A 57,671-nucleotide genomic window follows, 5' to 3' on the forward strand; every position below is an offset into this window, starting at 1 on the left:
TTTTTACAAGTTTTGTTTTACAATATTTTAAAAGAAAGGCGTGAAGGCTTTATGTTTTTTAAGAAAAAAACACTGGAAGACTTCAGTGCCCAGCGTAAGGACAGCGGCATGCTCCGCACGCTGAGCACAGTGGATCTGACCTTCCTTGGCATCGGCGGCATCATCGGTTCAGGCGTGTTCGTCCTGACCGGTATTGGTGCAGCACGCTATGCCGGGCCCGGTATTGTTCTTTCCTTTATTGCAGCAGGTCTCCTCTGTATGCTCGTCGGTCTCGCCTACGCAGAGCTGGCGTCGCTCATCCCTGCAGCGGGCAGTGCATACGCCTATACGTTTGCCTCCCTCGGTGAGGGCATGGCATTCCTCTGCGGATGGTCACTGATCATCGGCTACATCGTTACCGCGAGTGCGGTCGCCGTCGGATTCTCCGCCTACTTCTCCGGGATGATGGCGTCCCTCGGCATGGAGATACCGAAAGCACTCCTCACAACAGCACCGGAGGGCGGTATCATCAATCTGCCCGCCGTTGTCATCACGCTCATCATCGGCGCCATCCTCGCTCATGGCACGAAGGAGAGTTCGCGTCTCAACACGATCCTCATCTCGCTCACGCTGTGCGCGATCGTTGCCTACGTTGTGGTCACGTCGCCCCATGCAGTGGCGGCGAACCTCGATCCGTTCCTCCCGTTCGGTGCCGGCGGCATCATGGCAGGCGCAGCGGTCGTGTTCTTCTCCTTCATGGGATTCGATACGGTCGCAACCTCCGCCGAGGAGTGCAAAACACCGGAGAAGAGTCTCCCGATCGGCATTATCGCATCGGTCTTTGTCTGCCTCTGCATCTACTCCGTTGTGGCACTCGTCCTCACGGCGACGATCCCCTACACGGATCTCGATCGCGCAGATCCTGTCGCCTACTGTCTGCGTCTCATCGGCTACACGAGCCTCGCGAACCTCGTTACGGTCGGCATCCTCTTCGGTATGATCACGACCCTCATCGTCTACATCTTCGGTCAGGCACGCGTCTTCTTTGCCATGTCGCGTGACGGCTTCCTCCCAAAGTCGATGGCAAACATCCATCCGAAGTATGGCACGCCGTACTTCATCACGCTCGTCGGCTCGGCGCTCATCGCGTTCATCGCAGGCTGCGTGCCGATGCTCTACATCGTCGAGCTCGCGAACACCGGTGTTCTTGCGGCATTCTTCATCGTCTTTGTCGGTCTGATCCAGCTCCGCCGCAACTCCCCCGATCTGCCGCGCACGTTCCACTTCCCGGCGCTCTATCTCTTCGCACCGATCGGCATGGCAGTCTGCCTATATCTGATCTGGGCACTGTCGGCGGTCACAAACATCACATTCATCGTGCTGATGGTACTTGGCTTCTTCTTCTACAACAGCTATGCGCCAAAGCATCGCTGCTGGGATAAGGCCTCCTCAAGCAGTGCGAACGGTGAATCATCCTACAGTGACAGCACCGCATCGTCCTAAGTATTTTCTCCTGTAGACAGCTGGCTGCTGCAGGAAGACGAAATGTCTTCCTGCAGCAGTTTTTTTGTCCTCCCGCTGTCATGGAGGATAGATTTCACAACGGACTATGGCACGACGTTTATTTTTGTGTTAAAATAGAAGTGTTTTGAGTAATGTAGGAGAGTGACATGAACGAGCGGTACGGATGGATTGGTGCGGCACTTTGTCGTGCATTCGTCCTCGTCTGTGCCGCCGTGCTTGTGCTCACTGCGACTGCAGCACTGCTCACGCGTGCGGGGATGCCCTTTGCGGGCGCATATACAGGCGGCGTGCTTGCCGCTGCGGTTGGGACACTCATCGTCTCGCGCAATGGTGCAACGCGGATTCTTCTCCCCTCCCCTGCCATCACGGCATGGCTGGTCTACGAGGAGATCATCGCGCGCGGCATCGCATGGCAGGATGCGCTCATCGTCTCTGCTGTCACGGCACTCATTGGTGTACTGCTGATGCGTACCGTATTCATGGGGCGCATGATCGACGGACTCCCGCCCGTGATTCGCACGGGACTCCTGCTGTCACTCGCACTCGGGATACTGACGCAGGCGGCACAGGCGGCGCGCATTCTCCTGCCGTCGCCATGGGCGCTCACGATGGGCGGCATGCTGTCCGATCCACTGACGTACTTCACGCTCGTCGGCATCCTCCTCGTACTCCTGCTGTATGTGCAGCAAAAAACGACGGCTCTGCCCGTCGGCATTGGCATCATTCTGCTGCTCACATGGGGAGAAGGGTTCTGGGAAATCCCTGCCGCACCATTTTTGCAGCCCGCGCTTGTCCTTCCGATGGAAACGATGGTTGGGACACTCGATATTCCCGCTGCCATCGGACTTGGCATAACGCTCCTCATTGCACTAACAGTGGAGAGCACGGCCGTCCTCGCGGCAGATGTACGCTGTGTACGTACCGCCGATTCTGTGCTCACACGCGTTTTTGCCGTCAGTGGTATCGCCAGCCTCATCGGTGCAGCGCCGCTCATCATCGCACCGATCTCTGCGGCACTGCCCGCCGCAGAAGAGCGGCACATCGGCGGCATCCCATCCACGGCGATGTGGGTGGCTTTGCTGCTTCTCCTGCTGCTCCCCTGCGCGCCGCTTCTCGCGGCACTCGCGGAGTTTCCCGCCGCGCCTGCGCTTGCACTCACTGTGCTGGGGCTCATGCTGCTGCGGCATGCACTCGTGCAGCTGCGGATAACGACCAGTCTCACACTGCGCGATACCGCCGTCCTCGCTGTCTTCGTTCTCACGTCCTATGACCTGCAAACGGGACTGACACTTGCCCTCTTGACATGGGTGCTGCTCACGGCAGCGGGTGGGGCTCATCATCATATTCACCGCAGCACAGCCGTGCTGACGGCAGTTCTTGTTCTATCGCAGCTGTTTCCACAGCTGCGATAAGGAACACGGAGCATCTCCGTGCTTCTGAAATATGGGAGGTACATTCTTTTGCGTAAGGATATTCTTTTGCGCGGCACTCTTGCCGCCGCCCTCGGTATTTCTATTTTGGCAGTACATACGGCGGATGCACGCCGCATTCATGATCCAAGTACAGCGACCAAGGTGCACACGGAGCGTGGCTCAGATGCGGCAAAGGATGATGATTTCCGCGCACGCATCGGTCATCTGCTCAAAGCGGCAGAAGAAACAGAAGTACATCCACAGTTTAGTGTCCCTAAGACGCTCTCGGAATACGATACAGCGATCATCGGCACTCCGCTCGCCAGTCAGCAGCAATGTGTGGACTATCTTCTCAGCATAAATCCCTCCCCCGCCATCTCAGTCTCACCGAAGGAACTTGTCTCCTATTATTATGAGGAGGGGGAACGTGAGGGAATCCGCCCTGATGTTGCCTTTGCACAGGCACTCAAAGAGACGGGGTTTTTCCGTTACGGCGGTACAGTCACGCCTGACCAGAACAACTATTGCGGACTGGGAACAACGAGCACAGAGGTCAAGGGAGCGTATTTTGCCACCTCACAGCTTGGTGTCCGCGCTCATATTCAGCATCTGCTTGCCTACGCATCGACGCGGCATCCGGCATTCCCCATCGTTGACCCGCGTTACAGCCTCGTACGCAGCGTCTACGGCACGGGCACACTCGGCAACTGGCAGGATCTGAACGGACGTTGGGCAGTACCCGGCGACTCTTATGGACAGAGTATTCTTTCGATGTTCCGCGACATCCTTCGCAAGTAGAAAAGGAGAACGGATAGATGATTACCGTCAACAATCTCAGTCTGCAGTTCGGCAAACGCGTCCTTTACAAAGACGTCAATCTGAAGTTTACGCCCGGAAATTGCTACGGCATCATCGGTGCAAACGGCGCGGGGAAGTCTACTTTTCTCAAGCTGCTCTCTGGGGATATCGAACCGACAGGCGGCATCGTAGATATCACGCCGGGCGAGCGTCTCGCTGTCCTGCAGCAGGATCACTACGCCTATGACGAGGTCGAGGTGCTGCGCACGGTTATCATGGGACATGCACGCCTCGTGGAGATCATGGATGAAAAGGATGCACTCTATGAAAAGCCCGACTTCTCCGACGAGGACGGGATGCGTGCCTCTGAGCTCGAAGCGGAGTTCGCCGAACTCGACGGATGGAATGCGGAAACAGAAGCGGCGCAGCTGCTGAACGGTCTCGGTGTATCGGACGACAAGCACCATCTCAAAATGAACGAGCTTACCCCTGCGGAAAAGGTACGCGTCCTGCTTGCACAGGCTCTCTTCGGCTCACCCGATATTCTCCTGCTCGACGAGCCGACAAACCACCTTGACGTTGCCTCGATCAATTGGCTCGAGAACTTCCTCGCGGACTTCCCGAATACGGTCATTGTCGTTTCACATGACCGCCACTTCCTCAATCAGGTCTGTACTTACATCTGTGATGTGGACTTCGGCAGGATCTCGCTCTACGCCGGCAATTATGACTTCTGGTATCAGTCCAGCCAGCTCGCCCTCCAGATGGCAAAGGATGCAAACAAGAAAAAAGAAGAGAAGATCAAGGAACTTCAGACCTTCATTCAGCGTTTTGCCGCCAACGCTGCGAAGTCCCGTCAGGCGACCTCGCGCAAGAAGCTGCTCGAGCGCATCACGCTCGATGACATCAAGCCCTCAACGCGCCGCTATCCGTACATTGCCTTTACACCTGACCGTGAGGCGGGCGATCAGCTGCTCACCGTTGAAGGGTTGTCCAAAGAGGTGGACGGCCGTCAGCTTCTTAAGAACGTCAGCTTTACCCTAAAGAAAGGTGACAAGGTTGCTTTCGTCGGACCAAACGGCGCGGCGAAAACGATGCTCTTCAAGATCCTCATGGGCGAGGAGGCGGCGGACGAGGGCACGTTCAAATGGGGCGTCACCACGACGCAAACCTACCTCCCCTCGGACAATTCCGCCTACTTCGACGGCGTAAAGCTCAACCTTGTCGATTGGCTGCGCCAGTACTCCAAGGATCCGGATGAAACATTCGTGCGCGGCTTCCTCGGCCGGATGCTCTTCTCGGGCGAGGAGAGCCAGAAGCGCGCTGAGGTGCTCTCGGGCGGCGAGCGTGTCCGCTGTATGCTCTCGCGCATGATGCTCTCGGGGGCGAATGTGCTCATCTTCGACGAGCCGACCGACCATCTCGACCTCGAGTCGATCACTGCCCTCAACAATGGGCTGATGTCATTTTCGGGCACGATTCTCTTTGCCTCGCGCGATCACGAGTTCACACAAACTGTCGCAAACCGCATCATTGAAATTACACCTGTCGGCATCGTTGACCGCATCTCAACCTACGACGAGTACCTGAGCAACGAAACAGTAAAACAGCAGCTGACAGAAAAGTACAAGACTGTGGGGTAATCCGACAACGTCTGTGTTGGACAACACGATAAACATAGATATAATCCAATTCTGTCGGGAGGTAAGATCATGCTGGGGGCACTGCTGCACAGCACCGAAAACAAAAACGCCGCACTGCGTCTGCGCGAGATGGTGACGGTACTGCGCCGCCACGACATCGTCCATGGTCTCACCCCCGCGAAACTGCGCGCCATCTTCGAGGATCTCGGCCCCACCTTCGTCAAGTTTGGGCAGATCATGAGCATGCGCCCGGATTTTCTTCCGACGGACTACTGCGACGAGCTGATGAAGCTGCAGACGGCAGCACGGCCCCTCGCCTTCCCCGTCATCCTTTCCATCGTCGAGCAGGAGTATAACCGCGAGTGGAACAAAGTTTTCCGCATGATCGACAGTACCCCCCTCGGCTCTGCCAGCATCGCACAGGCGCACCGTGCCGCACTTTCCTCGGGTGAGGAGGTTGTGATCAAGGTACAGCGTCCCGGCATCCACGAGATCATGCGCACCGATCTCACTCTGATGAAACGCGCCGCCACCCTCATCCGCCTTGTCAGCAGCGACGATGTCGTTGACTTTCGCGCGCTGATGGATGAGATGTGGAACATTGCAAAACAAGAGATGGACTTCCTCATTGAGGCAAGTCACATTGAGGAGTTCGCACACCTCAATCGTGATAATCCGTTTGTCTCCTGCCCGCGCGTACTGCGTGATCTCTCCACCCAACATATTCTCGTCATGGAGTACATCGACGGCATTCCCCTCGATCAGACGGATGCCCTCCGGGCGGCAGGGGTCAACGTCACGCAGATTGGGCGACGGCTCGGTGAGAACTACGCCAAGCAGATCATTGAGGACGGTTTTTTCCACGGCGATCCGCATCCCGGCAACATCCGCATCCGCGGCGGAAACATCGTCTGGATTGACCTCGGTATGATGGGGCGCCTCAGCAACCGTGACCGCACGGCATTGCGGCGGGCGATCTGGGCACTCGCCACGCACGACACCTTTGAAATGAAGGCAGCCGTCCTCGCACTTGGCATTGTCAAGGGGCGCATTGACCATGCACGACTCTATCAGGACATCGATGTCATAATGGAACAGTATGGTTCTCTTGACTTTACCGACGTACACATGGGGGTACTGACGAATCAGATTCTCAGTATCCTGCGTATGCACCACATCGGCTGTCCGAGCGGTCTTGCCATGTTTGCGCGCGGTGTCATGACCGTCGAGATTGTCATGCGCCGCTGCGCCCCCGAGGTCAGTTTCCTTGAGATCTTTGCACGCAGCCTCTCCTTGGGATTCGTACAAGATATGACATGGCGCGAGGGGCTCTCAAAGGCACGCCAGGAGGGCATCATGCTCCTGCGCAAGTCCGTACAGATCCCGGAGCAGCTTGCCGACCTCCTCAAGATGACCATGGGCGGACAGACCAAACTCAACATCGATCTCACCGGGTCGGAAGAACCCGTGCAGCGTCTCGATAAGATGATCAATAAGCTTATCATCTCCCTCCTCTGCGCGGCACTCCTCATCGCATCGAGCACCATCTGCACCACGAATATGCAGCCGCAGATCGGCGGTATCCCCCTTCTCGGCATCCTCGGTTATCTCATCGCATTCATCCTGAGCCTACGGCTCATCTGGGATATTCACAAGGGAGTGTAGAGTATGCGTGGCATACGCGGCGCCATTACCGTTGGACGCAACGAAAAAGAAGAAATCTGGCAGGCAGCCCAGGAACTCGTCACGAAAATCCTGTGCACAAACAACATCACGCCTGCCGACATCGGTGCTGCCATCTTCAGCGCCACTGAAGATCTCACGGCGGCATTCCCCACGGCAGGTGTGCGCCGCATCGCAGGATTTGACCTCGTCCCACTCTTTGACGCGCGGCAGTGCGCCATCGAGGACAGTCTCCCGCACTGCATCCGCGTCCTCCTCCTCGTCAATACCGATACGCCCCAGAGCAGCATCCACCACGTCTATCTCCGCGCTGCAGCAGATCTGCGGCCGGATCTGGAGGGGTAAGTATAACACAAGAAAAGCGTCACTGTATTTGCAGCGACGCTTTTCTTATAAACTAAAGCAAGCACAATAGTTCCCACCAAAAATACTTTATGAGCACTGCGCAGATTGAATGAGGCGAACCACATTCTCCTGAATACTGCGCTCTTTCGTAAAGAGTCCGGAGCTTCCCCCAGTAAAGATCCGTGCCCCTGCTTCATACAGCGTGTGCACTGTTTTCTCATTGACATTACCATCTGCTTGTATACGGCAGCCTATCCCGGCATGAATCAGTCGATCTGACATTTCTCGAATATGCCGAACTGCCGCGTCCTGAATTTTTTGACCAGAAAACCCAGGATTAACAGTGAGTTTTAATACCCACGCACACTTCTTTGCCAAATCAACAAAATCCTCACCTGGAGGAGTCTCGGCACGATAGGCGAGAACAGGCAGTGCACCGCACTCACGAATTCTTCTGAAAACACGCTCCGGTTCGTTCATTGTTTCAGCATGCACGGCAATATAATCGAGTTTATAGCGCGAAAAGATGTCAATATATCGTTCCGGCTGCTCTACAGCAAGGTGTATCTCTATGGGAAGCCGGCTCTTCTCCTTGAGATATGGATAGAGGAGATCACCTAGGATAAGGCACTGGTTAAATACTCCATCCACAACATCGTAATGCCAGAAGGCGACATCCGAACGATTGACTTTATCAATGGCATCACTCAAATGACCAATATCCATACAGGAAACAGAGGCAGACACGGCAAGTGCATGATCTGTAAATTTTACACTCCTACCCACGGTCACATCTCTCTTTCTCATATGCCATCATATGTGCCACACGAGCCGCATACTTTCCTCCCAATGGCTCTGCAGCAAGCCATGTTTTTGTAATTTCCAATGCCATATTTTCAGCAATAATACGTGCACCAAGGCAAAGGACATTCGCCGCATTATGCGCCCGCGTCATCTTTGCAGAAAACAAATCAGAAACCAATGAGGCACGGATTCCAACCACTTTATTTGCCATCATGGACATACCAATTCCGGTACCGCAGATCAATACCCCCAGTTTTACCTGCGGATGCCGTGCTACTTCCTCAGCAACAGCAATGGCATATATCCCTGAATCAACAGGATCTTTACAAAAAGGGCCCCTATCTTCTATTTGATAACCATTCTGTTCAAGTTCTCTAATCAAAAACTCCTTCATATGATAGCCGGCATGATCTGAACCAAACACGATTACAGGCCTCATGAATATCCCTCCTCTTTCTGCTTAGAACCCCTTTTCTCCAAGGCTGCTGGCAAAAGCGGGCACAGCACCCACACAGTGCTGTACCCGCTCAGCATCATCTTTCCTGCATCAGCCGATTGGATGCATGACAATCTTCGTCGCCTCTCCGCTCTTAAGCAGATGATATGCTCGATCCCACTCATCGATGCCGACTTCATGTGTAATCATCTTGTCTGCATCAATCTTATGCTCACTCATAAGTTTCAGCGTGGGCTCCCAATCATGCGTGTTTTGACTCCGGCTGCCGCAAACGGTTAGTTCCTTCTGGATGATCTTGGAGAAATCGACAGAAACTTCATCTTTTGCAAAAAGACCAATTTGCACATACTGCCCCTTCTTCTTCAGAAGATCCATTCCAAGGTGCATAGAGGGAACCGCTCCCGTGCAGTCATAACAAACATCAGCACCGTAACCATCTGTCAGTTTTTCGACGATCGCCTTGACATCCTCCTTCTGAACGTCAACAATGTGTTCAACACCAAACTTCTCCTTTGCGATTTTAAGGCGTCCCATATCCTGTGTCAGACCTGTCATAACAACACGTCCGCCATAAGCCATAACCACCTGAGCAACAAGCAGGCCAATTGGTCCAGGGCCCAGCACCAAGACAATAGCACCTTTGTCGAACTTTGCCTTATTTACGCCATGGTGTGCACAAGCTGCTGCCTCAGTGATAGATGCCTGTCGCGTCGTTACATTCTCTGGAAGAATATGCAGACTCTTGGCACGCGTCAGCACATACTGTGCCATAGCGCCATCCTGTTGTGTTCCGAGGCCTTTGCGGCTAGGACACAGATTATATTCTCCGTTTGCACAATAACGGCAATGTCCGCAGATGGTGAATGTTGTCTCGGAGGTAACACGATCTCCAACCTTGACATTCGTAACGCCAGCTCCCACTTCTGCGACAACTCCGGCAAATTCATGACCAATCGTCAGACCTTCGGCATTAACATTGTAGTGCCCTTCAAAGGTATGCAGATCACTACCGCAGATTCCAATATATTCGACACGCACCTTTACCTGGCCTTCTCCGACAGAGGGCTCAGGCTTGTTGAGGATCTCCCAGTTCCCTGCCCCCTTTTGTGTCTTAACTAAAGCTTTCATCTGTTTTCCTCCCTCACTCCATAACAAACAGGATTTTATTATACTCCTCTTTCCTATCCCTGATCATATCAAATACAGTTGCTACATCACACAACGAGAACTTATGTGAAATAAACGGCTTAAAATCAATCGTCCCATCCTGAAATGCCTCGATGCTCTTCATCCACGCGGGGCCAGGGAATGGTGCCGCATAAGAGTTCCAAAATCCTCGCAGTGTAAGCTCATGGCGGAAAATACTCTCAAAGGATTTTTCCTTTAACAGAATATCAGAGCGCGCAATACCAAGGAATCCGACTTTGCCACGCTTCTTTGCGACCAGCAGACATTGCTCCTGCGTAATTTTGGAGCCAGCTGTCTCCATCGCAATATCTACGCCTTTTCCATGTGTCAGTTCAAGAATTGCTTCAACGGTATTCTCTTTCATCCCATTGACACATTCATCTGCCCCAAGAGCACGTGCTTCTGACAGCTTGACAGGTGAAATATCTACAGCGATGATACGGCGAACACCGGCAAGACGAAACCATCTCAACGCAAGCTGTCCAATCGTTCCGCAGCCAAGAATAGCCACCGTATCACCAAGTACAGGCTGAATACCAAGGACACCATAAAGAGATACAGCACAAGGCTCAAGGAGTGCGGCTTCGACAAGATTCACATCACCAAGCACAATAGCATTAGTCGCCGGCACTCGGCAGTACTCAGCATATCCGCCCGGCATATCTGCCCCCAGCATCTGTGCCCCATCACACATGGACACATATCCTGCACGACAATTATCACAAGCATTACATGGAATAAACGGCTGAACAGCTACGTTGTCTCCGACATGAAATTTCCTGACATTTTTTCCAATTTCAACAACCGTTCCGGAAAACTCATGCCCGGGAACACCAGGAAGCGGATATTTCCAACCACTCAAGATGCGCGGCGAATCCGATCCGCAAATACCACACGCTGCAACGCGTACAATAATATCATCCGCACCACAGGTTGGATCTGGAAAATCATCATAACGGATATCACCGGTGTTATATATAACGCCTGCTTTCACGATTTACCCTCCATATTCAGATAGTGCAAAAACCTGTACCTAAAAGTACCTAACATGAAACCCCAATTGCTCAACACCTCAAGGTGTGAACTATCGGGGCTCTCATGTTCAGAACATAGCAATATGTGTATTAGAAAAACTGGAAGACCTTAATAACTGCCCAGTTAAGGAAGTTGCCGCCAAGATCAAGACTTGAAATCATCGTCGTATTTGCCGGCATCTGGAACTGTGCGTCAATTGCCATGGATGTATGGAACTCTGCAATATTGGTCGCCATCAGAAGCGCCAGCCCCATAACAATCATCCCTGCCAATACAGAATGCACAATATTTCCGCGTGCTGCACCAACAATGAATGCTACATAGAAACAAATCGTAGCAAGATCACCAAACGGAAGAACGTTGTTGCCGGGAATAACCACAGAAAGGAAGAGCGTACAGGGAACTAGTACAAGAGCCGTAGCGATAACAGCTGGATGACCAACTGCAACAGCTGCGTCGAGACCTATCGTAAGTTCACGATCTTTGCCAAAATCTTTCTTTTGCAGATAGGCTTTAACAGACTCAGATACAGGGATGAGCCCTTCCATCAGGATCTTGACCATACGCGGCATAAGGAACATGACACCAGCCATGATGACACCGATCTGGAGAATCTTTGCCAGAGGATAGCCTGCAAGTGCTCCAAGGAGGAGGCCAAGGATCAGCCCCATCATAAGAGGTTCACCGAAAATACCAAACCGCTTCTGAATGGCATCCGGATCCGCTTTAAGATCCTTAATAACTGGAATCTTTGAAATTACTTTAACGATAGGAATACCAATTAAGCCCTGTGCACACGTGGATCCCGTTGGGAAGGAAAGCCCCTCCATACCGAAATAATCACGTACCATTGGCGCTGTCCAATCAGCAATCTTCAGGACGGCAATCTCGTAAACAACACCCGCGATAATAGCAAGAATCCAATTGCCGCCAGTGAGCACAAGCACCGTTGCGGAAGCTGCTGCAAAGTGCCAGTAGTTCCAAATATCGATATCGACAACATTGGTTGTCTTGGTCATGAGCATTGCGATGTTGACGAGCATACTGATTGGAATCATGATCGCGGCAATTGGAGATGCCCATGTCATAGCAGCTGCAGCAGGCCAACCAACATCAATGATGTTCAGCGCAAGACCATAACGTTCAACCATTTGATGCGTTGCATCACCAAGATTGGAGGTCAGAAGCCCAATAACCAAGTTGATTCCAACAAATCCAACACCGATCGTAATGCCAGATTGAAACGCTTTCTTAAATCCCTGACCAAAACACATGCCTATGATCGTTATAACGATCGGAAGCATGACGGTTGGACCTAATCCAAGAATAAACTGCACAACTTCTAAAACCATAACTTTTCCTCCATTCAGTAAAATTCACACGCAGTTACTGCAGTGCCGACAAAATTTCCTGATCCGTTTTCTCCGTCTGCATGCCGGTAAGATAGTTCACAGCTTTTACAACGGGAATTTTATATTCACGGGATGGAATCGTTGTCGTCACAAGCAAATCTGCCTGCTCCTCATAAGTACCAATTTCAGCAATCTTGCACTGAATCACTTCCGCTTCAATTCCGTTATTTTTGAGAAGATCTTCAACTCGTTTACACACAACTGTCGAAGTTGCTATACCTGTACCACATGCAACAAGTACGCGCTTTTTATCTGCCATTTTAAATTACCTCCATACTGGGTTTAAAAAAATATATTAACTTTTCCACCGCACAAATAAGACAGATTAACTTCTACTCCGCCACTTGTGACAGGCGCCCCTTTACAAAGGCACAAATTTCCTTTGCCGATGTTCCTTCTTTTACAAGCTTCAGGGCATCAGCATCCTGGAGGATCCCCATCAGATTCTGCAGCAGTGTCAGCTGGGCGTGAGCCTCCTTCATTGCCAGCATGAAGATGCAGTCCACAGACACTGTCTCTGTGTCATCCCCCATGATAACGAAATCTACCGGTTTTTTGAGTCGTACAATACAAACTGCAGGGGTATTTACATGTTCCACGTCAGTATGTGGAATCGCTACACCCCCCATCACTGTCGGCAGACCAGTCGCAAATACCTTCTCTCTTTCAATGACCGCATCCGCATAACTTTCCTTAACATAGCCATGCGTTTGAAGACACTGCGCTGCCTGGCGAAGAAGATCGAACTTATCTTTTGCATCCACCTCCATGAGTACCAAATCCTCATTAAGTGCAACGTCCATGCTCTTCCTCCTTCCACTATAAAGAATATAATATTATTATACTGTTTCTACAACGCTCTTCATAGACATATCTATTTCCTGAAATATTCCTGTAAAGCGGAAAAGTAAGAATCATGTTGTCCCTCTTTTCCGCAATTGTAAATGCGGAAATAGGAGTAGCAGCAATAAAAAAGCGGTTATAAAACCGCTATAAAATCTTCCATGAATTGCTCGTATGATTTATGCTTCAGCAAAGATTCCAATCCATGATATTCTTTGATAAATGAATAGAGTTTCAGGAACATCTTCTCCCAAAGAGATGCCTTACTTTGTTCAATGTTGAGCAGAAACACAACACGTACAGGAAAATCTTCCCACTGAACCGGCTCCTTTAAGATAAGAACTGATATATTGGAAATCATATGTTCTGTGAGCAGTGCATGAGGGATGGCAACGAAATCGCCTATTGCGGTTGATGACATATGCTCACGCTCAAAGACAGAACTTTTTCCTTCCGCATCCATCCATCCGTTGCGGACGGCTTCATCCGTCAGGAAATTTAAGCATTCGTCTCTCGTATGAAATAACTGATCCACGTAGAACCCTTCCGGCCGAAAAAATTGCCGTACAACATTTGCATCAAGTGTACTTGCTTGTTTAAACAGGATACGGCGAATTTTTTCAATATCATCCGTACGCAGCATGTGATTAACGCGTATGATTTTCGAGGAATTGGAGGGAAGAGGAACCGTAGAAATGATATAATCCGCTTCTTCCTGCATTTTTTCTGTCAGTTTATATGCCGGAAGGATGTCAATTACATGGATGCTGCTACGGAAATGTTCCTTGAGTTTTGCCTTCATAAGAACGGAAACACCTAGTCCTGCTGAGCATACAACATAGACATTTTTCGGCTGTTCCTCTTCTGCAATGCTGTTTCTGCTCATAGCAGCACAAAAATGCAACGCAATATATCCGATCTCGTTTTCATTGAACTCAATATGATCGATATCCCGAACCAATTTAGCTGCGTAGACGGCAATCTGAAACGCCAATGGGTAATCCTGTTTAACCGAACTGAGGAGCTCATTGCGGATATTTACATGGAAGTTTACACGGGCAATGGCAATCCGCAAATGAAGGGCAAGCCCATCCTTAAGATATTCATCTGCGGTAAAGTCCAAGCCAAATTTTTTATCCACATCAACAAGAACTTTTTCAACAAGTTCCTTGACATGTTCATCATTGACTCCGCTGCCTGCATCCAACAATTTCTTTCCGGTCAGAAGGCATTGGGTAAGATAAAAGACTTCACTATATGGAATATCCACCCCTATGCTGTTCAATATTTTATTTAAAATCTCTTTTGCTGCACTATACTCGAATGTATCTTCCAGCTTTTGTGCCATGCTGGAACTGCATTCAATCCCGTGTCCCGTTAAAGAACGCTGAATGGACAGCGCCGTCTGTACAGCAAGATCATGCCTTGCCGAATCGGTCAACTGAAGTCTGCGAACATTTCCCGCTTGTGACAGAATCTCTTCCATTTGGTCATAAGTAATTCTCTCAAAAAGTATATGACACAGTTTTTTATCCTGTACTTCATGCAGGTAATCGACGAAAAAACTCCGTAGAGTCCCCTCTGCAGCTTCGATGCGCAGACCTTCTGTCTTGTATTGGACGATATGAATGTTGTATGCATCAAAATGTTTGCGTGTGCTGTTGAGATACGATTTGATCGTTGACAGCCCGACATACATTTCATCAGCGAGCATCATTTGTGTAACAGATACATTTTTCAAGCAGCATTCCAAGAATCTGCTGATAATATAGTTTTGCTGATCTTCGGTTCGAATCAATCCCACCTGTCCTGACTCATCATCGACTAGTTTGACAAGGTCTGCCGTACTCTCTTCTTGGACAATTCGATAGCCACGTTTTGGTGCAGCCAGGATCTCTGTCCGACAATTCGACAATTGCGTCTGGAGCATTTTTATATCCGAGCGAATGGTGCGGGATGAAACATCAAAATGCTTGGCCAGCGTTTCTCCTGTCATGCCTTCAGGATTGTTGATCAGCACCTCTAAAATTTGTCTGCATCGTTCCTGTTTCTGCATCCTCATTTTCTCCATATACAAATACAAACATACGTTGTCAAGTCTCTTGTGAAAATGCCGTTACAAGGTACTGATACATAAAAACCGCAGGAGAAGATCTCCTGCGCTCCTTATTTTATATTTCATCCATGAGATGTGGTGTTATTCCGGAACTGCTATATTCCTCTGTCTGCATAAATTTTAACGCTTCCGCATCCATGAGGGAATATCAATGATATCCGAGCCGTCGGCACTGCTGTTTGGCTCAACAATATTCATGCGGCTCTGGCGTTGCTGCGGGCTGCGTCCCGTCGGAGGGACGATCGCAGATGCAGGGCGTGCCTGCGGCTGTGCAGGTCTTTCGGGTTCTTTTGCCGCGCTCGTCGCACCGCCAAACCCTGGCGGCATACGAATCCAGTCCTCTGTGATAGCGGCAGAAGATTCTTCCTGCACGGCAGCATTCACCGAGCCCCCGCCTGAATTACCGCCATCAAATCCCGTCGCAACAACGGTGACACGCACAGTATCGCCAAGGCTCTCGTCGGTACCAATACCCCAAATGATATTGACCTGATGTCCATTCACTGCATTTGTAATCATCCCATTGAGCCACTCAGACGCCTCAGTCACCTCATACATACTAAGATCCTTTGATCCTGTAAAGTTGAGAATGACAGAGGTTGCTCCTTCGATACTGGTTTCGAGGAGCGGAGACTCGATGGCCACCTTTGCCGCCGCAATCGAAGCTCCTTCGCCACGTGCCTCGCCGATGCCCATGATCGCCGCACCGCCGTTCGACATGATCGTCTGTACGTCGGCAAAGTCAAGGTTGACTACGCCCTGGTTTGTAATGAGATCCGTGATGCCCTTGACACCCTGCCAGAGAACATTATCGACCTTGCTAAATGCCTCAGTGACAGGCGTGCTCTTGTCGATAATTTTCATCAGGCGGTCATTGGGAATGGTGATGATGGTATCAACATGCTGCTGAAGATTCTCGATGCCGGAGTCTGCATTGCGCGCGCGCGTCATCCCCTCATAGGAAAAGGGACGCGTAACAACGGCGACCGTCAGTGCACCGACCTCACGGGCACATTCGGCAACGACAGGCGCAGCTCCTGTTCCCGTACCCCCGCCCATCCCTGCAGTGATAAATACCATATTAGCGTTGCGCAGAGCTGCAACGATCTTCTCACGGCTCTCATTGGCAGCGGCTTCACCGATCTCCGGTTTTGCGCCTGCACCAAGACCATTTTTCCCAATCTGGATGCGGACTGCTGCTTTGGATTGAAGCAGTGCCTGTGCATCCGTATTGATTGCAATAAATTCGACGCCCTGCAAACCGGAGTCAATCATGTTATTGACCGCATTGCCGCCGCCGCCGCCAACACCGACAACGATGATCTTTGCAACATCCTCAAAGTTATCATCCATTTCGAACACAGCTTCAGCCTCCATATATTATCTGTCACGTAATCTGCAATAAACAGCAATTTCCTTTTGTATTCTACCATGAAAATCGTTATATTTCCATAGAAAAGTAAAATTTTTAGACAAAGGCAAGCATTCACTGTGCGGAGAATCTGCAGTTCTTAGGGTCTTCTCAGCATCGGCTTCTGTGCATCGTCACGATAATCTTTCAGCAAGTATCGGCGCAGAATAGCGAGATTCTTAAAGATCCGGAATCCGAAAGCGAGCAGTGCGACATAATAGAGATCAATCGCGAGACGATCACCGATAAAAACAAGCGTTGCAGCGAGCAGCGTGTTCGAGAAGAAGCCCGTAACGAAGACGCGCTTATCAAAGCGTTCTGCCACGGCCGCCCGAAGTCCACCAAACGCAGCGTCGAGGGCCGCGACCAGTGCGACAGAGAACAGCTTGGCGTACGCCAACGGTATGACGATCGGGCTGGCATATCCGATGAGCAGGCCGATCACCAAACTGACCAAAACAATGTAGATCATTTGCTCTCCTCCTCCCGCTCACTGGTCTCATGTGCATAGGTCTGCCGAATGCTTCCGCGATACGGCGGGATATAGACGTTATCACTTGTTTTGATGTCAATCTGAATGCCCCACACGCCGAGTGTCTCAGCTACGCCGCCGCGCATACGCAAGGCACTCTCGAGGGATTTCTTGTCGCCGATGGCACGGATCTCAAACGGCGCAGATGAACGAACATTGTTTACGGAGAGTGTCGGCCCCGCACAGCGGATCTCGGAGATCCCTGTGAGCCTTTGCCCGTTGACAGAGATCGCCTCTGCGCCGGCAGCACGCAGTTCATTGATGACACGCAGAAGATCGTCATCGTGGATGACATAGAGGTTCGGATTCTCCCCCGCCTTCACCGTCTTGGTGCTGTCATCCATATGCACAATAACCCCCTCTCCTGCGAGTGGGATGAGTGCCGCCCGATAGCGCAGCATGTCCTGGTCCTGTGTATTTTCGGCATCTCCTGTCGCAGTCTGCATCTTGTGCAGCTCCTCGCTCAGCTCATCACGCTCATGTTCCGTTTTCAGCAGGCGATCAGACAGTTCTTCAATACGCTGCTGAGAGAGGCTTCCCTTTGAGTCCTGTGCCGTTCGAAACTGCACGGCAATCATAAAACCAATCAATATACAAACGAGGGCAATAAGCCACCCGCCTCGACGGAATTGTTCCATTTATTTTCCCTCTGCTGTCTTGTCCGCCAACTTGATAAACGGCGCATCATAACTGAAATCCACATACTCTACGGTATGTCGTGTGGTTTTTTGATCCCGGAGGAAATCCTGCGTCAGTGCCGACTTGTCCGGAATTCCTGTAATTTTCCCGAGGCGAATGGGAAGGGCTGTCTTCGTGTAGGCGACAACGGCATCCGGATCAGCAACACTGACTTCCGAAATTCCTCCAATATCTGTGGGGTCAATATGCGCAAGAAAGCTGATCACCTGCGCGACCTGTGTGTCATTGTTGTCGTCGCCGATATAAAGATCACGCAGCTTCACCCCTGTAATGATAGGAATGTCCGCTCCCTTAAGGGAACGATAGCTTGCAATTACCTTTCCCTGACGGTCAAAATCGAGATATCCGTAATCGCAGGCAACTGTCGCAACAGGGATGCGCTCGACGATATCCATCTCGATTTTGTGCGGAAGCTGACGACGAACGACGGCAGACTCAATGCGCAGGTCCCGCATGAGATTTGTCGTCATCTCATCGGTCTTTAGTTCAAAAAGCCGTTGGCCATAATGAATCCGTGCAATCTCACAGAGCTCATCCTCATCGAGATGCACGTTGCCATGGACGACAAGCTGCTGAAAAGTGAAAAGCGGCGAATAAATGAGCGCTGCAATGACGCCGCATGCACACAGCAAATAGAAGGCTCCGCGCAGGATGCGACGGGATTTCATCGATGATACCCCGCCAGTGCGAGGATCTTCTCACACAGCTCTGGAAAGTCAATGCCAACGGCACGCGCCGCATCGGGAACAAGCGAGGTCTCCGTCATGCCCGGTACGGCGTTCAGCTCAATGACGTAGGGCTGATTCTCTGCACTCAGCAAAAGATCAACGCGTGCCAGTCCATTGCAGCCACAAGCGGCATACGCGCGGCGTGCCAGTTGTTCTACTTCTCTTCTGCACTCTGCAGAAATAGGCGCAGGGACGAGATGTGTCACTCCTCCCGGTGTATATTTACTCTCATAATCGTACCGTCCAGAGGGAACTTCGATTTCAATGATGGGCATTACCTCTGCTGCTGCAGGGCTTCCCCAGACGACAACAGAGAGTTCCCGTCCTTCGATGTACTCCTCGACAAGCACCTCGTCACCATAAGTGAATGCCGCATCGAGTGCGGGAACGAGTTCCTTGTCCGCCGCAACAATGTAGACGCCAATGCTCGATCCCTGCTCCGGTGCCTTGACGACGAGCGGTAAGGAGAACGCCGCACGAATCTCCTGAGGAGTATGCTCCGTGCGTTCGCTCGCATAAAAACTCATACAGCGCGGTGTTGGGATCCCCTCGGCAGCCAGCACTCGCTTTGCCGTAATCTTATCCATTGTCAGTGCGGCGGCACGCACGCCCGAACCCGTATAGGGTATGCCGAGCATATCGAGCGTGCCTTGAAGGATGCCGTCCTCTCCATATTTTCCATGCAGTGCATTGAATACAATCGCAGGATGAAGTGCCTGAATCTCCTCGGCAAATGTGGCAGGGTTCAGTTCCATGCCTACGGCAGGATAGCCCTTTGAGAGAAGTGCCTGCAGGATGGCCCCGCCCGAGCGGCGCGACACCTCCGCTTCAGACGAAGGACCGCCCATGACGACAACAATCGGATGCGCATCCGATTCCGTGATGCCCGCCGTTCCTGCCGTTCCCGCACGCAGCTGCGCCACGAGAGCCTCGCCGACCTCGAGGATGTTGCCCGCTCCCATTGTGATGACGAGATCACCCGCACGCACCTGCTGGGCGAGATAGCGCTCGAGATCCGCGCGGTCGGGCAGGTAGACCGCATCCTGCCCCGTCTGTTTGGCGACCTCCTCCATCACAGTCTCGCCGCTGATGCCCGGAATCGGAGCCTCACCGGCCGCATAGATGTCGGTAAGGAGAAGCAGGTCGGCATCTGCGAAGCATCTGCCGAATTCCTCGCGCAGGAGCTGCGTCCGCGAGTAACGATGCGGCTGAAAGACGCAGATGAGCCGCTCGGGGTTCGTCTGGCGCGCCGCCGCGAGTGTCACGGAAATCTCCGTGGGATGATGCGCATAGTCGTCTACAACCCAGACGCCGCGCTCCTTTCCCTTAGTCTGGAAGCGCCGCTTGGCGCCGTGGAACTGTGCAAGGGCAGCACGGATGGCGGGAAACTCCACGCCCACGAGCCGCGCAACAGCAATACAGGCAAGTGCATTGAGCACGTTGTGCCGCCCTGGGATATTAAGGGAAATGTGGCCCATCTCTGCGCCGCGTTCGTGAACGGTAAACGAAATGAGTGATCCACGCGTCTCAATGTCCGATGCACGGTAGTCCGCCTCATAGTCAATGGCATAGGAAACGACACAGCGCTTTGTCTCACGCGCAATATTCCTCAGATTTGCATTTTCAAAGCAGAGCACCGCCGCACCGTCCGTATCCACCTGCTCGATGAACTGACGGAACGCCGCGATGATCTTCTCCATCGTGCCGTAGTGATCCATGTGGTCGTCCTCGACGTTGGTCACAACGGCGATATGCGGGCGCAGCTTGAGGAAGGAGCCGTCGCTCTCATCCGCCTCCGAGACGAGGTAGCGGCTCGTGCCGAGCTTCGCATTCGTCCCGAGGTCGGGCACCTCACCGCCGACGATGATGGTCGGCGATGCGCCGACGTGATCGAGAGTCACACCGATCATGGAGGTCGTCGTCGTCTTGCCGTGCGAGCCCGCGACAGCGATGCCGTCGTACTCATTGACGAGTGCTGCATTGATATCCGAACGATGAAGTTTTGGAATACGCAGATCCCATGCCGCAATCACCTCAGGATTATCGTACGGGATCGCCGTGGAGACGACAATGGCATCTGCTCCGCGCACGTGTTCCGCATGCTGACCATCCGTCCACACATGCGCACCGAGACGGGCAAGCTCGCCGATGAGCGGAGAGTCGCCCGTGTCCGAGCCGGATACCGTGTAGCCGAGCTGGAGGAGGATCTTTGCCAAGGGGCTCATCCCCGCCCCGCCGATTCCAACAAAATGAATCTTCTGAATCCCCTTCAATTCCTTGAGCAACGCCTTCACCCTTCTCTTTTCCCGATACGCAGCGCGAGTGCTGCAATTTCCTCCGCCGCCTCTGGTTTTCCGAGGCGTTTCATTGCCGCCGCCATCGCATCCCTGCGTGCGTCGTCTGCCAGCAGGCGATCGAGCGCCGCTGCAAGCACTGTGCCGTCGAGGCTGCGGTTGAGGATCACCTCAGCTGCGCCCGCCGTCTCCATGGCGCGTGCATTCTTCTCCTGATGATTCTCCGCCGCATACGGATACGGGATGAGGATCGCGGGCACCCCCCGTGCCGCAAGTTCCGCCAGCCCTGTCGCCCCCGCACGAAAGACGGCAACATCCGCCATCGCCATCGCCTGCGGCATATTGTAGAGATACGGCACAACGCGCAGATGCGGATACTGCGATACATCGACGCCCGCATCGCGGATGCGCGCGCACGTGTCCTCGTACTCCTCCGCACCCGTGACGTGGAGGTACTGCACCTCTGTCTGCTGCGCCGCGCGGCAGATCACCTCGACCATGGCACGGTTGATCGTGCGTGCCCCACGGCTGCCGCCCGAGACGAGCACTGTTTTCTTCGAGGCGTCAAAACCAAACGCCGCCGCACCCTCCGCCCGCGTCGCCGTGAGCACCTCGGGGCGGATGGGATTGCCCGTGACGTAGGTCTTTTCCGCCGGAAAGACGCGCCGCGCATCCTCCATCCCGACGGCGATCGCCGTCGCAAAATGGGAGAGGATGCGGTTCGTCACGCCCGCCACGGCGTTCTGCTCCTGCACGAGCGTCGGGACGCCTGCGAGACTCGCCGCGAGGAGAATTGGCCCCGCGACATAGCCGCCCGTCCCGATGGCGATATTGGGATGAAAGCCGTGCACGATGCCGCGCGCCCGCGCAACGGCACGCACGGCACGCCATGCCCGCAGCACATTCTCGAACGAGAGATGCCGCTCGAAGCCTGCGAGATCAACGGCGATGAAGTTCAGCCCCTCGCGCGGCACGATGTCCGCCTCCAAGCCGTGCGGCGTACCGACGTAGAGGATGCGTGCCGACGGCTCACGCCGCTGGATCGCGCGGATGATCGTGAGTGCGGGATAGATGTGGCCGCCCGTGCCGCCGCCCGATACGATGATGTTCATAGTTCGTTCACAAGCCTCTTGAAATCGCGCCCGCGCTCCTCGTAGCCGCCGTACATATCGAAGCTGGCACAGGCAGGTGAGAGAAGGACGATCTGTCCCTCCGCAGCGAGCTCGCGCGCCAGCTGCACGGCCTTTTCCATGTGGTAGCCGACGCGGTGGATCTGTGCCTCCGGAATGCCCGCATCCCGCGCAGCTGCCGCAAACCGCTCTGCCGCATCACCGACGAGGATCAGCTCATCGACGCGTGCGTGCACGAGCTCCATGAACTCTCCCAGATCGGTCAGCTTGTCATCACCGCCTGCGATGAGGATGATGTGTCCGTCGAACGCCTCAAGTGCCTTGATCGCGGAGTCCGTATTCGTCGCCTTGGAGTCGTTGTAGTAGCTGACTCCCGCGAGCGCACGCACAAACTCGATGCGGTGCTCAACGCCCTTGAAGGCGCGAAGCACAGGGCGCATCTCCGCGGGCGTCACCCCGGCAAAGAGCGCCATCGCCGACGCCGCGAGTACGTTTTCCACGTTATGCGCACCGGGAATGCCCAGTTCATCGGCGGGAATCAGGACGTGCTCCGCGCCGTCCCAGCGAATGACGATCATGCCGTCCGCACGAACGCACGCGCCCTCCGCCAGTTCCTCCCTGCGGCTGAACAGGCAGACGCGCCCCGCCGCACGCTCCGCCATGCCGCGCGTATGCGGGTCATCGGCGTTCAGCACGAGGTAGTCCTCCGCCGTCTGCGCGGCAAAGAGCTTTTCCTTCATCGCCTGATAGACCTCCATCGAGCCATGGCGCACGATGTGATCCGGCGTGATGTTCAGCTCCGCGACGATGTGCGCATGAAAATGCGTGGTCGCTTCCATCTGATAGCTTGAGATCTCAGCGGCAATTGCCCCCTCGGCAGGCGTCTCCTGTGCCACGTCGATGAGCGGTACGCCGATGTTGCCGCCCACGCCGACCACAGGAAAATGCGCGCGCAGAAGCTCACCGAGCAAGGTCGTCGTCGTCGTCTTGCCGTTCGTCCCCGTGATGGCGCAGATCGGTGCACGTGCGATCTCGCCCGCCAGCTCCACCTCGGTCGTGACACGGATGCCGCGCGCGCGCGCCGCCTGTACGAGGGGGATGCGCTCGGGTACGGCAGGGGAAAGGACGAGGAGATCCACCCCGCCGAGCAGTTCTTCCCTTTGTGCACCAAAGACGCAGGTGATGCCCTGCGCCCTTAAATCCTCAATATGCTGCTGTGTGAGCGGATCGCGTTCAGCATCCGTCTCGTCCTTCACGTCCGAGAGTACCACCCGTGCGTCCTGCGCCGCCAGATACTTTGCCGCCGCAAATCCGCTGATGCCCGCGCCGATGACGAGTGCCGACTGATTATGATAGGACAATTCCCGATATCTCCCTTGGTGAATCATTCAAAAGTTTACGTGACGCAAAACTCTACGACACGAGCACAAGCACCCACGCAAGCAGTGCACCGAGGGCGCCGACGCCCCAGAACGTATAGACCACGCGTGTCTCGCACCAGCCGCCGAGCTCGAAGTGATGATGAATCGGGCTCATGCGGAAAATCCGCTTGCCGCGCGTCTTGAACGACGCGACCTGCAGAATGACCGAGAGTGCCTCACAGACGAAGATAATACCCACGATGGGCAGCAGTGCCTCCGTCCGCGAGAGAATCGCTATGCCTGCGAGCGCACCGCCGAGAGCAAGTGAGCCCGTGTCGCCCATAAAGATGCGTGCCGGATGATGATTATACCATAAAAAGCCGATGCATGCACCTATTATCGCGGCGGAAAACGCCATCAGGCTGCTGTCTGTCCCATAGAGGAGCATTGCATAAAAGAGCGCGGCGACCGCCACGGTTCCGGCCGCCAGACCATCGAGGCCGTCCGTCAGATTGACCGCGTTCGACGTGCCCACGAGGACAAAGACAACGAGAACGTAGTACCATGCACCGATATCGAGCGATCTCCCGAGGACGGGCACCCAGGCGCTCGTATCATGCCCGAGGAGATGCCGTCCGATCAGAATGGTGACCAGGGCAATGCCGAGCTGTCCGAGCAGCTTCTGATAGGCACGCAGCCCGAGGTTGCGCTTCTTGACCACCTTGATATAGTCGTCCGCAAAGCCGAGCAGAAAATGTCCGAGAAAGATGAAGAGTACGAGCAGGGTCGTCACCGTGAGAGGTGCAAAGAGCAGTGTCGCTGCGGTCACGGCGAGTACAATCATCACGCCTCCCATCGTCGGCGTGCCGCTCTTCTGCTGATGGCTCGCGGGCCCCTCTTCGCGGATGCTCTGCCCGTATTTCAGGCGATGCAGGAGCGGCAGAAAATACACGCCGCTGAAGAGCACAATGGCGAGCGCCGTCACGGCGGACAGCAGGAGACGCAGCTGCGGGCTCAGGGATTCGAGGAGGGCTTCCATCAGTGCGCTCCCTCCCCCGTCAATGCAGCGATGATCTGCTCCATGCGCATCCCGCGCGAGCCCTTAAAGAGGACGGTGTCGCCGTCCATGAGATGGCGGCGCAGATAGGCCGCCGCATCGGCATGGGAGGCGGCATGACAGCAGTCAGGACAGCCTGCCGCCTCTGCCGTCTCATGCGTCCACTGCGCCTGTCTGCCATAGGTCACAACCATGGCAAACCCAAGCTCCGCCACCCGTCTGCCCACGTCGCGATGCGCCGCCTCTGCCGCCGTGCCGAGCTCGAGCATATCGCCAAGCACAGCGACGCGCCGTCCGGGGTAGAGTGCTGCCGTCGTCTCAAGCGACGCGCGCATCGAGGAGGGGCTGGCGTTGTAGGCGTCGTTGATCAACGTCCACGCACCGACCTGATGTACTTCATAGCGCATCTTTTCCGCCGTTAGGTGAGTCAGCCCCTCCTGCATCTCCTGCGGCGTCATGCCGAGGACAAATCCCGCCGCGAGCGCCGCCAGCGCATTGCTTACATTATGCCGTCCCGGCAGGGAAATGGCGTATTCATGACGCTCGCCGCCCCATGTCACCATAAAGCGTGAGCCGTCTGCCATGCACTGCAGTGCCTCGGCACGCACATCCGCAGCAGCGGAAATGCCATAAGTCATGACGCGCACCCCATCTGCTGCACTGCTGCGCATTCCCGCGACACGTGGGTCGTCAGCGTTGAGGATCACCGTGCCGCCGGCGGGAATCGCCGTCACCAGCTCCGCCTTTGCCTTGGCAATGTTCTCGATCGAGCCGAGGAGCTCCATGTGCACCTCGCAGACATTCGTTACAATGCCGATCGAGGGTTCGGCAATCGGCGCGAGCGCAGCGATCTGCCCCATCCCGCGCATCCCGATCTCCACGACCGCCGCCGTGTCCTCCGGCGTGATGCTGAGCAGGGTCAGCGGCAGACCGACTTCATTATTGTAATTTGCCGCCGTGCGGCAGACCTTGCCGCGCCCCGAGAGCACCGCCGCCGTTAGATCCTTCGTCGTGGTCTTGCCGTTCGAGCCCGTGATCGCAACGACGGGGATATTGAACTTCATGCGCCATGCGTGCGCGATGTCCTGATAGGCGCGGAGCGTATCCTCCGCCACAAGAACACCGCCGTGCGCGGCATTGAGCGCCGCCAGTACGGACGCAGGTGTCTTCTGGTCGACGAGAACCGCCGCCGCACCGCGTTCGAGGGCCTCCGCCGCAAATGCCGTTCCGTCAAAGTTCTCCCCGCGCAGCGCGACAAAGAGATCGCCCGCCTCGACCTTGCGCGTATCCGTCGTAATGGGCAGAACGGTATCCCCTGCGACGCCCCCACGACGAACAGACGCATCCGTCGCCGCGCAAATCTCGTCCCATGTCAGTCCGTTTTTCATGCCCTGCTCCTTATCGCTTCGCGTGCCTGCTCACGATCGTCAAAGTGAATCGTTCCGTCCTTCAAAATCTGATAGGTCTCATGCCCTTTGCCAAGGATGACGACCGTATCCCCCGCCTGTGCACGCTGAATAGCGTGAAAAATCGCCGTACGGCGGTCAACGATCTTTTCGTATGGCTTATCCCCGATCACGGGGAGGACGCCGCGCTCCACCTCATTCACAATCGCGGCAGGATCCTCCGTGCGCGGATTGTCCGAGGTCAGGATGGCAATATCCGCCATCTCCGCGCCGATGCGCCCCATGATGGGACGCTTGGTCCGATCGCGGTCACCGCCGCAGCCAAAGACGGCAATGATGCGTCCCTTGGTCACCGCGCGTGCCGTGCGCAGAACATTCTCCATCCCATCCGGCGTATGCGCATAGTCCACGATCACAGCGAAATCCTGCCCTTCGCGCACGAGCTCAAACCGTCCCGGCACGCCCGTAAACGCCGTGAGCGCGGCAGAAATATCCGCTGCCTCCACGTGCTCGGCAAGGCTCGCACCTACGGCAGCGAGCACATTGTGCACGTTGAACAGCCCTGTGATGCCCGTATGCAGATGAAAGAGGCGTTTCCCGCCATGCATCAGCGTCAGCTCCATGCCGTCGCACGCGAGCTGCACATCCTGTGCCGTCAGATCGGCAGGATGGTCAACGCCATAGGTGATGACGGGACAGTGCGTATGCGCGCGCATCGTCTCCGATGCAGCATCATCCGCATTCAGTACCGCCGTTTTGCCTTCTTTCGTTCCGGGCGCGGACACGAGCTCAAAGAGATGTGCCTTGGCAAGCGCGTAATTCTCCATCGTCTTATGGAAGTCAAGATGATCCTGCGTCAGATTTGTAAAGGCCGCCGTGTCAAATTCGATCCCTGCCACGCGTCCCAGCGCAAGGGCATGAGAGGATACCTCCATGACGACCGTATCTATGCCGCGCGTGCGCATTTCGGCAAGCATCTGCTGAAGCACGATGATATCAGGCGTCGTATTCGACGTCGGCAGCACCTCGTCCTCGATCATCGCCTGAATTGTCCCGATCAGCCCGACACGATGTCCCGCATGGCGCAGGATGGCGCGCACGAGATAGCTCGTTGTCGTCTTGCCGTTCGTCCCCGTGATGCCGATGACACGCATGGCACGCGCGGGATAGTCATAGAAATACGGCACAATCGTATCCAGAGCCTCCTGCAGATTTGGCACGTAGAGAACGGCAACCCCGTCAGGAACGTCCACCGATGCCCGTTCTGTCAAAACAGCGCGGGCTCCTGCCCGCGCCACATCCGGTATGAAACTGTGTGCATCTACGTGTGCACCGCTGATACAGGCGAAAAGGGCCCCCTTCCCTGCCTTGCGTGAGTCACGTTCAATGGAGGTAATCTCTGTCCCCGCATTGCCTGTAACGTGCGCCCCTGGCACGAGGGCAACAAGCTCCTCCAATTGCTTCGTCATAGAACCTCATTCCCCTTCATGTGAAAAATATATGTGTTTTGGGATCTGCATATGCAGCTGATCCACAGCAATCGATTCGATGCGCGCAGGTGATTTCAGCTGTGCGATCTCGATCTTGAGGCGCTCGTTCTCCTGCTCCAGCTGATCCGCCTTCTGCCGTGTCTCAAGGAGAGTGTAGGCACTCTTTGCACTGATACCGCCAAGCAATGTCACCGTCATTGCGCCAAATGCAATAAGAAAGAAAACAGCACGCAGACAGTTGCGCAGATTGGTATTCAATTCATGACGCACAAGCGGTCCTTTGGGGGGATCAATATGACCCACAGGCGGCTCGATCGGCACATCATAAAGATGTTCTTCCTCTTTCTGCGCCAACATGCGCCCCACCTCCTCTTATTTGATCTTCTCTGCCACACGCAGCTTTGCACTTCGTGCTCTCGTATTCGCGGCACATTCTTCCTTACCTGCCGCCTTTGCCTTGCCGACAAGCCGCACTTCGGGGGTATGCCCGCAGACGCAGACCGGCGTATGCGGCGGACAGATACAGCCCTGTGCCAGGCGCCGCAGTGTATTCTTTACGATGCGATCCTCAAGGGAGTGAAAGGTAATGACGGCAAGTCGTCCCCCGATCCGCAGTGCATTCACAGCCGCAGACAGCGCTCCCTCCAAAATTCCGAGTTCATCATTTACTTCAATGCGGATCGCCTGAAATACACGCTTTGCGGGATGTCCGCCGCGCGCGCGCACCTCCTTCGGTACGGCACGGTCAATCACGGCAACGAGGTCTCCCGTCGTCGCAATGGGATGCGCCTGACGTTCCTTTTCAATAAAGGCGGCGATGCGCTTCGCCCAGCGTTCCTCTCCATACGTGTAGAAAATCTCCGTGAGCTGCTCCGCCGTATAGGCATTGACTACATCGTACGCACTGAGCCGCGCTCTCTGGTCCATGCGCATATCGAGCGGTGCGTCCTGCATATAGGAGAAGCCGCGCTCCGGCGTATCGATCTGCGGTGACGACACGCCGAGGTCAAAGAGCACGCCATCCACAGAGAAAACGCCCTCCGCCGCGAGAATCGCAGACAGATTGCGGAAATTATCCCGCACGAGTGAGACCTGACAGCGGACATCCGCCAGCCGCTCATGCGCGGCAGCGATTGCCGTCTCGTCCTGATCGATGCCGATCAGACGTCCGTGTTCCGACAGATGCGCAGCGATACGCCGTGCGTGTCCCGCGCCGCCGAGCGTTGCATCCACATAGATGCCGTCTGGCATGACGTTCAGCGCACCGACCGTCTCCTCCAACAGAACACTCACATGATGAAACTCTGTCATATCGTAATCCCGTAGCCCGCAAGCTGGGTCGAGATCTCCGTAATGTTGGGATCCACCTCGCCCGCATAGCGCGTCCACTTCTCCTTATCCCAGACCTCGATGCGCGTATCTGCCCCCGTAAGGATAACGTCCTGCTTCAATCCGATACTTGCATAAGCACGCAGATTCGCAGGCACGAGAAAACGACCTTGTTTATCACACTCCAGCGTCCGTGCTCCTGCGATAAAGAATCGCGCAAAGGCGCGTGCATTTGGATCAGCAATGGACAGCGTACGCAGCTTTGCTGCAAACTCATCCCATGCCGCCTGTGGGAAAAGAAACAGACTGCCGTCCAGTCCCTTCGTAATGATAAAGGAGACGCCGAGTTCCTGGCGAAAGTCCGCCGGCAGGATGACGCGGCCCTTGGCATCGATGCTGTGGGCGTACTCCCCCATAAACATCCGACCGCACCACCTTTCAGGTTCTTATCGCCACATCATGACACAATCCACCACAATTCACCACTTTTATCTACAGTTATAGCAAAAAAGACATTTTTTTTCAAGAAAACAGACATTCGTTTTTCTCTGTATACAATGGATGAAATCTTCTGTAAGCCCTAATATACAAGACTTTCTTTCCATTTCTCGGAGATGAGACAAACATAAAAAAGGACTTACTTCCTACCGGAAGCAAGTCCTTTTTTATGCTGTCGTTCAAACGAGATCGTGTGCGATCATGTATTCTGCGATCTGGAGTGCATTGAGTGCCGCGCCCTTGCGGATCTGGTCGCCGCAGATCCAGAAGTTCAGCGTATTCTCCTGCGACTCATCGCAGCGCAGGCGGCCGATCTCCACATCGTACTTGTTCGAGGTGAAGAGCGGCATCGGATACTCCTGCTCTGCGGGGTTGTCACGCAGGATAATGCCCGGGAACGCCGCAATGGCCGCACGTGCCGCCTCGAGCGTCACCTTGTCCTCAAACTCGACGTTGACGGACTCGGCGTGGCTGCGGTAGACGGGCACGCGCACCGTCGTCGCCGTGATGCGCATACGATCGTCCCCCATGATCTTCTTCGTCTCGTCGATCATCTTCATTTCTTCTTTGGTGTAGAGGTTGTCCTTGAAGACGTCGATCTGCGGAATGAGGTTGAACGCGATCTGATAGTGCTTTGGCAGTTTGCCGACGGGCAGAACCTTTGCCACGGGCTCTTTGCCGGAGGCGAGGGCGGCGACCTGCTCCTCGAGCTCCGCCATGCCCTCCTTGCCTGCCCCCGAGACCGCCTGATAAGTCGACACAACGATGCGGCGGATCTTCGCGATATCGTAAAGTGGCTTCAGCCCCATCACCATAATGATGGTCGAGCAGTTCGGGTTTGCGATGATGCCCTTGTGCGCCTTAATTGCCTCGGGGTTGACCTCGGGGACGACGAGCGGCACCTCGGGGTCCATGCGGAAGGCACTTGAGTTGTCGATAACGATCGCCCCTGCCTTGACGGCATGGGGCGCAAACTCTTTGCTTGCCGCACCGCCCGCAAAGAGTGCGATATCAATCCCCGCAAAGGAGTCCGGCGTTGTCTCCTGCACCGTGTACTCCTTGCCCATAAACGCGATTTTCTTCCCTGCAGAACGGCTGGACGCAAGCAGGCGCAGCTCCGAGAACGGGAACTTGCGCTCCTCGATGAGCGTCAGGAATTCCTGTCCGACCGCACCCGTTGCGCCGAGTATCGCGACACGATATTTCTTCATATTCTTCCCCTTACAGCAGCTTATCCAATCCGACCGTGAGCGAGGTGAGCGAGCGCACCTTCTTCGCGGCGAGCACAACCCCCGGCATGAACGACTCACGATTGATCGAGTCATGGCGGATCGTGAGGGTCTGCCCGAGCCCGCCGAAGATGACTTCCTGATGTGCGACATAGCCCGGCAGGCGCACGCTGTGGATGCGCATGCCCTCATAGTCCGCACCGCGCGCACCGTCGAGCGTCTCCTTCTCACAGGGATGCCCCTGCTCATGTGTCTCACGCACCTCGGCGATCATCTCCGCCGTCCGCACGGCCGTCCCTGAGGGCGCATCGAGCTTGTTGTCGTGATGCAGTTCGATGATCTCCACCTCGGGCATGTACTTCGCTGCCATGCGGCTCATCAGCATCATCAGCACCGCACCGATGGCAAAATTCGGTGCGATGAACGCCGGCGTATCGTTCTTCTCCGCCGTTGCCTTGATCTCCCGCTGCTGTTCCTCCGAGAGCCCCGTCGTCCCAACCACAGGCGACACCTTATGCGTGAGTGCCAGCAGGACATTCTGATAGACGACATCGGGACGCGTGAAGTCGATCATTACGTCCGGATGCAGACGATCGAATGCTGCCGCGAGATCGGTCTCCACGAGCACGCCGTTCTTCGTCAGCCCTGCAAGTTCCCCACTGTCTGCTCCCTCAGAGACATCCACCGCACCGACAAGAGCAAGTTCCGGATCCTCGATCACAGCTTTCAGTACAGCGCGCCCCATGCGCCCGCAGGCACCGTTGACCAAAACATTTGTCAAGGCAATCTCCTCCTCTGTTATCATTTGTCCTATTCTATCGCAGAGAATCCACTGCTGTCAAGGAATACACTCATACCTCCCGTATATGCTCAAACTGCTCTCGATACTGCTGCAGGAGTGCCGGCCGGACAAAATCGAGTGCCGCAGGATCATCGACAGTCGCAAGTGCCGCACGCCGCGCCAGAAGCAGCAGATCCATGTCGGCGAGCACGTCGGCGATCTTCAGGTCACCCAGCCCATGCTGCATTGCGCCGAAGAACTGTCCCGGCCCGCGCAGCCGCAGATCCTCCTCTGCCAGGCGAAATCCGTCGCTCGTCTCCTCGATCACGCGCAGCCGCTCCGCTCCCGCCGCCTGCCGCCCCGCGATGAGAATACAGTAGGACGCATCACTGCCGCGTCCCACGCGGCCGCGCAGCTGATGCAGCTGGGCAAGGCCGAACCGCTCCGCATGCTCGACCACGAGAACCGTCGCGTTCGGCACATTGACGCCCACCTCAATCACGGTCGTCGCCACGAGCAGCTTGATCTCCCCTGCGTAGAAGCCACGCATCACGGCCTCCTTATCGGACGCCTTCAGCCGGCCATGGACAAGCCCGCAGCGGATGCCGCGAAAGGAGCCGCATGAAAGTTCATTGTAAACTTCCTCCGCCGACGGCAGATCACTCTCCTCATTTGCCTCAATGAGGGGGCAGACGACATACGCCTGACGCCCGCGCTCGATCTCACGGCGGACGAAGGCGTAGATCTTCGCCCGCGCCGTCTCGTCGCGCAGGAAGGTACGGATGGGCTGGCGCCCCGGCGGAAGATGTTCGATGCGCGAGACATCCAGATCACCGTAGACCGTCAGCGTCATCGTCCGCGGAATCGGCGTCGCCGTCATGACGAGCACATCGGGCACGATGCCGCTCTTTTTTTCGAGCGCGGAACGCTGCGCCACGCCGAAGCGATGCTGCTCATCCGTCACCACGAGCCCGAGACGGTCAAACGCCACCCCCTCCTGAATCAGCGCGTGGGTTCCGATGACGACGTCGGACTCATGTGAGGCAAGAGCGGACAGCACCTCCGCGTGCTCCTTCTTCGTGAGCCGCCCCGAGAGGAAGCCCACGCGGATGCCGAGCGGCGTCAGGAATTCCCGCAGGCCGTCATAGTGCTGGCGCGCAAGAATCTCCGTCGGTGCCATCAGCGCGCCCTGACAGCCGCTCTCCACTGTCTTGACGAGGGCAAGGAGCGCAATCGCCGTCTTGCCCGAGCCAACGTCGCCCTGCACGAGGCGCCGCATGGGCAGCGGAGCCTCCATATCGCGCGAGATCTCCGCCCAAACCTTCTCCTGATCCTCGGTCAAGGCAAAGGGAAGCGCATCGCGTACACGCGCAACGAGTGCACCATTTGCACGATGAGCAATCCCCTCCTCATCCTCCGCCGTCTGCTTTTTAAGTGCCAGCAGCCCGCATTGGATGAGGTAGAGTTCCTCAAAGGCGAGCCTTCGCCGCGCCGCTGCGAGCTCCTCCGTATCCTTCGGGAAATGGATCTGGGAAAATGCCGCCGAACGCCCAATCAGATGATACTCTGCCCGAATCTGCTCCGGCAGAGTCTCCGTCAGCTCCTCGCCCGCGTGCGCGAGTACATCTGCCGTCATCTGCCGCAGCTGTTTCTGCGTCAGTCCCTCCGTTGCTGCATAGATGGGCAGAATGCCGAGATGCGCCGCGGCGTCCTCCTGTGCACCGAGCAAAACAAAGGATGTGACGGGCGAGAATGCCATCTGCCCGCCTCCGCCATAGGCATAATCCACCTTCCCCGTGAGGAGGATACGCTGCCCTGTGCGCAGCTTTCCTTTCAAAAAGCGTTGGTTGAACCAGACCGCCTGCGCATACCCTGTCCCATCACCGACGAGCGCCGTGAGGACAGTAAAGCCGCGCCGCCGCGTCTGCCGCTCTGTCACCTGCTGAATCATGCCGAGCACGGTCGCGCGCGTCCCTGCCGCGAGATCCATGATGCGCGTGATGCGGCTCTGATCCTCATAGGCGCGCGGATAGAACGTCAGAAGGTCGTACACCGTCCGTACGCCGAGCCGTGCCAAGAGGGCTGCCTTCCTGACGCCGACGCCGCGCACGGCATTCACACTGTCCGTCAGCTTCACGCACTGCCTCCATCCTTTCAAAAAAGGCTGCCGCATTTCTGCGGCAGCCGTCATTTATATCTAATGAATCATCAGAGCTGAGGGCCCGCGGCAACAAGCGCGTCTGCGTCCTCGTTGCCTGCATACTTGTCAAAGTTCTTGATAAAGCGTGCGGCGAGATCCTTTGCCTTCTCCTCCCACTCCACGCGACTTGCGTAGGTGTCACGCGGATCGAGAATCTTCGGATCGACCCCCGGCAGCTCCGTCGGGATCTCAAAGTCAAAGTACGGGATCTTCTTCGTCGGTGCGCTGTCGATCGCACCGCTCTGGATCGCGTGGATGATGCCGCGCGTATCCTGGATGGAAATACGCTTGCCCGTACCGTTCCAGCCTGTATTGACGAGATAGGCGCGCGAGCCATGTGCCTGCATCTTGCGGACGAGCTCATGTGCATACTTCGCCGGATGGAGTTCGAGAAAAGCCTGACCGAAGCATGCAGAGAACGTCGGCGTCGGCTCGGTGATGCCGCGCTCCGTACCTGCAAGTTTCGAGGTGAAGCCCGAGAGGAAGTAATACTTCGTCTGCTCCGGCGTCAGAATCGAGACCGGCGGCAGGACGCCAAACGCGTCGGCAGAAAGGAAGATCACGTGCTTTGCATGAGGACCCGCCGACTTCTTCGCGACTTTGCCCAGAACGATATGCTCAATGTGATTGATCGGATAGGAGACACGCGTATTCTCGGTCACAGTCTTATCCGCAAAGTCCACATGTCCGGCGAGATCAACCGTCACATTCTCAAGAAGAGCGTTGCGGCGGATGGCGTTGTAGATGTCCGGCTCTGCCTTGGGATCAAGGTTGATGACTTTTGCATAGCAGCCGCCCTCATAGTTGAAGATTCCCTCATCATCCCAGCCATGCTCATCATCGCCAATCAGCAGACACTCGGGATCCGTCGAGAGCGTCGTCTTGCCTGTACCGGAGAGGCCGAAGAACAGTGTCGTGTTCTCCCCCTTCATATCCGTATTCGCCGAGCAATGCATGGAAGCGATGCCCTTCAGCGGGAGGTAGTAGTTCATCATCGAGAACATACCCTTTTTCATCTCGCCGCCATACCACGTATTGACAATGATCTGCTCACGGCTAGTGAGATTGAACATGACCGCCGTCTCGGAGTTCAGTCCAAGATCGCCAAAGTGCATGACACGCGCCTTTGCCGCATTGTAAACCACAAAGTCGGGTTTGAAGTGCTCCAACTCCTCCTCTGTCGGACGGATGAACATATTCGTGACGAAATGTGCCTGCCACGGCACCTCGACAATAAAGCGAACCGCCATGCGCGTATTCTCGTTGGCACCACAGAACGCATCGACAACGAAAAGGCGCTTGTTGCAGAGTTCGCGGATGGCAATTTCACGAACAGAGTTCCACGCTTTCTGCGAGGCGCGATGGTTGTCGTTCTTGTAGGCGTCGGATGTCCACCACACTGTATCGTGCGATGTCTCGTCATCCACGATGTATTTGTCCTTCGGCGAACGTCCCGTGTAGATGCCCGTCATGACGTTGACGGCATCCTTCATATTCGTGACCTGTCCGCGCTCATAGCCCTCGAGATCAGGGCGCAGTTCCTCGCGGAACAGCTGATCGTAGTCTGGATTGTGGACAATCTCCGTCGTCCCCGTGATACCATATTGTGTCAGATCAATTGTTGCCATAGTTACCTCTTCCTTCCAAAAGATCGGCGTCATGGATGCGGGATGAGTGATTTTTTCTCTCATCTCACACTCTGTCACAATTCTACATAAATACGAAAAACCCTCTTTTATTGTGAAAAAATTCCGCGATTCAAGGAATCGCTGATAAAACAGTCCCTTGGATTGGTGCAGATTTTTTGTCCTGTCAAAAAGACAAACCGGACGCATAGCCAAAGCTATGTGGAGGATTCTAGGGCACAGACAGGGCGAAAAAGATATACTAAGACGGCGGTGCTGAGTTTATCAGTGCTTCCTCAAACGCTACGTGCAAAGTCCAGCACGGCGTCGCGCATCCCGTCCTTTTCACAGACCTCCTTGTGACGGACAGGTGCTGTACGAAGTGCGGCAAGACGCGTTGGGATCGGCATGCCGCTGTGCTTTTGCAGGCGTTCCATCAGCGTGAACTCATCCAGCCCGTCCGTATCCTTGCCCAGTGCCTGAAGCACACTCGCGCCGAATTTGTACGGACTTGCCGTCGAAAGAACGATCATCGGTCGCATGTCCCCCGTCTCGCATCGATAGTCTTCCGCCACACGATAGGCAACCGCCGTATGCGTGTCGAGGGTATAGCTTGTCCGCTCGCAGACGATACGGATTTCCTCCTCCGTCATCATATCGCTTGTGAATGCCGCCCAGAAATTCTCACGGAGGACGGGCAGGAGACCGCTCGCGTCATAGGTTCCGTTCTCTGCAAGTTCCCTCATCCACGCAGCAACCTGTGCCGTGTCCTCCGTCAGATGATAGAGCAGACGCTCAAGATTGCTCGAAACGAGGATGTCCATGGACGGTGACATCGTCTGATAGAAGGGACGGCGGCGATCATAGATGCCGCGGCGCAGAAAATCCGTGAGCACGTTGTTCTCGTTTGATGCACAGACGAGTTTGCCCACGGGCAGCCCCATGCGTTTTGCATAGTAGCCCGCGAGGATATTGCCGAAGTTCCCCGTCGGCACGGTGAAGTTCACAGCGTCGCCTGCCTGAATCTTCTGCGCCGCAAGGAGATCGGCGTAAGCGCTGAAATAGTAGACAATCTGCGGGACAAGGCGCCCCCAGTTGATGGAGTTCGCTGAGGAGAGCTTGGTATGGGCGGCGGCGAGCTCCGCTGCCATCGCCGCATCACCGAAGATCTCCTTCACGCCGCGCTGTGCATCGTCAAAGTTGCCGCGCACGGCCACGACGCGGACATTTTCTCCCGCCTGCGTCACCATCTGGAGTCCCTGGATGGGGCTGACGCCGCCGTCGGGGTAAAATACCATGATGCGGATTCCCTCGGCATCGGCGAAACCTTCGAGTGCCGCCTTGCCCGTATCGCCCGAGGTGGCGACAAGGATGAGAATCGTGTCCTTCTCTCCCTGTTTCACGCGTGCTGTGCTCATCAGCTGCGGGAGAAGCTGGAGTGCCATGTCCTTAAAGGCGCTCGTCGGACCGTGCCAGAGTTCGAGCACCTCGAGCTCACCGACCGACGTCACGGGGGCACGGCGTACGTCGTCAAACGTATGACTGTAGGCGCGGCGCACGCAGCCCTCGATTTCCTCCTCCGTATAATCCGTCAAAAAAAGGCGCAGGATGCGTACGGCACGCTCCTCGTATGAGAGCCCCGCCAGTTCCTCGATGGCGGAAAGCGGCATCTGCGGAAATGACGCAGGCACAAACAGCCCGCCGTCCGAGGCAAGCCCCTTGAGAATCGCTGCAGCAGAGGAAACACGCTCCGCGCCTCCGCGCGTGCTGAAGTAATCCATTGTATACATCCTTTCATTTGGGCATTGCCCTGCATCTGTGCTATACTATGATTCGTGTTTTGGGCGATGTTGTCGTGCTTAGCGTGCGAGATGTGCCGTCTGTGCCTCGGCCGCACGAATGAGATCGGCGGGCGGGAGCGAGAGCTGCTCGCCGCGCCGCCCCGCGCTCACACAAATGCGCTCCTGCTGCATCATGCTTTCGTCGCAGTAGACGGGATAGCTTTTCTTCGCGCCGAGCGGGGAACACCCGCCGCGCACGTAGCCTGTGAGGTCAAAAACCTCCTTCAGATGCACCATCTCCGCACGCTTGTTTCCGCTTGCGGCGGCGGCAGCCTTCAGGTCAAGCTCCCCCGTACCCGGGATGACCGCCATAAACACGCCCGTGCGGTCGCCGCGCACCACGAGCGTCTTATAGATGCGCTCAGGCGGGATGCCCGTCACCTCTGCCACATGCGCCGCCGAAAGATCGCTCTCATCGACGGGATAGGTCAGAAGCTCGTAGGAAATGCCAAGGCGATCCAAGATACGTGCCGCATTGGTCTTTGGAATTTTCTTCTTTGCCATATTACTCACCACTCCGGATTATACCATTGAGCCGGAATAAAAATCAAACGCTATCGCGTTTGGAAGGGAGCATCACTATGAAAATTGCACTCATCTCCATGGAAGTCGTCCCCGGTCGTCCCGATCGGAACGCTGCAACAATGCGCGGAAAGATTGCAGAGGCAAAGGCGGCGGGTGCCGACCTCGCCCTTTTCCCCGCACTCAGTCTCTCGGGGCTCTTCCTCGGCGGCGGGTGGAAACAGCCCGCATTCCTGGGCGACTGCGCGACATACGCCGAGGAGATTGCCGCTGCGGCAGATGGGATCACCGTCATGTTCGGCAACGTCGCCGCAGGCGGGGAGGGCTGCTGCGGACTCGCGCGCACTCTCCTGCACGCGCGCGGCGGCGTCCTGCGCGAGGTCGCACGTCGTCCGCTCCATGGTGCGAGTACGCGTTTCTCACCACTGCTCTACGAGCTGCCGGGAGAACGTGTGATCCTCGCTGCCGACGCCAGTCCCTTCCCGCTCTGCTTTGAGGCGCGCACCCTCGCCAAGACGGCGCAGGAACAGAACGCCGTGCTCCTCTATGTCAACGCGCTTGGCATTCAGGACAAGGGCAAGACCGTCTACACCTTTGCGGGCAGTGCACAGGCATTCCGCGCGGACGGTGCGCGCGCCCTCATCACGCCCGCCTATAAGGACGGCATAACCATCGTCGACACGGCGGCACTCCCTGCCCCTCCCAACAAACCCGCAGAACCTGCCATCGCACCCATCTATCGCACACTCCGCTACGCCGTGCAAAAATTCCTTGCACGCATCCATATGGAACGCGTTGTCATCGGCATCTCGGGCGGCATCGACTCTGCCGTCGCCGCCGCTCTCTACGTCGACGCGATCGGCGCGGAGAACGTTCTGCTCGTCAATATGCCGAGCCGTTTCAACTCTGCAACAACGAAGGGGCTTGCGGCACAGCTTGCGGACAATCTTGGCAGCCGCCACATGATCGTCCCCATCGAGGAGAGCGTCTCGTACACAGCAAAGCAGCTCAGCGAGATCCCCATCGAGGGGGCAGCTGCGGCTCCCGGTGAGCATCTGACAATCTCCTCCTTCGTCCGTGAGAATATGCAGGCACGCAACCGCAGCGGCCGCGTCCTCGCGACAATTGCCGCCGCATGGGGTGCCGGCTTTACCTGCAACGGGAACAAGGCAGAGACCACCGTCGGCTATGCGACTCTCTACGGCGACCTCGCAGGCTTTCTCTGTGCGCTCGCCGATCTTTGGAAATATCAGGTCTATGACCTTGCGCGCTACCTGAACGAACATGTCTACGGGCGCGAGGCCATCCCGCAGGGCATCATCGACATCGTGCCGAGTGCCGAACTCTCCGACGCGCAAAATGTCGACGAGGGCAAGGGCGATCCCATCCGCTATCCGTATCACGATCATCTCTTCCGCGCCTTTGCGGAAAACAATGAAACGCCTGAGGAAATTCTGGAATACTATGCCAAAAACGCGCTCGAAGCACATATCGGCTGTAAGAAAGGGCTTGTCGCAGACTATTTCCCGACGGCGGCAGACTTTATCGCCGATCTCGAACGCTGGTGGGGGCTCTATACGGGCATGGCAGTCGCCAAGCGCATCCAGTCACCGCCGCTGCTGTCCGTCAGCGGTCGTGCCTACGGCAGCGACCATCCAGAATCACAGATCGGCGCGTACGAGACGATTCGTTATCGCGCACTCAAAGAGAAGCTGCTCGGAAAATAATTTGGAAAACACATATTGGCGTCCCTGTGTATTCGTGCAGGGACGCTTTTCATTTATAAAAATATCATCATTGAGAAATTTTCTCATTTACAAGATTCAATTTTTGTGCTATTCTCAATACAAATGAAAGGATGGTGCTGTCATGCACGCAAAAAAATTTTCCCTGCATCTCTTACTCACCCTTGCTCTTGCCCTTACGGCACTGATCGCCGTCGGCTGCGGCGGAGGAGGCACAGGCGGCGACAAGGCAGCCGACACGAAGAAAACCGTAACGGTCACGACCTCATTTTTACAGGATATGACAAAGCAGCTCGCGGGCGATTATGTGAACATCGAACTGATTATCCCCGCAGGCGAGGATCCGCATCTCTACGTCGCACAGCCGGCCGACCTTGAGAAGATCAAGAAGGCAGATCTCCTCCTCTACCACGGCCTGCACTTCGAGGGCAAGATGGCAGAGGTGCTTGAGAAGAAGGGCATCGCCGTGACAAAGAACTTCGCGGATGCAAACATCAACTACATGGAGGAGGACGGCAAGAAGATTGTCGATCCGCATTTCTGGTTTGATGTCGCACTCTACAAGCAGGCAACGGAGGAGGCGGCAGCGCAGCTCATCAAGCTGCTCCCCACGCATGAAAAGGAGATTCAGGAGAATCTGAAGAAGTATCTTGCAGACCTCGACGCGCTCGATGCCGAGATCACACAGAAGATCGCACAGATTCCCGAGGGGCAGCGCAATCTCGTCACGCCGCACGATGCGTTCAACTACTTCTCCCACCGCTACCACGTGAATGTCATCGCGCCGCAGGGGGTCAGCACGGACTCCGAGGTTGCGAATGCCGACATCGAGAAGACGGCAAACTACATTGTCGAGCACAAGGTCAAGGCGGTATTCGCCGAGAGTACGACGAACCCAGAGCGCATGAAGAAGCTGCAGGAGGTCTGCAGGACGAAGGGCTTCGATGTCGAGATTGTTGGCGGTGAGGGCAATGAGCTCTTCTCGGATTCTCTTGCACCCGAGGGCCAGAAGGGCGATACCTATATCACGATGTACCGCAGCAACATCGATCTGATTGTTTCACATTTGAAGTAGCAGAAAAATGTTCGCTGTCAGATGTTATGAACAAACGGAAACGTAACCATACGACACTCCTAAGCAAACCCTAGTGGAGCAAGCGGAAGCGAGTGTGCGACCCGCCCCCTGCGGATTTCTTTCGTTCAAGCGCAGCGCGTTTAAGAAGTCCGCAGGTATTTAGGCGGACGAGCACACGACCGCTTGCGTAACGAGGCGTTTGCGTGGAGTTCGTACGGATAAAGAAACCATACAGAAGAGGCGCAGAATGGAAGGAACGAACAGCGTGATCCACGTCGAAGACCTTACAATGGCATACCGTGAGACGCCCGTGCTCTGGGACATCGACCTCGATGTGCCGGAGTGCGTACGCTGTGCGATCGTAGGGCCGAACGGCGCGGGCAAATCCACCCTGCTGAAGGGGATCCTCGGGCTGCTGAAGCCCGTCTCAGGTGCAGTGCTCCTCTGGGGCAAGGCACTCTCCGCCGTGCACAAGCAGATCGCCTATGTGCCGCAGCGCGGCTCGGTGCACTGGGACTTCCCAACGACGGTCTTCGATGTTGTGCTCATGGGACGCTATGCCCATCTGGGGCTCGTTCACCGCCCCGGCAAGGAGGATCGCGCGCTTGCGATGGAGGCACTCGACAAGATGAAGATGGCAGACTTCGCCGACCGTCAAATTTCTGAACTCTCTGGCGGACAGAAGCAGCGGGTCTTCATCGCACGCGCACTCGCGCAGGACGCGCAGCTCTACATCATGGACGAGCCGCTTGCGGGTGTTGACGAGACAACGGAACGCATCATCATGGAGAAGTTTATGGATTTACAGAAGGAAAAGCGCACCGTCATCGCCGTCCACCACGATCTCAGCACACTCGATGCCTATTTCGACTATCTCGTCGTACTGAACCGCACGGTAAAGGCATCGGACTATCTCGCAGATATCGACAAGGAGGCGGCACTCGCGCGCGCCTACCGCGTGAAGGAGTGAGCGATGGACATTCTGACGAACTACACCTTTCAGATCGTCGCGCTCGGCAGCGTCATCCTCGCCGTCGCCGCCGCTCCCGTCGGCGCACTCAGCGTCTACAAGGGACAGAGCCTCATCGGCGATGCAATCGGGCACTCGACCTTTCCCGGCATCATCCTTGCCTACATGGCGTTCGCGACGCGCAGCCCCGTCATCCTCCTCGCGGGAGCAATTCTGGCAGGTGCGGCAAGCTACGCGCTCATTCAGCTCGCGCACAGGGACAAGCGTCTGGGGCTCGATGCAAATCTTGCAATCTTCCTCTCGGGCTTCTTCGGGCTTGGTATGGCGCTCAAGAGTTTTATCCAAGGAAATCCTGACTACGCGGGCGCGTCACAGGCGGGGCTCGGGACGTACATCTTCGGACAGGCGGCGTACATGCTTGAGGCGGATGTCCTGCTGATCGCCGTCGTTTCTGCCCTCGTGCTCACGCTCCTGCTGCTCTTTTACAAGGAGCTGAAGCTCTTCGTCTTTGACGCGGAGTATGCGGAGGTGGTCGGACTGCCCTGCCGTTTACTGAACCTCCTCCTGCTCGTCATGACGATTGCCGTCATCGGCATCGGGATCAAGGCGGTCGGCGCAATCCTCATCAGTTCCTTCCTCATCATTCCCTGCGTTGCGGCAAATCAGTGGTCGAACAACTTTGTACGCGTGCTCCTGCTGAGCAGTCTCATCGGTGCGGTCTCCGCGCTCGTCGGAACGTACATCAGCACGCTCGAACAGGGCATGTCGACGGGGCCCTCCATCATCCTCGTTGCCTCGCTGATCGCCTTTTTTTCCATTGTTTTCGGGACAAAGGGCATCCTCGGCAGCGTGTTGAAACGGAGGCACTCACATGGATGACGCACTGCTCGTACTCCTGCTGACGGCGGCAGCGTGCGCACCGCTCGGCGTATTCCTCATCCTGCGCCGTCTCTCCATGATGGCGGACGCAATCAGTCACACCGTTCTGCTCGGCATCGTGCTCGCTTTCTTCGTAACGCATGACCTCGGCTCGCCGTGGCTGCTCTTCGGGGCGGCACTTATGGGCGTTGTCACGGTGTCTCTCGTCGAGCTGCTCGGCAAGACACGCCTTGTCAAATACGACGATGCAATCGGTGTCATCTTTCCCCTGCTCTTTGCACTCGCCGTCATCCTCATCAGTAAATATGCGGGGAATGCCCACCTCGATACCGATATGGTACTCATGGGCGAAGTCATCTACGCTGGGCTGAACACGGTCGAGATCGGCGGCGTGGAGATTCCTGCAGCGGCGCTCAAGATGGGCGGGCTCGCCCTCCTGATTGCAGTGTTTATCACCGTGTTCTACAAGGAGCTCAAGGTCTCCACATTTGACGGCGAATACGCACGGCTCATCGGCGTACCGACGGGCATCCTCTTCTACGCCTTTATGTCTCTGACCTCACTGACCACGGTCGCAGCATTCGATGCGGTCGGTGCGATTCTCGTCATCTCGTTTTTCATCGCCCCCGGTGCGGCGGCTCTGCTCTTTACAAAGCATCTGTCGCACACGCTCCTCCTCGCCCTCCTCGTCAGCATGGCGAACTCCGCGCTCGGCTACGCGCTTGCCGTGCATATGAACGCCTCGATTGCAGGACTCTGCGCGGTCATAAATATGCTTGTCTACCTGCTTGCCCTGCTCATGGGGCCGAAAGGGGCAGTCACGACTTACATCCGCCGCAAAAGAAGTATGCAGCAGATGCAGCGCGACCTCTTCCTGCTCCACATCGGCAGACACACGGCAGAACGCGTTGAGAGTGCAGAAAACCACGCGAACGAGATTGGCGACCATCTGAAATGGGATGCGTCGAAGGTGCGCCGCGTCAGCCGCGAGCTGATCGATCAGCACCTCCTCCATCGCGCGGGCAGCTACTATCTGCTGACCGATACGGGGGCGGCGGCGTACAAGGCGCTCTGCGAGCGATATTTCATCTAAGGAATCACTGATAAATTCAGCACCATCATCTTGACGCATCTTTTTTGCCCGTACTTCGGCGGAAAATCCTCCACAGAGCACCACTCTGCGTCCGGTTTTCCACCTTGTTCGGACGAAAAATCTACGCCAATCTGACGGGCTTCATTTTATCAGTGATTCCCTAAGACAATGCCGCCGATATGACGAACCGCCGAAGACCATCCATACGCAAAAAGCGCAGGAAATCGCTTTCCTGCGCTTTCTAGTCCAACGGATAAAAGGAAACACGGATATCCACCCAGCACTGGCATCTTAGTACATCTCTTTGCCCGCACTTCGGCGGAAATCTAGTGCAGAGCATCACTCCGCATTCGGTTTTCCTCCCTGTCGGACGAAACATTTACACCAATCTGAAGGACTGTTTTATCCGTACTCCCTAAAACGAGGGAGGAATGTTTTTCGTCTTTTACCGTATAAAATATCCCACGCCCGATTCAAAGATCATCTGATTCATCTCACCGGGTACATTCATGCCAATATTGGGTCCAATGCGCTCGGCATGCGCCATGCGCCCGTAGATGCGGCCGTCGGGACTCGTAATGCCCTCGATGGCGTTGACAGAGCCATTCGGATTGTACGGCTGATCGAGCGTTGGATCGCCCTTCTCGTTCACGTACTGTGTGGCGATCTGACCACGGACACGCAGTGCTGCCACCGTATGTCCATCCGCATAGAAGCGCCCCTCTCCATGGGACACCGCCAATGTATGCGTATCACCGACATTGACCCCCGAGAGCCACGGTGAAAGATTCGACGCAACGCGCACGCGCACGGTCTGTGAGACATGCCGCCCAATATTGTTGTACGTCAGAGTCGGCGTATTCTCGTCGAGATCCGTAATTTTTCCGTAGGGCAGCAGTCCGAGTTTCAGGAGTGCCTGGAAGCCGTTGCATATCCCAAGGATCAGGCCGTCGTGATCATGCAGAAGGCGATGCACTGCCTCGGCAATCTGCGGGGCACGGAACATCGCTGCGATGAATTTGCCCGTGCCGTCGGGCTCATCGCCGCCGCTGAAACCGCCCGGCAGCATGAGAATCTGTGCGTGCTTGATCGCCTCAGCCATCGCCGCTACCGTCTCCTCGACCGCCTGTGGAGTGAGATTCCGCACGACCAGGATCTCAGGCTTTGCACCGACACGCTCCCACGCGCGTGCCGAGTCATACTCGCAGTTCGTCCCCGGAAATACGGGGATGCAGACACGCGGTTTTGCGATTTTGAAAGAACTTGCCACATGCTTTCCCTTCGTATAGGGAGCGTATGTCGGGCGATCGATCTGCCGCATGGAGTGCGGTACCGTCGTCGGGAAAATCTTCTCAAGCGGCTCGGTATACGCCGTCTTCACATCGGCGAGCACAATGGTATCAAGATCTGTGATGATGCTCGGCACATCACGTGTGACACCGATCTCAACTGCGCCCGTTCCCGCAAGATTTTCTGCCAGATGAAACGAGGATGCTACCTCGAGCAGAATCGTTCCATAAAGAGGCTTAAAGAGATCATCCTGCGGGATGAATGACGTAAAGCGGAAGCCCAAGTTATTCCCTAAACACATCTTTGACAGTGCTGCTGCAATACCGCCGCGCCCGACGCTCTGCGCCGAGAATACTTTCTGGGCTGCAATCAGATGGTGTACCTTTTCAAAGTTCTTGCGCAGTTGCTCAAAAACAGGCAGATCCTGTGCATCGTGTGCAACCGGGATCATAATAACACGATTGCCGGGGTACTTGAACTCGGGTGAGAGCACCTGATCCGCATGAACCGTCGCCACGGCGAATGCAACGAGTGTTGGAGGAACATTCAGCTGCTCAAATGTACCGGACATCGAATCCTTGCCGCCAATGGCAGGAATTCCCAGTTCATGCTGAACACGCAGTGCACCGAGAAGTGCGGCAAACGGCTTGCCCCACTTCTTGGGATCCGTGCCAAGACGCTCGAAATACTCCTGCAGCGTCAGGCGCACTGTATCCGCCTTCCCCCCTGCGGCGACAATCTTTGCCACTGCCTCGACAACGGCATAGACAGCACCGTGAAAGGGACTCCACGTAGAAAGATCGGGGTCAAAGCCGAACGCCATCGCCGATGCCGTATTCGTTGTGCCATGGCGCACGGGAATCTTTGCCACCATCGCCTCCGAAGGGGTCAGCTGGTACTTTCCGCCGAACGGCATGAGGACAGATGCCGCTCCCACTGTTGCATCAAACCGCTCCCCCAGCCCCTTTTGACTGCATATATTCAGATCCCGCAGATTTGCGAGCCACATGGACTCAAGTGCGCGTCCTGCCTTGCGCACGAGCTGCGGAACACACTGCATATACGGTGTTTTCTCATTGGGTGACTCGACAATGACACGCACATGCTGACGCACTCCGTTTGTTGCGAGGAAGCTGCGGGCAATCCGTACAATCTCTTTGCCGCGCCACCGCATGACCAAACATGGATCCTCTGTCACCACAGCGACACGTGTCGCCTCCAGATTTTCTGCATCCGCATAATTCAAAAAAGCAGGGACATCCTTGGGAGCCAGCACGACCGCCATACGTTCCTGGGACTCGGAGATCGCAAGTTCCGTACCATCCAGCCCCTCATACTTCTTCGGAACGGCATCAAGATCGATCGTCAGCCCATCCGCAAGCTCACCGATTGCCACGGCGACACCGCCTGCACCGAAGTCGTTGCAGCGCTTGATCAAACGACTGACCTCGGGATTGCGGAAAAGGCGCTGCAGCTTGCGTTCCGTCGGCGCATTGCCCTTCTGCACCTCCGCTCCCGAAGTCGTCAGCGACTGCTCTGTATGCTGCTTGGACGAACCAGTCGCACCGCCGATGCCGTCACGCCCCGTGCGCCCGCCGAGGAGGATGATGACATCGCCGGGCACAGGGCGCTCACGCACAACCTGTGCCGCAGGCACTGCGCCGATCACTGCGCCGATCTCCATACGCTTTGCAAGATAGCCCTGATGGTAAATCTCACGCACTTGGCCCGTGGCAAGACCGATCTGGTTGCCGTAGGAACTGTATCCCTCCGCTGCGCCAAGTGTAATCTTCTTCTGCGGGAGCTTCCCTGGCAGCGTATCCTCGATTGGTGTACGCGGATCGGCGGCTCCAGTCACGCGCATCGCCTGATAGACATAGGAACGCCCTGAAAGCGGATCGCGGATTGCACCGCCCAGACAGGTCGCCGCACCGCCGAACGGCTCGATCTCCGTCGGATGGTTATGTGTTTCATTCTTGAACATGAGGAGCCAGTCCTCGTTCTTGCCATTGACATCCACCGTGATCCGTATGCTGCAGGCATTGATCTCCTCCGAGGCATCGAGATCGTCCAGTTTCCCCTCCGCACGCAGCGCCTTCATCCCGATCACAGCGAGATCCATCAGCGTCATGTCGCGTTTCTTCCCCGTATAGAGAGCCTTGCGGTCGTCGGTGTATTTCTGATACGTTTCCATGATCGGCAGGGAGAACAAGCCGTTCTCTATATTCACCGCATCAATTGCCGTGGTAAACGTCGTGTGACGACAGTGATCCGACCAGTAGGTGTCAATCACACGCAGTTCTGTGATCGTCGGCGCGCGGTGTTCAGTATCGCGGAAATATTCCTGCACAAAGACAAGATCTTCCTCGCTCATGGCAAATCCCTGTGCCGCGTGAAAGCGCTCGAGCTCGATGCGGGACATCTGCGTAAACTGCGTCAGCGTCTCTACATCCCCCGGCATGGTAATCCGCATCTCAAGCGTCGCTGGTGTTTCAAGAGACGCCTCACGGCTCTCCACGCGATTGATGAGATATCCCTTGATCTTTTCAAAGACGAGGTCACTGATCTTGCCGATCAGCACGATAATGCGCGCTGTGCGCACATCGGGGCGCTCCCCCTGCGTCACGAGCTGTACGCACTCCGCTGCCGCAGCCGCCGTCGGGTCGAACTGCCCCGGCAGCGGCTCAATGGCAAAGACCCGCGCATCGGAGAAAGCGGGCAGTGCATCCTCATAGACAGTGTCGACAGGCGGATCGGCAAAGACAATATCCCGTACCTGTTCAAACTCCTCGTCGCTCAGGCCCTCCACATCATAGCGCGTAATCATGCGTACTGCGCGCAGGTCGGTCAGACGGAACGTCTCCACAAGATCACTGCAAAGGCGCTGTGCCGGAACGTCGAAAAAGCCCTGCCGCTTCTCGACGAAGATTCGCTTGACGGCCATAAGAATCTCCCTTCATCCATGTTGTCTACATTTCTATTCTAACGAAGTTCAGCGTATTTTGCAACGATGGATTCATGCGGCAACCAGAAAATGGGCACCGCACGAAGTTTTTTGCTTCATGTAGTGCCCCAATATCGTCAATCTGTCTTATTCCACGGCGTTCAGCACGTAGAGACGCGAGTCGAAGTCCGTCGTCAGGCCGTCCTCGGGATGCGGCTCACCCGTCGTCCCGTCCGTCGTAATCAACCCGTAGTGCATCAGCTCGTCTCCGTAGCAGCGCGCACCGCTGCGGCTGTCCTCATAGAGCGTGTCCGGCAGCAGTCCCGCAAGGCGCACGCGCGCAAAGCGGTCATTCACGCGGTTCAGCGTGCGGTACCATCCGACAATCGCCGTCTTTTGATCGCCGCTCACGCACATCCACGCCATAACATTGTGCTCGAATGGGCTCTGCAGGCGGTAGAATGTACCAAACTGGAAGATCTCACGATATTCTTTCATAAAGGCGATCTCATCCTTGACCTCGGCGATCTCCTCTGCACTGAGTTTGCCTAGATCAAGCTCGTAGCCGAATATACCAAAGTACGCCGTGTTCGCACGCGTGTGGAGCGGCGTCACGCGGTTCACCTGATGGTTCGGCACGACCGAGACGTGACTGCCCATGCTGCTCAGCGGATAGCACATCGACGTGCCGTACTGGATCTTCTGCCGCTCGACGGCATCCGAGTTGTCGCTCGTCCATGCCTGCGGCGCGTAGTAGAGCATCCCGGGGTCGAAGCGGTTGCCGCCCGACGCACAGGACTCGAAGAGCACGTGCGGAAATGCCGTCGTCAGCCGCTCATAGAGATCGTACAGTCCGAGAATATAGCGGTGAAACACCTCACCCTGCCGTGCGGCAGGCAGCGCGTGCGACCAGCACTCCGTAATGCTGCGGTTCATATCCCACTTTACGTAGGAGACCTTGCCGCTCGAGAGGATCGCCGCCATCTGCTCATAGATATTATCGACGACATCCTGACGGGAGAAATCAAGCACGCACTGCGAGCGTCCGAGTGATTTTCTCCGCCCCGGGACGGAGAGCACCCAGTCGGGATGTGCGCGGTAGAGATCGGAGTCCTCATTGACCATCTCGAGCTCGACCCAAATGCCAAACTTCATGCCGCGCGCCTCGATCTTCTCCGCGAGCCCGTCAATCCCGTTCGGCAGACGGTCGGGGTTGACCGTCCAGTCACCGAGCCCCGCATGATCCGACGTGCGCGCACCGAACCAGCCGTCATCGAGCACGAAGAGCTCCACGCCGCACTTCGCCGCCACATCCGCAATCGCGAGCAGCTTCTCCTCCGTAAAGTCGAAGTAGGTCGCCTCCCAGTTGTTGATGAGGATGGGGCGTACCTTGTCGCGCCATGTGCCGCGTGCCAGCCGCCGCTGGTAGAGGCGGTGATACGTGCGGCTCATGCCGTTCAGCCCCTCGTTCGACCAGACGAGCACTGCCTCCGGCGTCTGGAACGTCTCGCCCGTAGCGAGGATCCAGTCAAAATCCGTGCTGTGAATGCCCGCCTGCAGGCGCGTCACGCCGTGGTTGTCCACCTCGGCAAGCATCTCGAAATTACCGCTGTAGACAAGGCTCACGGCGAGCACCTCGCCCTGCATCTCCGTCGTCTCGGGGCGCACGAGGGCGACGAAGGGATTGTACTGCCCCGAGGAGTGTCCGCGGCGGCTGCCAATCGCCGTAATGCCCGTGGCGAGCGCGCGCCGCTCCACGTGGCGCTCACGCGCCCACGCCCCTGTCAGCTCCAGCCACTCATAGTCCGTATCGGGCAGGTCAATCGAGAGACTCATCACCTTCTGCAGGTGCAGCATCTCCATCCCCGCATTGTGGCAGCGCATACTGCGCGCAATCGCGTTCCCCTCGGCAAAGATCGTGTAGAGGAGCTCCACGCACAGCCCCGTCGGCACATCCTCCAGTGTGATGATGAGCGTCTTTGCCTCGCTTGGCGACTCCACATAGGTGGCGGGCAGCCCCGCGAGCTTCGGCTTGCCGTCCTCCACACGCCAGTCCTTGAACTGCAGATCGAGAATGCGGCTGCCGTTCTCCTGCAGCACATTCAGCGCAGGACGGCGAAAATCCGACGAGCCGTAGGTCGGCAGCTCCTGTCGGATCGCATCGAGCGAGTAGTCGCGGCTGTCCGCAAAGACACACGTCGTCATCCCGCGATGTGCACGCTCAAAGAGATGCTCGAAACCCTCGCGATCGCGGAGTGCCGCACCGAAGTAGAGACTCCCCAGCCCGCCGTGCGGCAGCACCATAAGGATGTAGCTGACGGTGTCGTTGAAAAGGTGAAAGACCTTGCCCTGTTCATGATAGATGATATTCATGTATATCCCCCCTTCGATTGTGTGATGAAATTGCTATGCAAGGCGGCCAAACCTCTGCAGCCCCATATCTTCCTCTACGTGAACCCCCGTCGTCTCACGCTCCACCACGGTGTTTGCGCGTACGATATTCTCCGCCGTTCCTTCCTCGATCCGCTTCCGCATGAGGCGTGCCGCCTCCCGCCCAAGATCGCCCATGTGCTGATCGATGGTCGTGAGCTGCGGCGCCGTGTACCTGCTGAGCGCCGTGTTGTCATAGCCGATCACCGAGATGTCCTGCGGAACGCGCCGTCCCATACGCTGACAGGCGTTGACCGCCCCCATCGCCATGAGGTCGTTGCAGCAGAAAATCGCTGTTGGTGCAAAATCAAGCATCTGATCCATGAGGATGAACATGGTGTTCTCGACCGTCTCAATGCGATTGCCGTCGCCGATGCTGACGATATCCTCCGCATGGAACATCCCCCGCTCCTGCATAACGGCACGGTAGACGTCCTCCTTCACACGATAGGAATCGCTGTTCTCGCCTCGGACAAAGAGAATACGCTCGTGCCCGTAGCGAAATAGATGTTCGAGTGCCGCACGGGCGCCGCCGCGCTGATCGCTCGTCACATGCGATATGCCCGGAATTTCCCGCGCGCTGTTGATAAAGACCATGGGAAGCCGCGCCGCCGTCGTCTCGTAGAACTCCGTCGCTGCCGTCTCCGTGTTCGGGCTGACGACGATCACCCCTGAGACATTGCGCGTGATGAAGTCCCGCACGCACGCCTCCTCGCGCTGAGGATCGTTCTGCGCACAGGCAAGCAGCAGCGAGTAGGAACTCTGCCGCAGATGCTCCTCCACCCCGTCCAGCACCTCGGCAAAGAACATATTGTCAAAGCCCGGTACGACGACGCCGATGCTCGAGGAACGCTGCGTGTTCAGCTCACGCGCCTGAAGGTTCGGCACGTATTCCAGCTTTGCAATCGCGCGTTCCACCTTCTCGCGCGTCTTCGCGCGCACGGGATAGCTGCCGTTCACCACGCGGGAGACCGTCGCCACCGAGACGCCCGCCTCCTGTGCCACATCGATAATCGTCGCCTTCATTCCATTCCTCCCGGTGTATCTCCGATCATCATGCCGTTATGAATTCTGCTCCTATCGCGATGCGAAGATGCACACGCGCAGAATGACAGGATTACACCTGCTCCACGCTCTCAATCCAGCGATCGAACGCAGCCATCCCCTCGGGCGTCCGCTTAAAGACGCCTGCGTGAACGAGCACCTCGAGGAACACCGCACCGATCTCATCGCGCAGAATCCCATCCACATTCTCCGCCGTCACCGACGGATGTGCCGCGCGCACCTTGCGGTACCAGTCCGCATGCTTTGCGATATCCGCCCTGTCCGCAATATCTGCCGTCCCTGTGAGCAGCGCCGTACGCACGGCATCCATCTCATCGCGCAGACGCGCGGGCAGAATGGCGAGCCCGAGCACCTCAATGAGGCCGATATTCTCCTTCTTGATGTGATGCACCTCGGCGTGCGGGTGAAAGAGCCCGAGCGGATGCTCTGCCGTCGTCCGATTGTTGCGGAACACGAGATCAAACTCAAAGTCCTCGCCGCGCCGCCGCGCAATCGGGGTAATCGTATTGTGCGGCGTGCCGTCCGTCTCCGCGAGAATCTCCACCGACGCATCGCTGTAGACGCGCCATGCCGCGAGAATCTTCTCCGCGAGGTCGATGAGCGCATCCGCATCCGGTGAGGTGAGCCGCAGGGTCGACATCGGCCACTTGACGCGTCCCGCACGCACCGTCGGATAGTTCTGGAACGCGTACTCCTTCTCCGTCGCCGCACGCTCCATCGCGAACGTATAGCGTCCGCCCTGATAGTGATCGTGCGAGAGAATCGAGCCGCCCACAATCGGCAGATCGGCATTTGAGCCGGCAAAGTAATGCGGGAACAGCCGTAAGAAACACGCCAGATTCTCAAACGTATGGCGTGAAATCTGCATTGGCACATGATCGCCGTTCAGGATGATGCAGTGCTCGTTGTAGTAGGTATAGGGCGAGTACTGGAGGAACCACGGCGCTCCGCACAGATCGAGCGGAATGAGGCGGTGCGTCTCGCGCGCGGGATGGTTCGCCCGTCCTGCATAGCCCTCGTTCTCACGGCAGAGCAGACATTTCGGATAGGAGGAAGCCTTCGCTAGTTTCGCCTTTGCGATGTCGCGCGGATCCTTCTCGGGCTTCGAGAGATTGATCGTCACATCGAGGTCACCGTACTCCGTCGCCGTCTTCCACGCGATGTTCCGATCAATGCGCGTCTTGCGGATGTAGTTCGATGCGATGCTCAGACGGTAGTACCAGTCCGTTGCCTCCTGCGGCGATGCCGCATAATGCGCGCGGAACTCCCGCACGACCTCCGAGGGACGCGGCATCACACAGTCCATGATGCGCGTATCGAACAGGTCGCGCTCGTTCACCGTATTTTCGATCAAGCCGCGCGCCGCCGCATCGTCAAGCATCTCCTCGAGCACGGGCGTCGCCGTCTTGAGCGTCTCATCGACGGCGTGCGGCACATACTCCTCCACGCCGAGCACGTCGATCAGACGGTTCGCGGCATACACCTCATCGGCAGGGGCGATCAGCCCCTTTTGCTGCGCAAAATGCAGGAGGCGGCTGATGCTGCGCTGTATGTCACTCATGACAGTCCTCCCTCAGTCCCCATAGCCGTTCGGATGCTTCTCGTGCCACGTCCACGCCGTGCCGATGACCTGCTCCACGTCCGTAAACTGCGGATTCCAGCCGAGCACCGTACGTGCCTTCTCGCTCGATGCGATCAGCTGTGCCGGATCGCCCGCACGGCGTGCACCGATCTCCACCTTGATCGAGCGTCCCGTCGCCTTCTGCGCGGCGGCGATCATTTCCTTGACCGAGAACCCCTGCCCGTTGCCGAGGTTGAAGATATTGCTCTCGCCGCCCTGCCGCAGATAGTCCAGCGCACGCACATGTGCATCCGCGAGATCGACCACGTGGATGTAGTCACGCAGGCACGTTCCGTCGGGCGTCGGGTAGTCCTCGCCAAAGACCGTGATATGGTCGCGCTTTCCGAGCGGCACCTGCAGGATGAGGGGGATGAGATGCGTCTCCGTCGCATGATCCTCACCGATCGAGCCGTCGGGGAGCGCCCCCGCCGCATTGAAGTAGCGCAGGGAGACATAGCGCACACCGTTCGCACGGCTGACCCACTTCATCATCTTCTCCATCGTGAGCTTTGTCTCTCCGTACGGATTCGTCGGGTGCGTCTCGTCGTCCTCGTGAATGGGAACGCGCTTCGGCTCGCCGTAGACCGCCGCCGTCGAGGAGAAGACAATCTTGTCGATGCCATGGCGCACCATCGCCTCGAGGAGCACCTGCATCCCGTAGACATTGTTGTTGAAATAGAGCAGGGGCTTTTCGACACTCTCCCCCACGAGGGAGTTCGCCGCAAAGTGGATGACCGCCTCGATCTTGTTCTCCGTGAAAATCTTATCGAGCACCGCCGCATCGCGAATATCGCCCTCATAGAACGTGGCCGCAGGATTCAGCGCCCCACGGTGCCCCGTCTGGAGATTGTCCACGATCACGACCTGCTCGCCCTTTTCCACCAGTGCATGAACGGCATGAGAGCCGATGTATCCTGCGCCGCCGCAGACCAAAATAGCCATGTATATCCTTCCCCTTTCTTATGAGAGACGGCGTGCGCCGTCCGCGATATTTGCCACGTAGAAACTCGGCGCATAGCCGATCTTTGCCGTATAGGCATCGCCCACATTCTTCTCAAATGCGGGAATCGCCGCGTCGCGCACGATGCTGACCGTGCATCCTGCAAATCCGCCGCCCGTCATGCGCGAGCCGAGGACACCGTCCTGCTGCCATGCGAGCTCCGCGAGTGTATCGAGCTCAGGCCCCGTCACCTCGTAGTCATCGCGCAGGGAGACGTGGGACGCATTCATCAGTTCACCGAAACGCTTCACATCGTTTGCCTCGAGTGCCTTTACCGCCTCCAGCGTGCGGTTGTTCTCGTAGACGGCATGGCGTGCGCGCTGACGCTCGACGGGATTGGAGATCGCCGAGGCAATGGCATCGAACTCCGCATTCGTCAGCTCGCCGAGAGCCTTGATCGGCTTTACTTTTTGCAGAGCCTTCAGTGCCGACTCACACTGGGCGCGCCGCTCATTGTACGCCGAGGTGACGAGGCTGTGCGTCTTGTTCGTATTCGTGATGACGATGCTGCAGCCGTCGAGCGCCAGCTTGCTGTACCGATAGGAAAGCGTATTGCAGTCGAGGAGGATCGCACAGTCCTTTTTCCCCATGCCGACGGCGAACTGATCCATGATGCCGCAGTTCATGCCGACGAATTCATTCTCTGCCTTCTGCGAGAACTTCACTAGTTCCACCATATCAATGCCGAGGTTCAGCTCATCGTTCAGGATGACCGCCATCAGCACCTCGATGGAGGCCGAGGAGGAGAGCCCTGCGCCGTTCGGCAGCGTACCATAGAGGACAATGTCAAAGCCGTGCGCTGCCCGATGCCCCGCATCCTCCATCACGCGCACAACGCCGATGGGATAGTTCGCCCAGCCGTAGGCATCGCTCTTCACCGCGCCGTGCATGGGGAACTGCACCACGCCCTGCTCCGGCAGATTCATCGAGTAGAGCCGCGAGATGCCGTCCGTGCGCGGTGCAACGAGCGCATACGTCCCGAGGGAGATCGCACAGGGGAAGACGTGCCCGCCATTGTAGTCCGTGTGCTCACCGATGAGATTCACGCGTCCCGGCGAGAAATACGCATGCGTCTGTGCCGCACCAAATTTCTCCCGAAAGACTTCCTGCATTTCGTCCAATATCTTCATATCAGCGCCCTCCATTTATTATCATTTCGCCAAAGGTCGTTAGATTCCCTGCATCGTAAAGCGCAGATGCCGCGCCGTATTCGGATGCGTATACTCCGTGAGGACAGGAGCGCCCCAGCTGTCGTCGCCGCCGACGCCGCACATCCCCGCCGATGCACGCAGATAGGTGTGCGCGCTGCGCGGCAGATCGTATGCGTGACGCGCATTCTCAAGCTCGTGTGGGCTATAGGGCAGTGCCGACGCCTCCATGGGCGCTGCCCCCGTGAGGCGCAGCCCGTGTCCGCTGCGGTCACGCAGTTCGATCCAGCGCACACCGCCGTGATTGCCCGTTTCCTGCGGGCGCAGATACGGCTCAACCTCCTCTGCCGCCGTGCTCTCGTAGATGCCAAGACGCGCACCGCGATGGCGGTCGGCGTAGTTCTCCTTTGGACCATAGCCGTAGTAGCGGATGCGGTCATAGTCCGCCGCGAGCGTAAAGAGCATCGCAAAATCCGGCAGCGCGGGCATCCCGTCCGTCGGCTCGTAGTCCAGTGCGACATCCACCGCGCCCGCAGCGTCCACCGTATACGTGACCGTGCAATGGGCGGCGGGCTGTGCCGCGAGTGCATAGGTAAAGCGCACGGTAACGCGCGCGGCACGCCGCTCGCCTGTTCCCGCCTTGCCGAAATATCCGTCAATGACGGTGAGCGGCGCATCGTCCGTGCTCCACGCGATCTGCGTGCAGCGGCGGTAGAGACTCGCGAGCTTCCACTGCGCCGTATCCGCCGGCGCATGACAGCCGTAGTCGTTATCCGTCGGCGCACGCCAGAAACTCGGCTGCGGCAGTTCCTCGATCAGCTCGCGCCCGCCATAGCGGTAGGAGACGAGATTTCCCTGCGCACTCGAGAACATGAGGGAAAAGCCCGCCCCCTGCACGCCGAGGTTGATGTCGCTCACGACGATGCGCAGATCTCCGCAGGCGGCAAGCGGCACGCAGCATGGTGCGGCATCACAGCGCCCGAGAACATCAAAGAGGCGCGACGCCGCTCCTGCGGGCGGTACGACGACCGCCTGTCCAAAGGCAATCTCATGGCCGACAGGGGCCCACGGCTCCTCATACTTCAGACAGAGCGATGCCGTCAGCACATACTCCCCCGTGCCGAGATACGGCATCTTGTAGATCACCGCATCAATGAATTTAGTTTCCCCCGGCTCCACATGATGTCCTTGCTGCCGCGTCTTCCAGACCTTTCGCCCGTCGAGGAGGAGCGTCATCCGCAGCTCATAGTCATCCGCATCGGAGAAGAGGCTCTTGTTTTCGATCTCCACCCCGTTCCATGCAGGGCGCAGGGTGAAGTCCTGATAGTTATACTTCACCTCCTGCAGCTTCGCCGTCGCTCGGCGGTCGGCAAAGAAAATGCCGTTGCCGCTGAAATTGTAGTCCGACGGGCGGTCGCCAAAGTCGCCGCCGTAGAGGAACACCTCCTCCCCATCGCGTCCGCGCCGACGGATCGCCTGATCGCCGAAGTCCCAGATAAAGCCGCCCTGATAGCGCGGCTCGCGCTCTGCCAGCTCCGTGTACTTGTGCATGCCGCCGCAGCTGTTGCCCATCGCATGCGTGTACTCACACGCGATAAAGGGCTTGTCCCTGTGCTCCTTGAGGAACGCCTCGATATCCGCCGCCTTCGTATACATCTGGCTCTCCATATCGCTCGACATCGGATAGCTGCGAGCCCAGAAAATTCCCTCGTAGTGCACGAGTCGCGTGGGGTCAGCACGGCGGAAGTACTCACTCATCTCGTAGATATTGCGCCCGCCGCAGGACTCATTGCCGCACGACCAGATCAGGATGCACGGATGGTTCTTGTCGCGCTCGTACATCGACTGTGCACGGTCGAGCACGGCGGGCAGCCACTCCGCATGATCGCCCGGCAGACTGTTCGCATCCTTTTCACACGCGCCGTTCCTCATCCACGAGCCATGCGTCTCGAGATTGGTCTCGTCGATCACATAGAAGCCGTAAAGATCCGCGAGCTCATAGAGGCGGCTGCTGTTCGGGTAATGTGACGTGCGGATCGCGTTGACATTGGCACGCTTCAGCGCGATGAGATCCTGCTCAAAGAGCGCAGGATCCATCGCCCGCCCATGGTCGCAGTCGAACTCGTGACGGTTGACACCCTTGAACACAATGCGCTTCCCGTTGATCTGCATCAGTCCGTCGCGCAGGCAGAACGCACGGAAGCCAACGCGTATGCGCACGACCTCCTGCAGCGTCCCCGCCGCGTCGCGCACACGAATCAGAAGATGATAGAGGAAAGGATACTCTGCGCTCCACAGGTGCACAGCGAAGGGCTCCCCCGAAATCGTATGCGTCTTTGCGGAGATGCTCGCCTCATCCTCCCATATACAGTCCCCATCCTCATCGCAGAGCAGGATCTCGACCTCCTTCTCTGCCGCATCGCCGAACGTGAGATGCACATCAAGCTGTCCGTCCGTGTATCCGTCCCGTTCCATCGGCACTGCACGGACAGCGACATCCTCGATGTGGTGCTGCGGCTTTGTATAGAGCGTGACATCACGGTAGATCCCCGAGAACCGCCAGAAGTCCTGATCCTCCAGCCAGCTCGCGCTCGCATAGCGGAACACCATCGCCGCCAGCTTATTTTCGCCTGACACGAGATACGGCGTCAGATCAAAGTCCGACGGCGTGCAGCTGTCCTCGCTGTAGCCGACAAAATGCCCGTTGAGATAAAGGGCGAGTGCCGCATCGACGCCGGCAAAGGAGATGAACACATTGTCCCAGCCCTCGGGTACGGCGAAGTACTTCACATAGCAGCCGACGGGGTTCTCCCGCGTCGGAATCTCCCCCGGCACAATGCTCTCGTGCCCGTCCCACGGATACGTCGTATTCGTATAGTGCGGGACGCCATGCCCCTCCATCTGGATGTGCGCGGGCACATGGATCGTCTCCCAGTCATGGCAGTCATAGTCCGCCGCCGTAAAGCCCTGTGGGATAGCGTCGATGTTCCGCGCATAGGCGAACTGCCAGACACCGCCAAGCGTATGCTCAAAGGACGA

Annotated in this window: 45 protein-coding genes and 1 pseudogene (1 of these 46 running past the window's edge); 12 read left to right on the forward strand and 34 right to left on the reverse strand. The window is 56.6% G+C overall.

Annotated elements, in window-relative coordinates:
* Positions 1-51 precede the first annotated feature (51 nt).
* From HMPREF0908_RS02900 to aroH, 6 genes are all read left to right on the forward strand, one after another.
* Complete coding sequence (locus tag HMPREF0908_RS02900; protein WP_050755854.1) at positions 52-1,482, forward strand: amino acid permease; 1,431 nt, start codon at positions 52-54, stop codon at positions 1,480-1,482.
* A 167-nt stretch (positions 1,483-1,649) separates the two neighbouring features.
* Entirely contained in the window at positions 1,650-2,915 is a 1,266-nt protein-coding gene (locus HMPREF0908_RS02905; RefSeq protein ID WP_006689940.1) for a hypothetical protein, read from the forward strand.
* 48 nt (positions 2,916-2,963) lie between these two features.
* Positions 2,964-3,713, forward strand: coding sequence for a glucosaminidase domain-containing protein (locus HMPREF0908_RS02910; RefSeq protein ID WP_040572362.1), 750 nt, complete (start codon positions 2,964-2,966; stop codon positions 3,711-3,713).
* 17 nt (positions 3,714-3,730) lie between these two features.
* The gene (locus tag HMPREF0908_RS02915) at positions 3,731-5,356 is read left to right on the forward strand and encodes an ABC-F family ATP-binding cassette domain-containing protein (protein WP_006689942.1); all 1,626 of its coding nucleotides are present in this window, start codon (positions 3,731-3,733) and stop codon (positions 5,354-5,356) included.
* 69 nt (positions 5,357-5,425) lie between these two features.
* Positions 5,426-7,021: an ABC1 kinase family protein gene (locus HMPREF0908_RS02920; protein WP_006689943.1), complete on the forward strand. Its 1,596-nt coding sequence runs from the start codon at positions 5,426-5,428 to the stop codon at positions 7,019-7,021.
* Between the two features lie 3 nt (positions 7,022-7,024).
* Complete coding sequence (gene aroH, locus HMPREF0908_RS02925) at positions 7,025-7,384, forward strand: chorismate mutase (protein WP_006689944.1); 360 nt, start codon at positions 7,025-7,027, stop codon at positions 7,382-7,384.
* An 87-nt stretch (positions 7,385-7,471) separates the two neighbouring features.
* On the opposite strand, the gene HMPREF0908_RS02930 is transcribed toward aroH, so the two are convergent.
* The 25 genes from HMPREF0908_RS02930 to pckA all read right to left on the reverse strand — a co-directional run bounded on the left by HMPREF0908_RS02930 (position 7,472) and on the right by pckA (position 35,012).
* A complete protein-coding gene (locus HMPREF0908_RS02930; protein ID WP_071585450.1) occupies positions 7,472-8,191 on the reverse strand; it encodes a ribulose-phosphate 3-epimerase in 720 nt (239 codons plus the stop codon).
* Entirely contained in the window at positions 8,163-8,627 is a 465-nt protein-coding gene (gene rpiB / locus HMPREF0908_RS02935; protein WP_006689946.1) for a ribose 5-phosphate isomerase B, read from the reverse strand. The genes HMPREF0908_RS02930 and rpiB overlap by 29 nt, the downstream gene beginning before the upstream one ends.
* A 108-nt stretch (positions 8,628-8,735) precedes the next feature.
* Positions 8,736-9,773 carry a zinc-binding dehydrogenase gene (locus tag HMPREF0908_RS02940; protein ID WP_006689947.1) on the reverse strand — a complete coding sequence of 346 codons (1,038 nt, stop codon included), beginning with the start codon at positions 9,771-9,773 and terminating at the stop codon, positions 8,736-8,738.
* A 13-nt stretch (positions 9,774-9,786) separates the two neighbouring features.
* Positions 9,787-10,827, reverse strand: a complete 1,041-nt coding sequence (locus HMPREF0908_RS02945; protein WP_040572364.1) for a galactitol-1-phosphate 5-dehydrogenase — start codon at positions 10,825-10,827, stop codon at positions 9,787-9,789.
* Positions 10,828-10,957: 130 nt separating this feature from the next.
* Positions 10,958-12,220, reverse strand: a complete 1,263-nt coding sequence (locus HMPREF0908_RS02950) for a PTS galactitol transporter subunit IIC (RefSeq protein ID WP_006689949.1) — start codon at positions 12,218-12,220, stop codon at positions 10,958-10,960.
* A 34-nt stretch (positions 12,221-12,254) separates the two neighbouring features.
* Positions 12,255-12,539 (reverse strand): PTS sugar transporter subunit IIB, encoded by a 285-nt coding sequence (locus tag HMPREF0908_RS02955; RefSeq protein WP_006689950.1) that lies wholly within the window; start codon positions 12,537-12,539, stop codon positions 12,255-12,257.
* A gap of 73 nt (positions 12,540-12,612) precedes the next feature.
* Positions 12,613-13,083: a PTS sugar transporter subunit IIA gene (locus HMPREF0908_RS02960; RefSeq protein WP_006689951.1), complete on the reverse strand. Its 471-nt coding sequence runs from the start codon at positions 13,081-13,083 to the stop codon at positions 12,613-12,615.
* 176 nt (positions 13,084-13,259) lie between these two features.
* A complete protein-coding gene (locus HMPREF0908_RS02965) occupies positions 13,260-15,179 on the reverse strand; it encodes a BglG family transcription antiterminator (RefSeq protein ID WP_040572365.1) in 1,920 nt (639 codons plus the stop codon).
* A gap of 180 nt (positions 15,180-15,359) precedes the next feature.
* Positions 15,360-16,616 (reverse strand): cell division protein FtsZ, encoded by a 1,257-nt coding sequence (gene ftsZ / locus HMPREF0908_RS02970; RefSeq protein ID WP_006689953.1) that lies wholly within the window; start codon positions 16,614-16,616, stop codon positions 15,360-15,362.
* Positions 16,617-16,750: 134 nt separating this feature from the next.
* The gene (locus HMPREF0908_RS02975) at positions 16,751-17,122 is read right to left on the reverse strand and encodes a small basic family protein (protein WP_006689954.1); all 372 of its coding nucleotides are present in this window, start codon (positions 17,120-17,122) and stop codon (positions 16,751-16,753) included.
* Positions 17,119-17,820 carry a DUF881 domain-containing protein gene (locus tag HMPREF0908_RS02980; RefSeq protein ID WP_006689955.1) on the reverse strand — a complete coding sequence of 234 codons (702 nt, stop codon included), beginning with the start codon at positions 17,818-17,820 and terminating at the stop codon, positions 17,119-17,121. The genes HMPREF0908_RS02975 and HMPREF0908_RS02980 overlap by 4 nt, the downstream gene beginning before the upstream one ends.
* The gene (locus HMPREF0908_RS02985; RefSeq protein WP_006689956.1) at positions 17,821-18,549 is read right to left on the reverse strand and encodes a cell division protein FtsQ/DivIB; all 729 of its coding nucleotides are present in this window, start codon (positions 18,547-18,549) and stop codon (positions 17,821-17,823) included.
* Entirely contained in the window at positions 18,546-20,894 is a 2,349-nt protein-coding gene (gene murC, locus HMPREF0908_RS02990) for a UDP-N-acetylmuramate--L-alanine ligase (protein WP_040572505.1), read from the reverse strand. Before murC ends, HMPREF0908_RS02985 begins: the two co-directional genes overlap by 4 nt.
* A 5-nt stretch (positions 20,895-20,899) precedes the next feature.
* Complete coding sequence (murG, locus tag HMPREF0908_RS02995) at positions 20,900-22,015, reverse strand: undecaprenyldiphospho-muramoylpentapeptide beta-N-acetylglucosaminyltransferase (protein ID WP_006689958.1); 1,116 nt, start codon at positions 22,013-22,015, stop codon at positions 20,900-20,902.
* On the reverse strand, positions 22,012-23,394 hold the full coding sequence (gene murD / locus HMPREF0908_RS03000; RefSeq protein ID WP_040572367.1) for a UDP-N-acetylmuramoyl-L-alanine--D-glutamate ligase: 1,383 nt from the start codon (positions 23,392-23,394) through the stop codon (positions 22,012-22,014). The genes murG and murD overlap by 4 nt, the downstream gene beginning before the upstream one ends.
* 52 nt (positions 23,395-23,446) lie before the next feature.
* Positions 23,447-24,433: a phospho-N-acetylmuramoyl-pentapeptide-transferase gene (gene mraY / locus HMPREF0908_RS03005; protein ID WP_006689960.1), complete on the reverse strand. Its 987-nt coding sequence runs from the start codon at positions 24,431-24,433 to the stop codon at positions 23,447-23,449.
* On the reverse strand, positions 24,433-25,839 hold the full coding sequence (locus HMPREF0908_RS03010; protein WP_006689961.1) for a UDP-N-acetylmuramoyl-tripeptide--D-alanyl-D-alanine ligase: 1,407 nt from the start codon (positions 25,837-25,839) through the stop codon (positions 24,433-24,435). The genes mraY and HMPREF0908_RS03010 overlap by 1 nt, the downstream gene beginning before the upstream one ends.
* On the reverse strand, positions 25,836-27,326 hold the full coding sequence (locus tag HMPREF0908_RS03015; protein WP_006689962.1) for a UDP-N-acetylmuramoyl-L-alanyl-D-glutamate--2,6-diaminopimelate ligase: 1,491 nt from the start codon (positions 27,324-27,326) through the stop codon (positions 25,836-25,838). Before HMPREF0908_RS03015 ends, HMPREF0908_RS03010 begins: the two co-directional genes overlap by 4 nt.
* Before the next feature lie 6 nt (positions 27,327-27,332).
* Positions 27,333-27,704 carry a cell division protein FtsL gene (locus HMPREF0908_RS03020; RefSeq protein ID WP_006689963.1) on the reverse strand — a complete coding sequence of 124 codons (372 nt, stop codon included), beginning with the start codon at positions 27,702-27,704 and terminating at the stop codon, positions 27,333-27,335.
* 15 nt (positions 27,705-27,719) lie between these two features.
* Positions 27,720-28,658 (reverse strand): 16S rRNA (cytosine(1402)-N(4))-methyltransferase RsmH, encoded by a 939-nt coding sequence (rsmH, locus tag HMPREF0908_RS03025; RefSeq protein ID WP_006689964.1) that lies wholly within the window; start codon positions 28,656-28,658, stop codon positions 27,720-27,722.
* The gene (gene mraZ / locus HMPREF0908_RS03030) at positions 28,655-29,098 is read right to left on the reverse strand and encodes a division/cell wall cluster transcriptional repressor MraZ (RefSeq protein ID WP_006689965.1); all 444 of its coding nucleotides are present in this window, start codon (positions 29,096-29,098) and stop codon (positions 28,655-28,657) included. The genes rsmH and mraZ overlap by 4 nt, the downstream gene beginning before the upstream one ends.
* Positions 29,099-29,353: 255 nt before the next feature.
* Positions 29,354-30,385 carry an aspartate-semialdehyde dehydrogenase gene (locus HMPREF0908_RS03035; RefSeq protein ID WP_006689966.1) on the reverse strand — a complete coding sequence of 344 codons (1,032 nt, stop codon included), beginning with the start codon at positions 30,383-30,385 and terminating at the stop codon, positions 29,354-29,356.
* 10 nt (positions 30,386-30,395) lie between these two features.
* Positions 30,396-31,184, reverse strand: coding sequence for a 4-hydroxy-tetrahydrodipicolinate reductase (gene dapB / locus HMPREF0908_RS03040; protein WP_040572368.1), 789 nt, complete (start codon positions 31,182-31,184; stop codon positions 30,396-30,398).
* Between the two features lie 70 nt (positions 31,185-31,254).
* Complete coding sequence (gene recG, locus HMPREF0908_RS03045) at positions 31,255-33,321, reverse strand: ATP-dependent DNA helicase RecG (RefSeq protein ID WP_040572369.1); 2,067 nt, start codon at positions 33,319-33,321, stop codon at positions 31,255-31,257.
* A 71-nt stretch (positions 33,322-33,392) separates the two neighbouring features.
* Positions 33,393-35,012, reverse strand: a complete 1,620-nt coding sequence (gene pckA / locus HMPREF0908_RS03050) for a phosphoenolpyruvate carboxykinase (ATP) (protein ID WP_040572370.1) — start codon at positions 35,010-35,012, stop codon at positions 33,393-33,395.
* A gap of 162 nt (positions 35,013-35,174) precedes the next feature.
* Here pckA and HMPREF0908_RS11190 point away from each other — a divergent pair.
* Positions 35,175-35,306: pseudogene (locus tag HMPREF0908_RS11190) on the forward strand (secretion protein HlyD); the annotation flags it as partial.
* On the opposite strand, the gene thrC reads toward HMPREF0908_RS11190, so the two are convergent.
* On the reverse strand, positions 35,306-36,799 hold the full coding sequence (thrC, locus tag HMPREF0908_RS03055) for a threonine synthase (RefSeq protein ID WP_006689970.1): 1,494 nt from the start codon (positions 36,797-36,799) through the stop codon (positions 35,306-35,308). The pseudogene HMPREF0908_RS11190 and the gene thrC overlap by 1 nt on opposite strands.
* A 69-nt stretch (positions 36,800-36,868) precedes the next feature.
* On the reverse strand, positions 36,869-37,354 hold the full coding sequence (gene ybaK, locus HMPREF0908_RS03060) for a Cys-tRNA(Pro) deacylase (RefSeq protein WP_006689971.1): 486 nt from the start codon (positions 37,352-37,354) through the stop codon (positions 36,869-36,871).
* Positions 37,355-37,431: 77 nt separating this feature from the next.
* On the opposite strand from ybaK, the gene nadE reads away from it, so the two are divergent.
* The 5 genes from nadE (at position 37,432) to HMPREF0908_RS03085 (ending at position 43,134) form a co-directional block, all read left to right on the forward strand.
* The gene (gene nadE / locus HMPREF0908_RS03065; RefSeq protein WP_006689972.1) at positions 37,432-39,099 is read left to right on the forward strand and encodes an NAD(+) synthase; all 1,668 of its coding nucleotides are present in this window, start codon (positions 37,432-37,434) and stop codon (positions 39,097-39,099) included.
* A 142-nt stretch (positions 39,100-39,241) separates the two neighbouring features.
* Entirely contained in the window at positions 39,242-40,192 is a 951-nt protein-coding gene (locus HMPREF0908_RS03070; protein ID WP_006689973.1) for a metal ABC transporter solute-binding protein, Zn/Mn family, read from the forward strand.
* 247 nt (positions 40,193-40,439) lie between these two features.
* Complete coding sequence (locus HMPREF0908_RS03075; protein ID WP_006689974.1) at positions 40,440-41,162, forward strand: metal ABC transporter ATP-binding protein; 723 nt, start codon at positions 40,440-40,442, stop codon at positions 41,160-41,162.
* Between the two features lie 3 nt (positions 41,163-41,165).
* Positions 41,166-42,041, forward strand: a complete 876-nt coding sequence (locus tag HMPREF0908_RS03080) for a metal ABC transporter permease (RefSeq protein WP_006689975.1) — start codon at positions 41,166-41,168, stop codon at positions 42,039-42,041.
* The gene (locus HMPREF0908_RS03085; protein ID WP_006689976.1) at positions 42,034-43,134 is read left to right on the forward strand and encodes a metal ABC transporter permease; all 1,101 of its coding nucleotides are present in this window, start codon (positions 42,034-42,036) and stop codon (positions 43,132-43,134) included. Before HMPREF0908_RS03080 ends, HMPREF0908_RS03085 begins: the two co-directional genes overlap by 8 nt.
* Before the next feature lie 445 nt (positions 43,135-43,579).
* On the opposite strand, the gene HMPREF0908_RS03090 is transcribed toward HMPREF0908_RS03085, so the two are convergent.
* From HMPREF0908_RS03090 to lacZ, 7 genes are all read right to left on the reverse strand, one after another.
* Complete coding sequence (locus HMPREF0908_RS03090; RefSeq protein WP_006689977.1) at positions 43,580-47,368, reverse strand: phosphoribosylformylglycinamidine synthase; 3,789 nt, start codon at positions 47,366-47,368, stop codon at positions 43,580-43,582.
* Between the two features lie 147 nt (positions 47,369-47,515).
* On the reverse strand, positions 47,516-49,741 hold the full coding sequence (locus tag HMPREF0908_RS03095; protein WP_006689978.1) for an alpha-galactosidase: 2,226 nt from the start codon (positions 49,739-49,741) through the stop codon (positions 47,516-47,518).
* A 33-nt stretch (positions 49,742-49,774) separates the two neighbouring features.
* A complete protein-coding gene (locus tag HMPREF0908_RS03100) occupies positions 49,775-50,824 on the reverse strand; it encodes a LacI family DNA-binding transcriptional regulator (RefSeq protein WP_006689979.1) in 1,050 nt (349 codons plus the stop codon).
* A gap of 91 nt (positions 50,825-50,915) precedes the next feature.
* The gene (gene galT / locus HMPREF0908_RS03105) at positions 50,916-52,424 is read right to left on the reverse strand and encodes a UDP-glucose--hexose-1-phosphate uridylyltransferase (RefSeq protein WP_006689980.1); all 1,509 of its coding nucleotides are present in this window, start codon (positions 52,422-52,424) and stop codon (positions 50,916-50,918) included.
* Positions 52,425-52,436: 12 nt separating this feature from the next.
* Entirely contained in the window at positions 52,437-53,426 is a 990-nt protein-coding gene (galE, locus tag HMPREF0908_RS03110; RefSeq protein WP_006689981.1) for a UDP-glucose 4-epimerase GalE, read from the reverse strand.
* Between the two features lie 18 nt (positions 53,427-53,444).
* On the reverse strand, positions 53,445-54,614 hold the full coding sequence (locus tag HMPREF0908_RS03115) for a galactokinase (protein WP_040572372.1): 1,170 nt from the start codon (positions 54,612-54,614) through the stop codon (positions 53,445-53,447).
* 39 nt (positions 54,615-54,653) lie between these two features.
* Positions 54,654-57,671, reverse strand: partial view of a beta-galactosidase, LacZ type gene (gene lacZ / locus HMPREF0908_RS03120; protein WP_006689983.1) — the 3' portion only. 114 nt of this gene lie beyond the right edge of the window; the window shows 3,018 of its 3,132 coding nt (coding positions 115-3,132); its start codon lies beyond the right edge, outside the window; the stop codon is at positions 54,654-54,656.

The sequence above is a fragment of the Centipeda flueggei ATCC 43531 genome, from assembly GCF_000160695.1.
Lineage (GTDB): Bacteria > Bacillota > Negativicutes > Selenomonadales > Selenomonadaceae > Centipeda > Centipeda flueggei.

Excerpts from the sequence above, each read along its gene's own strand:
- ybaK (WP_006689971.1), bottom strand. The coding sequence starts at position 37,354 with ATGGCAAAGAAGAAAATTCCAAAGACCAATGCGGCACGTATCTTGGAT.
- HMPREF0908_RS02965 (WP_040572365.1), bottom strand. The coding sequence starts at position 15,179 with ATGCAGAAACAGGAACGATGCAGACAAATTTTAGAGGTGCTGATCAAC.
- HMPREF0908_RS03080 (WP_006689975.1), top strand. The coding sequence starts at position 41,166 with ATGGACATTCTGACGAACTACACCTTTCAGATCGTCGCGCTCGGCAGC.
- murG (WP_006689958.1), bottom strand. The coding sequence starts at position 22,015 with ATGAACATCATCGTATCGGGCGGCGGCACGGGCGGCCACATCTATCCC.
- HMPREF0908_RS02955 (WP_006689950.1), bottom strand. The coding sequence starts at position 12,539 with ATGGCAGATAAAAAGCGCGTACTTGTTGCATGTGGTACAGGTATAGCA.
- thrC (WP_006689970.1), bottom strand. The coding sequence starts at position 36,799 with ATGTATACAATGGATTACTTCAGCACGCGCGGAGGCGCGGAGCGTGTT.
- HMPREF0908_RS03100 (WP_006689979.1), bottom strand. The coding sequence starts at position 50,824 with ATGAAGGCGACGATTATCGATGTGGCACAGGAGGCGGGCGTCTCGGTG.
- HMPREF0908_RS03035 (WP_006689966.1), bottom strand. The coding sequence starts at position 30,385 with ATGAAGAAATATCGTGTCGCGATACTCGGCGCAACGGGTGCGGTCGGA.
- HMPREF0908_RS03095 (WP_006689978.1), bottom strand. The coding sequence starts at position 49,741 with ATGAATATCATCTATCATGAACAGGGCAAGGTCTTTCACCTTTTCAAC.
- HMPREF0908_RS02960 (WP_006689951.1), bottom strand. The coding sequence starts at position 13,083 with ATGGACGTTGCACTTAATGAGGATTTGGTACTCATGGAGGTGGATGCA.
- HMPREF0908_RS02900 (WP_050755854.1), top strand. The coding sequence starts at position 52 with ATGTTTTTTAAGAAAAAAACACTGGAAGACTTCAGTGCCCAGCGTAAG.
- HMPREF0908_RS02985 (WP_006689956.1), bottom strand. The coding sequence starts at position 18,549 with ATGAAATCCCGTCGCATCCTGCGCGGAGCCTTCTATTTGCTGTGTGCA.
- HMPREF0908_RS03015 (WP_006689962.1), bottom strand. The coding sequence starts at position 27,326 with ATGACGAAGCAATTGGAGGAGCTTGTTGCCCTCGTGCCAGGGGCGCAC.
- ftsZ (WP_006689953.1), bottom strand. The coding sequence starts at position 16,616 with ATGGAGGCTGAAGCTGTGTTCGAAATGGATGATAACTTTGAGGATGTT.
- HMPREF0908_RS03020 (WP_006689963.1), bottom strand. The coding sequence starts at position 27,704 with ATGTTGGCGCAGAAAGAGGAAGAACATCTTTATGATGTGCCGATCGAG.
- HMPREF0908_RS02975 (WP_006689954.1), bottom strand. The coding sequence starts at position 17,122 with ATGATCTACATTGTTTTGGTCAGTTTGGTGATCGGCCTGCTCATCGGA.
- galT (WP_006689980.1), bottom strand. The coding sequence starts at position 52,424 with ATGAGTGACATACAGCGCAGCATCAGCCGCCTCCTGCATTTTGCGCAG.
- rpiB (WP_006689946.1), bottom strand. The coding sequence starts at position 8,627 with ATGAGGCCTGTAATCGTGTTTGGTTCAGATCATGCCGGCTATCATATG.
- mraY (WP_006689960.1), bottom strand. The coding sequence starts at position 24,433 with ATGGAAGCCCTCCTCGAATCCCTGAGCCCGCAGCTGCGTCTCCTGCTG.
- galE (WP_006689981.1), bottom strand. The coding sequence starts at position 53,426 with ATGGCTATTTTGGTCTGCGGCGGCGCAGGATACATCGGCTCTCATGCC.
- aroH (WP_006689944.1), top strand. The coding sequence starts at position 7,025 with ATGCGTGGCATACGCGGCGCCATTACCGTTGGACGCAACGAAAAAGAA.
- HMPREF0908_RS02980 (WP_006689955.1), bottom strand. The coding sequence starts at position 17,820 with ATGGAACAATTCCGTCGAGGCGGGTGGCTTATTGCCCTCGTTTGTATA.
- HMPREF0908_RS03085 (WP_006689976.1), top strand. The coding sequence starts at position 42,034 with ATGGATGACGCACTGCTCGTACTCCTGCTGACGGCGGCAGCGTGCGCA.
- HMPREF0908_RS02940 (WP_006689947.1), bottom strand. The coding sequence starts at position 9,773 with ATGAAAGCTTTAGTTAAGACACAAAAGGGGGCAGGGAACTGGGAGATC.
- HMPREF0908_RS02905 (WP_006689940.1), top strand. The coding sequence starts at position 1,650 with ATGAACGAGCGGTACGGATGGATTGGTGCGGCACTTTGTCGTGCATTC.
- rsmH (WP_006689964.1), bottom strand. The coding sequence starts at position 28,658 with ATGACAGAGTTTCATCATGTGAGTGTTCTGTTGGAGGAGACGGTCGGT.
- HMPREF0908_RS03075 (WP_006689974.1), top strand. The coding sequence starts at position 40,440 with ATGGAAGGAACGAACAGCGTGATCCACGTCGAAGACCTTACAATGGCA.
- HMPREF0908_RS02930 (WP_071585450.1), bottom strand. The coding sequence starts at position 8,191 with ATGAGAAAGAGAGATGTGACCGTGGGTAGGAGTGTAAAATTTACAGAT.
- HMPREF0908_RS03070 (WP_006689973.1), top strand. The coding sequence starts at position 39,242 with ATGCACGCAAAAAAATTTTCCCTGCATCTCTTACTCACCCTTGCTCTT.
- HMPREF0908_RS02920 (WP_006689943.1), top strand. The coding sequence starts at position 5,426 with ATGCTGGGGGCACTGCTGCACAGCACCGAAAACAAAAACGCCGCACTG.
- HMPREF0908_RS02915 (WP_006689942.1), top strand. The coding sequence starts at position 3,731 with ATGATTACCGTCAACAATCTCAGTCTGCAGTTCGGCAAACGCGTCCTT.
- HMPREF0908_RS03090 (WP_006689977.1), bottom strand. The coding sequence starts at position 47,368 with ATGGCCGTCAAGCGAATCTTCGTCGAGAAGCGGCAGGGCTTTTTCGAC.
- HMPREF0908_RS03115 (WP_040572372.1), bottom strand. The coding sequence starts at position 54,614 with ATGAAGATATTGGACGAAATGCAGGAAGTCTTTCGGGAGAAATTTGGT.
- mraZ (WP_006689965.1), bottom strand. The coding sequence starts at position 29,098 with ATGTTTATGGGGGAGTACGCCCACAGCATCGATGCCAAGGGCCGCGTC.
- pckA (WP_040572370.1), bottom strand. The coding sequence starts at position 35,012 with ATGGCAACAATTGATCTGACACAATATGGTATCACGGGGACGACGGAG.
- HMPREF0908_RS03010 (WP_006689961.1), bottom strand. The coding sequence starts at position 25,839 with ATGAAAAACGGACTGACATGGGACGAGATTTGCGCGGCGACGGATGCG.
- HMPREF0908_RS02950 (WP_006689949.1), bottom strand. The coding sequence starts at position 12,220 with ATGGTTTTAGAAGTTGTGCAGTTTATTCTTGGATTAGGTCCAACCGTC.
- nadE (WP_006689972.1), top strand. The coding sequence starts at position 37,432 with ATGAAAATTGCACTCATCTCCATGGAAGTCGTCCCCGGTCGTCCCGAT.